At 73.8% G+C, this 57,194-nt stretch carries 49 protein-coding genes; 25 read left to right on the top strand and 24 right to left on the bottom strand.

The window, feature by feature from the left end; genetic code table 11:
• Positions 1–4: 4 nt before the first annotated feature.
• The 3 genes from AB0M28_RS18240 to AB0M28_RS18230 form a co-directional block, all read right to left on the bottom strand.
• Entirely contained in the window at positions 5–340 is a 336-nt protein-coding gene (locus AB0M28_RS18240; RefSeq protein ID WP_365405309.1) for a hypothetical protein, read from the bottom strand.
• 145 nt (positions 341–485) lie between these two features.
• Complete coding sequence (locus AB0M28_RS18235) at positions 486–2,018, bottom strand: glycerol-3-phosphate dehydrogenase/oxidase (protein ID WP_365405306.1); 1,533 nt, start codon at positions 2,016–2,018, stop codon at positions 486–488.
• The gene (locus AB0M28_RS18230; RefSeq protein ID WP_365405303.1) at positions 2,015–2,614 is read right to left on the bottom strand and encodes a TetR/AcrR family transcriptional regulator; all 600 of its coding nucleotides are present in this window, start codon (positions 2,612–2,614) and stop codon (positions 2,015–2,017) included. The genes AB0M28_RS18235 and AB0M28_RS18230 overlap by 4 nt, the downstream gene beginning before the upstream one ends.
• 40 nt (positions 2,615–2,654) lie before the next feature.
• Here AB0M28_RS18230 and AB0M28_RS18225 point away from each other — a divergent pair, with 40 nt between their 5' ends.
• From AB0M28_RS18225 to AB0M28_RS18210, 4 genes are all read left to right on the top strand, one after another.
• Positions 2,655–4,223, top strand: a complete 1,569-nt coding sequence (locus AB0M28_RS18225; RefSeq protein WP_365405324.1) for an FAD-binding oxidoreductase — start codon at positions 2,655–2,657, stop codon at positions 4,221–4,223.
• 40 nt (positions 4,224–4,263) lie between these two features.
• Positions 4,264–5,145: a YegS/Rv2252/BmrU family lipid kinase gene (locus AB0M28_RS18220; protein ID WP_365405300.1), complete on the top strand. Its 882-nt coding sequence runs from the start codon at positions 4,264–4,266 to the stop codon at positions 5,143–5,145.
• A 206-nt stretch (positions 5,146–5,351) separates the two neighbouring features.
• Entirely contained in the window at positions 5,352–6,542 is a 1,191-nt protein-coding gene (locus AB0M28_RS18215) for an Ig-like domain-containing protein (RefSeq protein WP_365405297.1), read from the top strand.
• Positions 6,543–6,621: 79 nt separating this feature from the next.
• Complete coding sequence (locus AB0M28_RS18210) at positions 6,622–7,143, top strand: pyridoxamine 5'-phosphate oxidase family protein (RefSeq protein WP_365405294.1); 522 nt, start codon at positions 6,622–6,624, stop codon at positions 7,141–7,143.
• Between the two features lie 46 nt (positions 7,144–7,189).
• Here the strand turns inward: AB0M28_RS18210 and AB0M28_RS18205 are convergent, their stop codons facing one another.
• The 5 genes from AB0M28_RS18205 to AB0M28_RS18185 form a co-directional block, all read right to left on the bottom strand.
• Entirely contained in the window at positions 7,190–8,920 is a 1,731-nt protein-coding gene (locus AB0M28_RS18205) for an SDR family oxidoreductase (RefSeq protein ID WP_365405291.1), read from the bottom strand.
• Positions 8,917–9,789: a M24 family metallopeptidase gene (locus AB0M28_RS18200; protein ID WP_365405289.1), complete on the bottom strand. Its 873-nt coding sequence runs from the start codon at positions 9,787–9,789 to the stop codon at positions 8,917–8,919. The genes AB0M28_RS18205 and AB0M28_RS18200 overlap by 4 nt, the downstream gene beginning before the upstream one ends.
• 49 nt (positions 9,790–9,838) lie before the next feature.
• Complete coding sequence (locus AB0M28_RS18195) at positions 9,839–10,924, bottom strand: PDR/VanB family oxidoreductase (protein ID WP_365405287.1); 1,086 nt, start codon at positions 10,922–10,924, stop codon at positions 9,839–9,841.
• 151 nt (positions 10,925–11,075) lie between these two features.
• Positions 11,076–11,954, bottom strand: a complete 879-nt coding sequence (locus AB0M28_RS18190; RefSeq protein ID WP_365405284.1) for a metal-dependent hydrolase — start codon at positions 11,952–11,954, stop codon at positions 11,076–11,078.
• A 307-nt stretch (positions 11,955–12,261) separates the two neighbouring features.
• Positions 12,262–12,612 carry a helix-turn-helix domain-containing protein gene (locus AB0M28_RS18185; RefSeq protein ID WP_365405321.1) on the bottom strand — a complete coding sequence of 117 codons (351 nt, stop codon included), beginning with the start codon at positions 12,610–12,612 and terminating at the stop codon, positions 12,262–12,264.
• Between the two features lie 47 nt (positions 12,613–12,659).
• On the opposite strand from AB0M28_RS18185, the gene AB0M28_RS18180 reads away from it, so the two are divergent.
• From AB0M28_RS18180 to AB0M28_RS18150, 7 genes are all read left to right on the top strand, one after another.
• Positions 12,660–13,547, top strand: coding sequence for an NAD(P)-binding domain-containing protein (locus AB0M28_RS18180; RefSeq protein WP_365405281.1), 888 nt, complete (start codon positions 12,660–12,662; stop codon positions 13,545–13,547).
• 194 nt (positions 13,548–13,741) lie between these two features.
• Positions 13,742–16,366, top strand: a complete 2,625-nt coding sequence (locus AB0M28_RS18175; protein ID WP_365405279.1) for an excinuclease ABC subunit UvrA — start codon at positions 13,742–13,744, stop codon at positions 16,364–16,366.
• A 94-nt stretch (positions 16,367–16,460) separates the two neighbouring features.
• Positions 16,461–17,126: an alpha-ketoglutarate-dependent dioxygenase AlkB gene (locus AB0M28_RS18170; RefSeq protein WP_365405277.1), complete on the top strand. Its 666-nt coding sequence runs from the start codon at positions 16,461–16,463 to the stop codon at positions 17,124–17,126.
• A gap of 32 nt (positions 17,127–17,158) precedes the next feature.
• A complete protein-coding gene (locus AB0M28_RS18165) occupies positions 17,159–18,058 on the top strand; it encodes an acyltransferase domain-containing protein (protein ID WP_365405274.1) in 900 nt (299 codons plus the stop codon).
• Positions 18,059–18,089: 31 nt separating this feature from the next.
• Positions 18,090–18,944, top strand: coding sequence for a GNAT family N-acetyltransferase (locus tag AB0M28_RS18160; protein ID WP_365405271.1), 855 nt, complete (start codon positions 18,090–18,092; stop codon positions 18,942–18,944).
• A gap of 67 nt (positions 18,945–19,011) precedes the next feature.
• Positions 19,012–19,365 (top strand): MmcQ/YjbR family DNA-binding protein, encoded by a 354-nt coding sequence (locus AB0M28_RS18155; RefSeq protein ID WP_365405268.1) that lies wholly within the window; start codon positions 19,012–19,014, stop codon positions 19,363–19,365.
• 421 nt (positions 19,366–19,786) lie between these two features.
• On the top strand, positions 19,787–20,389 hold the full coding sequence (locus AB0M28_RS18150; protein WP_365405266.1) for a hypothetical protein: 603 nt from the start codon (positions 19,787–19,789) through the stop codon (positions 20,387–20,389).
• Between the two features lie 13 nt (positions 20,390–20,402).
• Here AB0M28_RS18150 and AB0M28_RS18145 read toward each other — a convergent pair whose 3' ends face one another.
• Together AB0M28_RS18145 and AB0M28_RS18140 are read right to left on the bottom strand one after the other, a co-directional pair.
• On the bottom strand, positions 20,403–21,026 hold the full coding sequence (locus AB0M28_RS18145; protein ID WP_365405263.1) for a class I SAM-dependent methyltransferase: 624 nt from the start codon (positions 21,024–21,026) through the stop codon (positions 20,403–20,405).
• A 221-nt stretch (positions 21,027–21,247) separates the two neighbouring features.
• Complete coding sequence (locus AB0M28_RS18140) at positions 21,248–22,198, bottom strand: peptidoglycan DD-metalloendopeptidase family protein (protein ID WP_365405260.1); 951 nt, start codon at positions 22,196–22,198, stop codon at positions 21,248–21,250.
• A gap of 159 nt (positions 22,199–22,357) precedes the next feature.
• On the opposite strand from AB0M28_RS18140, the gene AB0M28_RS18135 reads away from it, so the two are divergent.
• The 4 genes from AB0M28_RS18135 to AB0M28_RS18120 all read left to right on the top strand — a co-directional run bounded on the left by AB0M28_RS18135 (position 22,358) and on the right by AB0M28_RS18120 (position 27,888).
• Positions 22,358–23,719: an NAD(P)/FAD-dependent oxidoreductase gene (locus AB0M28_RS18135; RefSeq protein ID WP_365405257.1), complete on the top strand. Its 1,362-nt coding sequence runs from the start codon at positions 22,358–22,360 to the stop codon at positions 23,717–23,719.
• Between the two features lie 849 nt (positions 23,720–24,568).
• The gene (locus tag AB0M28_RS18130; RefSeq protein WP_365405255.1) at positions 24,569–25,033 is read left to right on the top strand and encodes a DNA starvation/stationary phase protection protein; all 465 of its coding nucleotides are present in this window, start codon (positions 24,569–24,571) and stop codon (positions 25,031–25,033) included.
• A gap of 192 nt (positions 25,034–25,225) precedes the next feature.
• Positions 25,226–26,929 (top strand): serine/threonine-protein kinase, encoded by a 1,704-nt coding sequence (locus AB0M28_RS18125; protein ID WP_365405252.1) that lies wholly within the window; start codon positions 25,226–25,228, stop codon positions 26,927–26,929.
• Positions 26,926–27,888, top strand: a complete 963-nt coding sequence (locus AB0M28_RS18120) for a hypothetical protein (RefSeq protein WP_365405249.1) — start codon at positions 26,926–26,928, stop codon at positions 27,886–27,888. The genes AB0M28_RS18125 and AB0M28_RS18120 overlap by 4 nt, the downstream gene beginning before the upstream one ends.
• Here the strand turns inward: AB0M28_RS18120 and AB0M28_RS18115 are convergent.
• From AB0M28_RS18115 to AB0M28_RS18090, 6 genes are all read right to left on the bottom strand, one after another.
• Positions 27,869–28,537 (bottom strand): SRPBCC family protein, encoded by a 669-nt coding sequence (locus AB0M28_RS18115; RefSeq protein ID WP_365405246.1) that lies wholly within the window; start codon positions 28,535–28,537, stop codon positions 27,869–27,871. The genes AB0M28_RS18120 and AB0M28_RS18115 overlap by 20 nt on opposite strands.
• A gap of 12 nt (positions 28,538–28,549) precedes the next feature.
• Positions 28,550–29,413, bottom strand: coding sequence for a xanthine dehydrogenase family protein subunit M (locus AB0M28_RS18110; protein ID WP_365405243.1), 864 nt, complete (start codon positions 29,411–29,413; stop codon positions 28,550–28,552).
• Complete coding sequence (locus AB0M28_RS18105) at positions 29,410–31,836, bottom strand: xanthine dehydrogenase family protein molybdopterin-binding subunit (RefSeq protein WP_365405241.1); 2,427 nt, start codon at positions 31,834–31,836, stop codon at positions 29,410–29,412. The genes AB0M28_RS18110 and AB0M28_RS18105 overlap by 4 nt, the downstream gene beginning before the upstream one ends.
• The gene (locus tag AB0M28_RS18100) at positions 31,833–32,330 is read right to left on the bottom strand and encodes a (2Fe-2S)-binding protein (protein ID WP_365405238.1); all 498 of its coding nucleotides are present in this window, start codon (positions 32,328–32,330) and stop codon (positions 31,833–31,835) included. Before AB0M28_RS18100 ends, AB0M28_RS18105 begins: the two co-directional genes overlap by 4 nt.
• 150 nt (positions 32,331–32,480) lie before the next feature.
• Positions 32,481–33,365 carry a hypothetical protein gene (locus AB0M28_RS18095; protein WP_365405235.1) on the bottom strand — a complete coding sequence of 295 codons (885 nt, stop codon included), beginning with the start codon at positions 33,363–33,365 and terminating at the stop codon, positions 32,481–32,483.
• Positions 33,366–33,442: 77 nt separating this feature from the next.
• Complete coding sequence (locus AB0M28_RS18090) at positions 33,443–34,063, bottom strand: TetR family transcriptional regulator (RefSeq protein ID WP_365405232.1); 621 nt, start codon at positions 34,061–34,063, stop codon at positions 33,443–33,445.
• Positions 34,064–34,144: 81 nt separating this feature from the next.
• On the opposite strand from AB0M28_RS18090, the gene AB0M28_RS18085 reads away from it, so the two are divergent.
• Both AB0M28_RS18085 and AB0M28_RS18080 read left to right on the top strand, forming a co-directional pair.
• Positions 34,145–35,095 (top strand): oxidoreductase, encoded by a 951-nt coding sequence (locus AB0M28_RS18085; RefSeq protein ID WP_365405229.1) that lies wholly within the window; start codon positions 34,145–34,147, stop codon positions 35,093–35,095.
• A gap of 133 nt (positions 35,096–35,228) precedes the next feature.
• The gene (locus AB0M28_RS18080) at positions 35,229–35,822 is read left to right on the top strand and encodes a hypothetical protein (protein WP_365405227.1); all 594 of its coding nucleotides are present in this window, start codon (positions 35,229–35,231) and stop codon (positions 35,820–35,822) included.
• A 61-nt stretch (positions 35,823–35,883) separates the two neighbouring features.
• On the opposite strand, the gene AB0M28_RS18075 is transcribed toward AB0M28_RS18080, so the two are convergent.
• Positions 35,884–36,993: a parallel beta-helix domain-containing protein gene (locus AB0M28_RS18075; protein ID WP_365405224.1), complete on the bottom strand. Its 1,110-nt coding sequence runs from the start codon at positions 36,991–36,993 to the stop codon at positions 35,884–35,886.
• Positions 36,994–37,115: 122 nt separating this feature from the next.
• Between AB0M28_RS18075 and AB0M28_RS18070 the strand changes: the two genes are divergently transcribed.
• Entirely contained in the window at positions 37,116–37,847 is a 732-nt protein-coding gene (locus AB0M28_RS18070; RefSeq protein ID WP_365405221.1) for a class I SAM-dependent methyltransferase, read from the top strand.
• Here AB0M28_RS18070 and AB0M28_RS18065 read toward each other — a convergent pair.
• Entirely contained in the window at positions 37,775–38,893 is a 1,119-nt protein-coding gene (locus AB0M28_RS18065) for a DUF3626 domain-containing protein (protein WP_365405218.1), read from the bottom strand. The two genes, AB0M28_RS18070 and AB0M28_RS18065, sit on opposite strands and share 73 nt — an antisense overlap.
• A gap of 159 nt (positions 38,894–39,052) precedes the next feature.
• Here AB0M28_RS18065 and AB0M28_RS18060 point away from each other — a divergent pair, with 159 nt between their 5' ends.
• Positions 39,053–40,279, top strand: coding sequence for an alginate lyase family protein (locus AB0M28_RS18060; RefSeq protein ID WP_365405216.1), 1,227 nt, complete (start codon positions 39,053–39,055; stop codon positions 40,277–40,279).
• A gap of 35 nt (positions 40,280–40,314) precedes the next feature.
• On the opposite strand, the gene AB0M28_RS18055 is transcribed toward AB0M28_RS18060, so the two are convergent.
• The 3 genes from AB0M28_RS18055 to AB0M28_RS18045 all read right to left on the bottom strand — a co-directional run bounded on the left by AB0M28_RS18055 (position 40,315) and on the right by AB0M28_RS18045 (position 46,186).
• A complete protein-coding gene (locus AB0M28_RS18055; RefSeq protein ID WP_365405213.1) occupies positions 40,315–43,365 on the bottom strand; it encodes a glycosyl hydrolase in 3,051 nt (1,016 codons plus the stop codon).
• Between the two features lie 110 nt (positions 43,366–43,475).
• Entirely contained in the window at positions 43,476–44,168 is a 693-nt protein-coding gene (locus AB0M28_RS18050; protein WP_365405210.1) for a response regulator transcription factor, read from the bottom strand.
• Complete coding sequence (locus tag AB0M28_RS18045; protein WP_365405207.1) at positions 44,165–46,186, bottom strand: sensor histidine kinase; 2,022 nt, start codon at positions 46,184–46,186, stop codon at positions 44,165–44,167. The genes AB0M28_RS18050 and AB0M28_RS18045 overlap by 4 nt, the downstream gene beginning before the upstream one ends.
• A 214-nt stretch (positions 46,187–46,400) precedes the next feature.
• Here AB0M28_RS18045 and AB0M28_RS18040 point away from each other — a divergent pair, with 214 nt between their 5' ends.
• The 4 genes from AB0M28_RS18040 (at position 46,401) to AB0M28_RS18025 (ending at position 50,002) form a co-directional block, all read left to right on the top strand.
• The gene (locus AB0M28_RS18040) at positions 46,401–47,063 is read left to right on the top strand and encodes a hypothetical protein (protein WP_365405204.1); all 663 of its coding nucleotides are present in this window, start codon (positions 46,401–46,403) and stop codon (positions 47,061–47,063) included.
• Between the two features lie 190 nt (positions 47,064–47,253).
• Positions 47,254–48,855 (top strand): flavin monoamine oxidase family protein, encoded by a 1,602-nt coding sequence (locus tag AB0M28_RS18035; protein ID WP_365405201.1) that lies wholly within the window; start codon positions 47,254–47,256, stop codon positions 48,853–48,855.
• Positions 48,852–49,487 (top strand): Rid family hydrolase, encoded by a 636-nt coding sequence (locus AB0M28_RS18030; RefSeq protein WP_365405198.1) that lies wholly within the window; start codon positions 48,852–48,854, stop codon positions 49,485–49,487. The genes AB0M28_RS18035 and AB0M28_RS18030 overlap by 4 nt, the downstream gene beginning before the upstream one ends.
• 164 nt (positions 49,488–49,651) lie before the next feature.
• Complete coding sequence (locus AB0M28_RS18025) at positions 49,652–50,002, top strand: hypothetical protein (protein WP_365405195.1); 351 nt, start codon at positions 49,652–49,654, stop codon at positions 50,000–50,002.
• A gap of 18 nt (positions 50,003–50,020) precedes the next feature.
• Here the strand turns inward: AB0M28_RS18025 and AB0M28_RS18020 are convergent, their stop codons facing one another.
• The 3 genes from AB0M28_RS18020 to AB0M28_RS18010 all read right to left on the bottom strand — a co-directional run bounded on the left by AB0M28_RS18020 (position 50,021) and on the right by AB0M28_RS18010 (position 54,069).
• Complete coding sequence (locus AB0M28_RS18020) at positions 50,021–51,124, bottom strand: amidohydrolase family protein (RefSeq protein WP_365405192.1); 1,104 nt, start codon at positions 51,122–51,124, stop codon at positions 50,021–50,023.
• Positions 51,125–52,450 (bottom strand): glutamine synthetase family protein, encoded by a 1,326-nt coding sequence (locus tag AB0M28_RS18015; protein WP_365405189.1) that lies wholly within the window; start codon positions 52,448–52,450, stop codon positions 51,125–51,127.
• Between the two features lie 83 nt (positions 52,451–52,533).
• The gene (locus tag AB0M28_RS18010) at positions 52,534–54,069 is read right to left on the bottom strand and encodes an ATP-dependent DNA ligase (RefSeq protein ID WP_365405186.1); all 1,536 of its coding nucleotides are present in this window, start codon (positions 54,067–54,069) and stop codon (positions 52,534–52,536) included.
• Between the two features lie 124 nt (positions 54,070–54,193).
• Between AB0M28_RS18010 and AB0M28_RS18005 the strand changes: the two genes are divergently transcribed.
• Entirely contained in the window at positions 54,194–55,495 is a 1,302-nt protein-coding gene (locus tag AB0M28_RS18005) for a low temperature requirement protein A (RefSeq protein WP_365405183.1), read from the top strand.
• A gap of 380 nt (positions 55,496–55,875) precedes the next feature.
• A complete protein-coding gene (gene serS / locus AB0M28_RS18000; protein WP_365405181.1) occupies positions 55,876–57,156 on the top strand; it encodes a serine--tRNA ligase in 1,281 nt (426 codons plus the stop codon).
• The last annotated feature ends 38 nt before the right edge of the window (positions 57,157–57,194 follow it).

Here is a 57,194-nt window from a genome sequence, read left to right as displayed (position 1 = left end):
CCGGTCAGCAGCGCAGGACCACGCTCCGCGGGAGGCCGGGGGAGTGGCACGGGGACGGCGGGGGAGGGGTGGCCTGCCGCCGGGCCGGTGCCTTGGTGTGCGGGAGGGACGGTGCCCGGGTGCGGCGGGCGCTCACGGCGCGCCGCTCCGTCTGCCGTACCCCGCTGTCCGTGTGCTCGCCCGGGGCGTCGCTCCCCGGCTCGGCCGGAGCCGGGGCCGGGAGCGGGCCGGGGGAGGCCGCCCAGGCGGCGTCCTGGTGCTGTGCCGGCAGTGCGGCGTGCAGCAGCATCAGCAGCGCGGCGAGTGCCGCGAGCAGCATGACGCGGGGAGCGGAGCGCATGACCTCTGCCGGGAAGGAGGGCCGGGACACAGCCGTGCTTCCACGCCGCCCGCACCGCCATGTCCTCCGGCCCCGGAGAACGCCCGCCTGGCTGACGGCCGGTGGAGTGTCCCGACCGTCGCGGCGGAGGGCGACCGAGCGCCGCCTACGGCACCCGCGCCGCCAGTGCCTCCCGCGCCGCCCCCAGGGCCGCCGCGCGGTCCTCGGGCACCAGCCCGATCCGCGTCCGCCGGTCCAGCAGGTCCCCCTCGTCCAGCGCGCCCTCGTGCCGTACCGCCCACACCAGTTCGCCGAGGGTCGCCGAGTGCCCCGGGACCACGGGGTCGTCCAGCCCGAGCGCGTGGACGGCCGGCGCCTCCGTCCCGTACCGGCGCACCAGCCGCCGGGGCGCGTCCAGGCGCGCCAGCGCGTCCGGCGGTGCCGCGCCCACCAGCGGCAGCCGGGCCGTGCGGCAGGGGCCCGCGTCCAGGCCGCGGGCGGCCACCGCGGTGTCCACGGCGTCCTCGGCCATCCGCCGGTACGTCGTGAGCTTGCCGCCCACGACCGTCACCACGCCCTGGCGGGAGGTGAGCACCGCGTGCCGCCGGGAGATGTCGGAACTGGCCCCCGCGGCGTCCAGCAGCGGGCGCAGCCCGGCGAACGCGCCCACCACGTCCGCCCGCCGCACCGGCACCTCCAGGGCCGAGTCCAGCAGGTCCAGCAGGAACCCGATGTCCGCCTCGGGCGCCTCCGGTTCGTCGGGCACCGGCCCGTCCACCGGCTCGTCGGTCAGGCCCACGTACACCCGCCCGTCGTGCTGCGGCAGCACCAGCGCGAAGCGGCCGGTGGTCCCGGGCACCGGGATGTGCACGCCGGCGGACAGGCCGCCCAGGGCCTCGGAGCGCAGCACCAGATGCGTACCGCGGGACGGCCGCAGACGGATGCCGTCGACGAGCGCGTCCGCCCACACCCCCGTGGCGTTGACGACGGCCCGCGCGCGGATCTCGTGGCGCGTGCCGGTCAGCTCGTCCCGTACCACCGCGCCGCCGTCGCCCAGTTCCAGCGCGCGGACGCGGGTGAGTACGCGCGCCCCGTGGGCGGCCGCCGTGCGGGCCAGGGCGGTCACCAGCCGGACGTCGTCGCAGACCTGGCCGTCCCACGACAGCAGCCCCTGGCGCAGCCCGTCGCGTCGCAGACCGGGCAGCAGGCGCAGCGTCTCGACGGGCGACAGCCGGCGCGGTCGCGGAAGGGTGCGCCGCGAGGTGCGGGCCGCCGCCCGCAGCGCGTCGCCCGCCCGCAGACCGGACCAGGCGAGTGCCGCCTGTCCGCGCGACAGCAGGGGGCCGACGGGCAGCACGAAGGGCTGCGCCTGGACGAGATGCGGCGCTGTGTGCTCCATCAGCACGCCCCGCTCGACGGCGCTCTCGTGCGCGATGGCGAGCTGACCGGACGCCAGGTAGCGCAGGCCGCCGTGGATCAGCTTGGAGCTCCAGCGGGACGTGCCGAAGGCCAGGTCGTGGGCGTCGACGGCCGCCACGCTCAGCCCGCGCGACGCGGCGTCCAGGGCGACCCCGGCACCGGTGGCGCCGAGGCCGACGACGAGGACGTCGACGGCCGCCCCGTCGGCGAGTTCGCCCAGCTCGCGCTCGCGGCGGGCGGCGGACAGCGACGCGGTCCCGGTCGGCTCGTGGGCGTTCATGGCAGGAGCGTCCTTTCCAGTATGTGGCGCAGCTCGTCCTCGAACGCGGCCGTGGCGAGCCGCGGATCGGCCTCGTCGGTCATGGTCCGCAGCGAGAGGGTGAACGACTGGACGACCAGGAGCAGGACGCGTGCCTGCCGGACGGCGTCGCCGGCCCGTACGGAGCCGTCCGCGTGGCCGGCGCGCAGGGTCACCTCCAACTGCTCCAGCAGGGCGTCCTGGGAGGCGCCGCGGCGGTCCAGGACGTACGGCAGCAGCAGCTCCGGGTCCACGTCGACGATCTTGCGGAAGAGCGGGTGTCCGCGCAGGGCGCGCGCGCCGTCCGTCAGCCCCTCGACCAACTGCTCCCGCACCGGCCGGGGGTCGTCAGCGGCGGGCAGCGCCCCGCGGGCCGCCGCGAGCCACTCGCGGGTCATCAGATCGCCGACCAGGGCCCGTACGTCGGGCCAGCGGCGGTACAGGGTCATGCGCGACACCCCGGCGCGGCGTGCCACGTCGGTCAGGGTCGTGCGGCGCACGCCGACGGCCAGCACGCAGTCGCGGACCGCGTCGAGCACGGCGTCGTCCACCGAAGGCTTGTGACGTTTGGGCTTCACATGTCACAGTGTAACGAACCGAGGAGGAACCGCGTTGGACATGTTGTGGAACGGCTGGGGCGATCCGTCCCGGGCGACGCCCCTTCCGCAGGCCGTCGCCGGACTGCTGCACGAGCTGCTGGGCGTCGAGCCGTCGGCCGACGCACCCGTGGAGCTGGAGCGGATCCGGGTGGCCCCCGGCCGGCTGACCGGCCCCGCCCTGGCGGCGCTGAGCGCGGTGGCCGAGGTGCGCACCGACGACGAGAGCCGGGTCCGGCACACGCGCGGCAAGTCGACGCCCGACCTGATGCGCATGCGGGCGGGGGAGACCGCCGACGCGCCCGACGCGGTGGTGCTGCCGGCGTCCCACGACGAGGTGTGCGCCGTCCTCGCGGTCTGTGCGGAACACGCCGTCGCCGTCGTGCCGTTCGGCGGCGGGACGTCCGTCGTCGGCGGTCTGACGCCGCGCCGGGCGGAGCGCGTGATCGCCCTGGACCTGCGGCGGCTGAACGCGATGACCGCCCTGGACCCCGTCTCGCGCACCGCGGTCCTCCAGGCCGGGCTGCGCGCACCGGACGCCGAACGGCTGCTGGCGGCACAGGGCTTCACCCTCGGCCACTTCCCGCAGTCCTTCGAGTGGGCGACGATCGGCGGGTTCGCCGCCACCCGGGGCAGCGGACAGGCGTCCGCCGGATACGGCCGCTTCGACGAGATGGTGGTCGCCCTGACGGCCGCCACCCCGCGCGGCACCCTCGACACGGGGCGCGCGCCGCGCTCGGCGGCGGGACCGGACCTCAGACAGCTCCTGCTCGGCTCCGAGGGCGCCCTCGGCGTCATCACCTCGGTGACCGTCCGCGTCCGCCCGCTGCCGCAGGCGCGCCGCTACGAGGGCTGGCGGTTCGACTCGTTCGACAGCGGCGCCGCGGCGATGCGCCGCCTCGCCCAGGACGGCCCGCTGCCCACGGTGCTGCGGCTGTCCGACGAGGCGGAGACCATGGTCGGCCTCGCGCGCCCGCAGTCCGTCTCCGAGCTGCGGTCGACCGCGGGCTGCCTGCTCCTCGCCGGTTACGAGGGGACGCGGGACGGCACCGAGGACCTGCGCTCCCGCACCCACACCGCCCTGCGCGCGCTCGGCGGCGAACCGCTCGGCGACGAGCCCGGCGAGCAGTGGGCCGAGGGCCGCTACCACGCGCCTTATCTGCGCGACGCCCTGCTCGGCGCCGGGGCGTTCGCCGAGACACTGGAGACGGCGGCGTTCTGGTCGCGGATCCCGGACCTGTACGCGGCCGTGCGCGACGCGCTCACCGCCACGCTCACCGCGGCCGGGACGCCGCCGCTGGTCATGTGCCACATCTCGCACGTCTACGAGACCGGCGCGTCCCTGTACTTCACCGTCGTGTGCGCGCGGGGGAAGGACGACCCTCTCGCGCACTGGGACGCCGCCAAGCGGGCGGCGAGTGACGCGATCGCCGCGCACGGCGGCACCATCAGCCACCACCACGGTGTGGGCACCGACCACCGGGAGTGGTTCGGACAGGAAGTGGGCCCCGTCGGCACGGCGCTCCTGCGCGCGGTGAAGGATGGCCTCGACCCTGCCGGGATCCTCAATCCCGGTGTGCTCGTCCCGTAACGCCGTCCCGCCCGCCCCGTCCCGAGAAGCGAGCCGCAGCATGCGCCAGTTCACCGCCATCATCAACCCCACCGCGGGCGGCAAGGCGGGCGCCGCCGACTTCATCCCCCTCGCCAGGCTGCTGCGCGAGGCGGGAGCCGAGGTGGAGGTCTCCTACAGCCGCAGCCTGGACCACGCCGCCGGCCTGGCCCGCGAGGCGGCGGCCCAGGAGCGCACCGTGCTCGCCGTCGGCGGCGACGGAATGGCGGGCAGCGTCGGCGGTGCCGTCGCCGGGACGGACGCCGTCTGCGGGTTCGTCCCCGCGGGCCGGGGCAACGACTTCGCCCGCGCCCTCGGCCTGCCCGCCGAGACGGACCAGCTGGCGGAGCTGCTGCTGCGCGGCGAGCCGCGGGCCGTGGACGCCGTACGGCTGACCTCCGAGGCGCATCCGGGCACGGCGGTGCTGGGCAGCGTGTACGCGGGGGTGGACGCGGTCGCCAACCGCTACGCCAACGAGTCGAGGCTGCTGCGGGGTTCGGCGTCGTACTACGCGGGCGCCCTGCGCGCGGTGCTCGGCTGGCGGCCGGCGGCGTACCGGCTGACGGTCGACGGCACGGTGCACGAGCGGCGCGGCTACACGGTCGTCGTGGCCAACTCCGGCTACTACGGCTTCGGCCGGCAGATCGCGCCGGGGGCGAAGGTGGACGACGGGCAGCTGGAGGTGGTGGTGATCAACCACGCCCCCAAGCGGCTGTTCTTCGCCGTGATGAACGACCTCAAGGACGGCAGCCACGTCGAGCGCCCCGAGGTCGAGGTCTTCAGCGGCGCGGAGATCCGGATCGAGGCCGACCGCCCCCTGCCGTACGGCGCGGACGGGGAGGTCACGGCCACCCTGCCGGTCACCGCGCGGGTCATGCCGGGGGCGCTGCGCGTCCTGGCCTGACCATCCCCCGCGAGGGGGGAATCCGTCGCCCGGTGCAACCTGCCGAGTCCCGCACTACGTCTATCGAGTAGGACAAGCCGGGGCCGTCGGGGCGGAATTGATGTGTCTGGCCCCGGTGTGTCGGGGGTAGGTGCACTCCTGCCGGACAAAACGGCTGAGACGGATAAGCCAGACCAGGGGGACGAAACGCAATGACGCTGCGCTGGATGCGACGGCAGGGGGCATCGGTGGCGGTCGCCGCCGTTGCCGCGCTCGTGATGGCGGGCTGCACGGGAACGGGGAAGGCGGACGAGGGCTCTTCGGGCGGGAAGGGCGAGAAGGACAGCAAGCCGTTCGCCCTGTCGCTCTCACCCGCCGCCGGGGCCAAGGACATACCGGTGGGACAGAAGGTCACCGTGAGGGCGCAGGGCGGGAAGCTCGTCTCCGTCGAGGCGTCCTCACCCGGCCCGGGGAAACTCGACGGGAAGATCACCCAGGAGCGGACCTCGTGGACGTCCACCACCCCGCTCGCCCCCGGTGCCACGTACACCGTCACGGCACGGGGGATGGACGGCGACGGGAAGCAGCAGACGCAGACGGCGCAGTTCACCACCAAGGCCGTGGGCAAGGACCAGTCCTTCTTCGGTGAGTACTTCCCGGACAAGGGCACCACGGTCGGCGTCGCCCACCCGATCAGCGTCACCTTCAGCAAGCCCGTGAAGGACAAGGCGGCCGTGGAGCGCGCGCTGTCAGTCAAGGCGACGCCGGCCGTCGAGGGTTCGTGGAGCTGGATGAAGGCATGGGACGGCCGTGACCGCGTCGACTTCCGCCCGCAGCAGTACTGGAAGCCCGGCACCAAGGTCACGCTCACGATGCACCTGGCCGGAGTGGACGCCGGCGGCGGGATATACGGCACCCAGGAGCGGGTGGTCGACTTCACCATCGGCGACGCCGTCACCTCCGTCGTCGACGTGAACAAGAAGACCCTCACGCTGTCCCGCAACGGCAAGAAGGTGCGCACCCTGCCCGTCTCGAGCGGCAAGCCCGGGTTCGAGACCTGGAACGGCACCATGGTCGTCCTGGGCAAGGTCCCGACGATCCGGATGAACTCCCGCACGGTCGGCATCTTCGGGTCCGAGGCGTACAACCTCGGGGCCGTCAAATGGGACGTCCAGCTCACCACCTCCGGCACGTTCGTGCACGCCGCGCCGTGGAACGCGGGCAAGTTCGGCCGGGTGAACGGCAGTCACGGCTGCATAGGCATGAGCACCTCGGACGCCGCCTGGTTCTACAAGCAGGTCGGCGTCGGAGACCCGGTGAAGGTCGTGAACTCCACGGACACCGTCACCCCCAACAACGGCTACGGGGACTGGAACGTGGACTGGGAGACCTGGAAGCAGGGGAGCGCGCTCTCGTAGGCCGCGCGCGGGGCCGGCCGGGGGGCGAACCCCGGCCGGCCCTAGAGTGGGGACCCACGCCTACGACACGGGGGTTGGGATGAGCGCGGAGACACACGGCGCGGAGACACACGGCGCGGAGACGCGCAGCGCGGCACGGGCGATCATCGACGACAATCTGTACCTGGTGCTGTCCACCGTGGGCGCCGACGGCGCGCCGCTGGCCACGCCGGTGTTCTACTCCACCGAGGACGGCCGCGACTTCTACTGGTGTTCCTCGCCCGACGTCACCCACTCCCGCAACCTGCGCCACGAGCCCCGGGTGAGCATCGTCATCTTCGACTCCCGCGCCCGTGTCGGCACGGCGAGCCCCCGCGCGCTGTATCTCGCGGGGACCGCCGAGGAGGTCACCGGAGACGAGGCGCTCGAGGGCCTGCGCGTCATCCCCGGCGCCCCCGAGCGCGGCGGCCACCCCCTCACGCCGGAGGACGTGCGGACGCCGTCGCCGTGGCGCGTCTACCGGGCACGGATCACCGAGTACTCGATGGTCTGCCAGCGGGGCGAAGGCGCCTGCACGGAACACGGACTGGACTACGAGCACCGGGCGACCGTCAAGCTCTGAGCACGGCCGGGACGGAATCCAGTCCACCCCGGCCGGCCCCCGGCCCCTACAGCCCGATCCGCGCCCCCAGCCGCACCACCGACGGCGCGAAACGGCTCGCGAGACGGGCCGCCTTGGACTCGACGGTCACGGGCACCACCGGCCGCTTGTGGCGTACGGCCTTCACGATCTGGGCGGCCACCTTCTCCGGCGGGAAGCCCCGCCGGGCGTAGAGGCCGGAGAACTTCTTCCGCCGCGCCGCCTGTTCGTCGGCGCTCATCGCGGAGAACGTCGTCGTCCGCGTGATGTTGGTGTTCACGATCCCGGGGCAGACCGTGCTGACACCGATGCCCTCCTTTGCCAGCTCGGCGCGCAGACAGTCGGAGAGCATGAACACCGCCGCCTTGCTGGTGGCGTACGCGGCGAGCATCCGGGACGGCAGATAGGCGGCGGCCGAGGAGATGTTGACGATGTGCCCGCCCCGCCCGCGCTCCTTCATCATCGCGCCGAAGGCCCGGCAGCCGTGGATGACCCCCCACAGATTGACGTCGAGGACCCGCCGCCACTCCTCCTCGGTGGTGTCGAGCAACCCGCCCGAGTGGCCGACGCCCGCGTTGTTCACGACGATGTCCGGCACACCCTGCTCCTTGGCCACCCGCGCCGCGAAGTCCGCCACCGCCCGCCCGTCGGCCACGTCGACCTGGTGCCCCACGGCCTCGGCACCCAGCAGGCGCGCCAGTTCGACGGTCCGCCGCAGCCCCTCCGGCTCGCGGTCGCACAGCGCCAGCGCCGCTCCCCGCTCCGCGAACGCCAGCGCGGTGGCCCGCCCGATACCGCTGCCCGCCCCCGTCACGACGACCAGCCGCCCGGCGAACTCACCGGCCGGTTCAGCGGCGGCGGGAGCGCCTTCCGGACGGGCAGCGAACTCACGGACCATTCCGGCCACGTCGGATCCCTTCTCCAGCAGCGCCGACCAGTGGGTGGCGGACAGCTCCCGGCGCCGCAGCCGTGGGGCCCACTCCTCCAGCCCCTCGGTGAGCGCCGCGCTCACGTAGTTGTCCTTGTCCAGCGTGATGACCTGCACCGGCACCGCGGTCGACCGCGGCCGGGGCTTCGTCAGCCGGGGCAGCATATTCGCCCGGTACAGCCGCACACCGCGCGCCGCGTCGCCCGCGAGGGTGTCGTGCGGATGGCCGGCGCGCGGGCCGACGCCCTCGAAGACCCGCAGCACCGTGCCCCAGTTGCGGGCGAGGCCCAGCCGCCAGGCGGCGGGCGCGAGCACCGGCAGATGGAAGAGGTAGATGTACCAGGAGTGCGCCAGCTGCGAGACCAGCTGCCGCACGTGCCGGGGCGTGGGCCGGCGTATCCGGCGCCGCAGCCAGTACCCCACGTGGTCCAGACAGGGACCCGACATCGTCGTGTACGAGGCGATCCGGCCGGCCGCGCGGGCGTCGGTGACCGCCTCCCACGCCTGTATGGAGCCCCAGTCGTGGGCGACCACGTGCACCGGCTCCCCGGGGCTGGTGGCGTCGGCGACCGCGAACAGGTCGTGGGCCAGCTCCTCGAGCCGGTACGCGGCCCGGCCGCGCGGCGCGCCGGAGTCACCGGCGCCGCGCACGTCGTAGCGCACCACATGGTGGTCGGCGGCCAGATCCGCGGCCACGTCGTCCCAGACCCGGTGCGTGTCCGGATAGCCGTGTACGAGCAGTACGGTCGGCGCGGACGGGTCGCCCTGTTCGTACACGGCGAGCGTCACCCCACCGGACTCGACCCGCGAGCGGCGCGTCCCCGCGCTCACCGGGCACCCGCCCGGGCGCGCAGCTCCAGCCCCCGGCGTACGTGCGGCAGATCGTCGTCCAGCCAGTACGCGTCGTCCTCCGTGACCACCAGCAGCTCCTCGAACTTCAGCCCCACGTCGCGGAACCCGACGTGCGGCTCCACCGCCCACAGCCCGGGCGTGGGCGCGTGCCGGGAGGCGCGGCCGTCCGCCCACAGCGGGGAGCGGCCGGCGATCCGCTCGTGGATCAGTTCGCGCCCGAGGGTCTGCAGGGTGCGTACGCCGAAGCCGAAGAGGTTCACCCCGGCCGGCAGCCGGCGGGCGCGCATCCGGGTCACCTGGTGGCCGATGACGCGGCCCGGGTAGACCTGGTGCCGGTTGTCGTAGCCGTGCTCGGTGATCTTCGCGTCGACGGCGGCGTACACCTCGTCGAGGGTGCGGCGCTCGCGCACCAGCCGCAGGATCAGCTCGCGGTAGTCGAGCAGGTCGGCGGCGATGCGCTCCCAGACGGGATGGGGGCCGACGACACCGCCGTACCCGATGTCGGCGGTGTAGCCGTCCACGACCGGCGCGCAGTCCAGGACGTACGACATGCCCTCCGTCAGCCGCCGTCCGGTGGCGAAGAACTGCAGCGGCGTACGGAAGTGGCGGAACGCGGTGCGGTCGCCGAACCAGGCGAACGGCACATGGAAGAAGTCCTCCACCCCCTCCGCCACGAGCTCGCGGCGCAGCCGGGCGGCGGCCTGGCGTTCGGTGACGCCGGGCTCCAGCCAGTCGGCGACGCTCTGCGCGCAGCGGTAGGCGAGCTGCTGGAGCTCGCGGAAGCGGTCCAGGTCCCGCTCGTCGAAGGGGAACGCGGGGAGCGCCCTGGCGGCGCGAGGGGTTCTCATGGGGTCTCGCCTTCTCGGGTCAGGAGGGATCGGGGGCCGACACCCGGGTTCAGACGTCCAGTTCGAGGCACGCGCCCTCCTGCGCCCGCGAGACGCACACGAGCATGTCGCCCGCCGTCCGCCGGGCGTCGGTGAGCCGGCGGTCGCGGTGCTCCACGGAGCCGGCGAGCACCCGCACCCGGCAGACCCCGCAGAAGCCCTGCCGGCAGGAGTACGGGGTGGCCGGTTCGGCGTCGCGCAGTACGTCGAGGGCGCTGCGGTCCGCGGGCACCGCGAGTTCGCGTCCGTCGCGCAGCCGCAGCGTGAACGGTTTCCCGTCGACGACGGGTGCCGCGCTGAAGCGCTCGAAGTGCAGCGCCGAGGCGCCGCTCGCGGGGAACGCCCGTTGCAGCGCGTCCAGCATCGGCGCCGGCCCGCAGGCGTACACGGCGGCACCCTCGGGCGCGAGGGACAGCAGTCCGGCGGCGTCGGGTACGCCGTGCTCGTCGTCCGTACGGACCACCACCCGTCCGGTACGGCGGCGGGCCAGCCGGCCGACCTCGTCCGCGAACGGCAGCGAGGCGCGCGTCCGTCCGGTGTGGACGAGGGTGAAGTCGAGGCCCCGGCGGGCCGCTTCGTACGCCATGGGCAGGACGGGCGTGATGCCGATGCCGCCCGCGAGCAGCAGCACCCGGTCGTCGCCCGCGAACGGGAAGGCGTTGCGCGGACCGGCCACACCCACCCGCCGCCCCTCGGTCAGTTCCGCGTGCACCTCCGCCGAACCGCCGTCGCCGTCGGGCAGGAGACGGACGGCGATCCGGTACGCGTGGCGGTCGGCGGGATCTCCGCAGAGCGAGTACTGGCGCAGCCGGCCGGAGGGCAGCCGCAGATCCAGATGGGCACCGGGCTGCCAGCGCGGCAGCATCCGCCCGTCCGCGGCGGTGAGGCGCAGCGACACGACGTCGTCGGCGACCTCCCGGCGGGCGGCGACCGTCAGCTCCCGCGGGCGGTCGTCCCTTGTCCGCGGACGGCGCGCGCCCTTGCGGGTGGCGAGGGGGATGTACCAGGAGGCGAACCGGTCCAGGGAGGACAGGAACCGGTCCGGGCGGGTCCGGCCGTAGAGGTCGGGCGGGGTCGCTGGTGACGGGATGCTCACGGGGCTGCGCCCTTTCGGCGGTGGATCGGCGGACTGGCGGGCTCGGTGTCGCCTCGGACGCGGCGGGCTCGGTGCGTCGCCTCGGACGCGGCGGGCTCGGTGCGTGGCCTCGGACCGGCGGGCTCGGTGCGTCGCCTCGCGGGCGGCGGGCTCAGGGCGTCGCCGCGCGGGCGGCGGGCGAGGAGCCGAGATACGCGACGGCCTGCCGCGTCGACCCCTCCTGGCTGGGGTGGTAGCCGGGACCGAAGTACCGCAGCAGGGAGCGCAGAAGCCTCACCGGGTCGGGCAGCAGCCCCCTGCGGGCGGCCCGCGCGGCGCCCAGCCAGGTCGCCCTCGCCCCGGGACGCAGCGCGGGATCGACGGCCATCAGATGCCGGGTGCCGCGCACCCACAGATGGACCAGCGCGATCGTGGCGACGGCCATCGTGCGCACCCGGCGGACGTAGCCGCGGTCGAGGTGCCGCAGCAGGTCGTACGCGACCGCGCGGTGCTCGACCTCCTCGGCGCCGTGCCAGCGCAGCAGGTCGAGCATCGTGGGGTCGGCGCCCGCCCGGTCCAGCGCCTTCGCGTTGAGGATCCAGTCGCCGAGGAACGCGGTGAAGTGCTCGATGCCGGCGATGATCGCGACCCGCTCGACCAGATAGGCGCGTTCGCGCCGCCGCCCGAGTCCGGGCCGGTCGCCGAGGATGCGCCGGAAGAGGTACTCGACGTGGGCGATGTACGGCTCGATACGCACCCCGTGGGCGGCCAGATGGTCGAGCACGCCCTGGTGCGCCTCGGCGTGCACGGCCTCCTGGCCGGTGAACCCCAGCACGCGCGTGCGCAGTTCCTCGTCCTCGATCAGCGGGATCGCCTGCTGGAAGACACGTACGAACCAGCGCTCCCCCTCGGGCAGCAGCAGGTGCAGCACGTTGACGACGTTCGTCGCCAGCGGCTCGCGGGGGATCCAGTGCAGCGGCAGCGCGTCCCAGTCGAAGTGGACGTCCCGGGGGGTGAGGACCAGGTCGTCGTGCTCATCGGTCTTCTTCAAGGCAGCTCCGTAAGGCCGTTCGAGCGGCAGGAAGCCGGCGGCTCGGCTTGCTGCGGTTACTCAACAGTAGAGCTGTAAGACAATCTGTCAATAGCGTCGGTGGCACCACGGCGTTGGCGGCTCGGTAGCGGGAAGGGAGGCCTTCCCGGGAGTGTGGGGAGATCCGCTGCGGCCGGGCCGCTCGATCGGTGCTCGTAGCCACTTTTTTGTGGGTACTTGGCGGCGGGCGGCGGCGGACCGATCCTGGTGAAGGGCGGTCAGGGGGCCGCCGGATCCGGGCGGGACACGGGATGGCTGTGCGGATGTGTCAGGAGGTCGACTGGACCTCGGTGAGCTTCTCCAGGCGGCGGTGGCCCCAATCGGAGAGGGGAGCCAGCGCTTCGGAGAGTTCTCGGCCGAAGGCGGTCAAGGAGTACGTGGTCTTCAGCGGAAGGACGTCGTGCACCTCCCGGTGCACCAGTCCGTCGGTCTCCATCTCGCGGAGGGCCTGAGTCAGCACCTTCTCGCTGAGGCCGGGCAGCAGGCGACGGAGTTCGCCCGGGCGGTGCGGACCGGATTCCAGCAGCCAGAGCAGAGCTGTCTTCCACTTTCCGTCGATCACGGCGATCGCGGCAGTTACCCCGCAGACATTCGGATCCTGGGCGCGACTGCGCGTCATTTCTTCCCCGTTCATTACGTTTGCTTGTATTTCTTTGGAGTTGAAGCATGTCCCTACACACCGAACAGTCTGCCGTCACCGTCCTGGGCCTGGGCCCGATGGGCCGATCCCTGGCGGGCGCCTTCTTGGATGCGGGCCTGCGAGTCACGGTCTGGAACCGGACACCGGGCCGGGACCGGGAGCTGGTCGCGCGGGGCGCGGTCAGCGCCCGGTCGGCCGAGGAGGCCGTCGCCGCCGGCGCAGTGACCGTGGTCTGCGTGGTCAACTACGACGCGGTGGATGCGATCCTGCGGCGAGAGGCGGTCACCGACGCGCTCAAGGGCCGCACGGTGGTCAATCTGACCGCCGACACCCCGGACCGGGCCCGCGATGCCGCGGTGTGGGCGGCCGAGCACGGCGTCCGCTACCTGGACGGTGCGATCATGACGCCGACCACGTCCATCGGAACTCCGGCCGCGGTGTTCATCCACAGCGGCCCGGAGGCTCTCTTCCGCGAGCACCGAGTGGTCCTGGAGGCGCTCGGCGGCACCCACACGCACCTCGGCGAGGAGATCGGCCGGGCGGCGGCGTACGACATCGCGCTGCTCGACATCTTCTGGACCGCGATGGCGGGCTATGCGCACGCGCTGGCGGTGGCGCGGGCCGAAGGCATCTCCGCGCGGGAGCTGGCACCCTTCGCCAAGGGCATCGGCGACATCCTCCCGCCGATCTTCGAAGGACTCGCGGAGGAGGTCGACAGCGGCAGTTACTCCGGTGCCGGCAACCCGATCACCTCGGCCGCGTCCTCCATGGCGCACATCGTCCATACCTCCGAGGCGCACGGCATCGACGCGGGCGTGATGCGGGTTGCTGAGGGCATGACCCGCCGAGCCATCGGACGGGGTCACGGCGCCGACGGGTTCCAACGCATCACCGAACTCCTGAGCCGTCGCTGAGCAGGACCTCGCACTACCCGGATGGACGGAGACAGCCGAGCAGGAGCTGTCTCGGTCCATCGCTCGACCAGCGGTTCCGCGGGACGGGGAGGCGACGCGGGCCGGCACGCGTGCGGTGTGCGGGCCCCGTGAGCAGATGTCACCCCATCGTTGCTCGTGGGGCGCGGACCGGGCGGCGAAGCTACGTTCTAGGTATGGCACCACACGCACGGCCGACGTCTGACCCGTCGCACACCGAATCGCCGGATGCCGGTGACGACGGGCTGATCAAGGTCCGGGGTGCCGACGAGCACAATCTGCGGCACGTCGACGTGGACCTGCCCCGCGACCGGGTCGTGGCCTTCACCGGGGTGTCGGGGTCCGGCAAGTCGTCGCTCGCGTTCGCCACCGTCTACGCCGAGGCCCAGCAGCGCTACCTCGAGTCCGTCGCGCCGTACGCCCGCAGACTGATCGACCAGGGCGCGGCCCCCCGAGTCGGCGCGATCACCGGTCTGCCCCCGGCCGTCGCCCTGCGCCAGCAGCACAGCGGCGGCAGCACCCGCTCGACGGTGGGCACGGTGAGCCGGGTCTCGAACGTGCTGCGCATGCTGTACTCCCGCGCCGGCACCTACCCGGCGGGCCGTACCCCCGAGGACCTGGCCGGCACCTTCCCCCGCGACGCCGCACCGCTGGACTCGGACAGCTTCTCGCCGAACACGGCGGTGGGCGCGTGCCGGACGTGTTCCGGCCTGGGGCGCCTGCACAGCGTCGACGAGGCCAAGCTCGTCGGTGACGACACCCTGAGCATCCGGGACGGCGCGATCGCCGCGTGGCCGGGCGCCTGGCAGGGCAAGAACTACCGCGACATCCTCGCCGTGCTGGGCGTGGACATCGACGCCCCCTTCCGCAGTCTGCCCGCGGCCCGCCGCGAGTGGCTGCTGACCACCGACGAGCAGCCGACGGTCACGGTGCACCCGGTGCGCGAACCGCACCGCATCACACGCTCCTACCAGGGCACCTACATGAGCCCCCGCAAGTGGGTGCTGCACACCTTCGCCACCTCCAAGGCGGCCCACCTGCGGGCGAAGGCCGCCTCGTTCATGACCGAGGAGGTCTGCCCGACCTGCCACGGCAAGCGGCTCAATCCCGAGGCCCTGGCGGTCACCATCGCCGGGCAGGACATCTCGCTCGCCACCGCCATGCCCCTCACCCAGCTCTCGGCCTTCCTGGAGAACGCGCGCGACCACCCCGACACCCTGGCCCTGCCCGCCGAGCGCAGGCAGGCGGCGCACGCCCTGATCTCCGGCCTCCAGGACCACCTGGGCACGCTGGCCGACCTGGGTCTGGGCTACCTCGCGACGGCCCGCGCGACCTCCACCCTCTCCAGCGGCGAACTGCAGCGGCTGCACATCGCCACCCAGCTCCGCAGCGGCCTGTTCGGCGTGCTGTACGTCCTGGACGAGCCCTCCGCCGGCCTGCACGCCGCCGACACCGAGCTGCTGCTCACCGCGCTGCGACGGCTGAGAGGAGCGGGCAACAGCGTCTTCGTGGTGGAGCACAACACACAGGTCCTCGAATCGGCCGACTGGATCGTCGACATGGGGCCAGGGGCCGGCCGCCACGGCGGGCAGGTCCTCTACAACGGGCCCACCGAAGGGCTTCCCGAGGCACGGGACTCGGTGACCGCCCGCTACCTCCCCCTGGACGCGCCCGTGGTGCCCGGGCCGGAAGAGGTGCGCCGGCCGGAGGGATGGCTGCGTCTGTACGGCGTCACCGGCCACAACCTCCGTGACCTGGACGCGAGCTTCCCCCTGGGCACGCTGACGGCGGTCACGGGCGTCTCCGGGTCCGGGAAATCGACCCTGGTGCGGCGCGCCCTCGCGGACACGGCCCGCGACCACCTGCACGGCGACGAGACCGAGGAGGACCTGGCCCGCAGTCCCTCGTCGGTGGACACCGCCGACGAGGAGGAGGCCGGGGTGCCGGTCTGGGCACTGGAGGAGGACCGCGTGACGGTACGGTCCAGCTCCGGGCTCCAGCACATCGACCGGCTGGTGGTCGTGGACCAGAAACCCATCGGACGCACACCCCGCTCGAACCTCGCCACCTACACCGGCCTGTTCGACGGTGTCCGCAAGCTGTTCGCCGCCCAGCCGGCCGCACGGGAGCTCGGTTACACCGCCAGCCGGTTCTCCTTCAACGTGGCACAAGGGCGCTGCCCGCACTGCCTGGGCGACGGGGTCGTCAGCATCGAACTCCTCTTCCTGCCCACGGAGTCCGCCCCCTGCCCGGTCTGCGAGGGCGCCCGCTACAACCCCGGCACGCTCATGGTGCGTTACCGCGACCGGACCATCGCCGACGTGCTGGCGATGAGTGTGGAGGAGGCCCTGGACTTCCTGCACGACACGCCATCCGCCGCCCGCATCCTCAAGCTGCTCGCCGACATCGGCCTGGGATATCTCACGCTCGGCCAGAGCGCCACGACGCTGTCCGGTGGAGAGGCCCAGCGCATCAAGCTGGTGAGCGAACTGCACCGCGCGCCGCGCGGCCACAGCCTGTACCTCCTCGACGAACCCACCAGCGGACTGCACCCCGCCGATGTCGACCTCCTGGTCGGGCAGCTGCAACGGCTGGTGGACGCCGGGAACACGGTCGTCGTGGTGGAACACGATCTGCGCACCGTCGCCGCCGCGGACTGGGTCGTGGACCTCGGGCCGGGCGCGGGCGACGACGGCGGCCGCATCGTCGCCGAGGGACGCCCGGACGACCTCGCCCGCGAGGCCAAGACCCCGACCGCCGACCACCTCGCCCGCCGCCTTCTGCGTGCCGAGGGGATGTGATTCCGACCTTCCGTCGTCGCAGCTGCGGTCCGGCGCTGGGCCGGCAGGCACGTGCCGGCCTTCGGCTGTCAGACCCTGCGGGCAGGATGGGCCCATGGACAGCGTGTTGTTCCCGCGTGAGCGGATCGAGGTGGCGCCCGGGGCGGTGCATCTGCCGGACTGGCTGGGCCCCGAGCGGCAGCGGGAGCTGCTCGCGGGGTGCCGGGAGTGGGCGAGACCGCCCGCGGGCCTGCGGACCGTCCGCACCCCCGGCGGCGGCGTCATGTCGGCGCGGCAGGTGTGCCTGGGCTGGCACTGGCATCCGCGCGGCTACGCCCGCACCGTCGTCGACGGCGACGGGGAGCCGGTCAAGCCGTTCCCCGCGTGGCTGGGGGAGCTGGGCCGCGAGGCCGTCGAGGCGGCGTACGGGCGGCCGTCGGCGGACGCGTTCGACATCGCGCTGGTCAACTACTACGGCGACGACGCCCGGATGGGCATGCACCAGGACAAGGACGAGCGCTCCGAGGCCCCGGTGGTCTCCTTCAGCCTGGGCGACACCTGCGTCTTCCGGTTCGGCAACACCGAATCGCGGGGGCAGCCCTACCAGGACGTCGAGCTGCGCTCCGGCGACGCCTTCGTCTTCGGTGCCGCCGCCCGGCTGGCGTACCACGGCGTGCCCCGGGTGCGGCCGGGGACGGCCCCGCCGGAGCTGGGCCTGCGCGGGCGGCTGAACATCACACTCCGGGTGAGTGGCTTCGGGCCGGGGAGCGGCGCAGGATGACCGGAGTCGATCCCGGACGAGGGAGTGTGGGCGTGGAGACCGTTGCCGTGCCGGACGGACCGGAGCTGCTGCGGCTCCTCGAGGTGCCGGAGAGCGAGGACGCCGAGATCGCGCGCGTGCTGGCGCAGCTGGCCGGACTGCCCGCGTACGAACGGGCGGTGGCCGACCTGTCCGCAGCCGTGGGCGGACCCGGACCGTACGACCCGGGGCCGGCACCCGCCGAGGCGGGCGAGGAGGCGCGCCGCTGGTTCCACTTCTGCGTGTTCCTCGGTGCCGTGCCGGCCGTACGCGCCCACCACCGCGGGCTCGGCGTCCCCGACGACGTCTCCTGGGCCAGCCTGGCCGACCTCGGCAACAAGGCGGACGTCCACCGGCGCACGCACGGCACCGGCGGCATGGACAAGCAGAGCTGGATGACGCTGCCGTTCCGCGGCCTGCTCTACCGGCTGGGGCGGCTGCAGTTCGACATGTACGACGGCGAGGACGGCTGGGAGCTCGGCGTCCACATCCCGGAGGGCGGACCGCTGGATCCGGAGGAGTGCGAGGAGTCCTACCGCCGCGCGCGGGAGTTCTTCCCCCGGTACTTCCCCCGGTGGTACGCGCCGGGGGAGCCGGTGCGGATGGCCTGCGTGTCCTGGCTGCTCGACCCGCAGCTCGCGACGTATCTCCCCGAGTCCAGCAACATCGTCCGTTTCCAGCGGCGCTACGAGCTCGACGGTCAACGCGAGGGCGGGACGGCCGGGGTCCTCACGAATGCCGACCGGGACATCGTGGAGTTCGTCTTTCGGCGCGAGGTCGCGACCCCGCAGGACGTCGCGCGGCTGCAGGCCCGTACGACGCTGGAGCGGGCCGTCGTCGGGCACATCGGCAGGGGGGAGCACTGGCAGGTCGTCACCGGCCGGCTGCGGGTCGGTGCGGCCGAAAGCGGATGACGGACGCGTCCCGCCTGAGGCATGGTGAGCCATGCCCTGGACGAGAGCGACGCGACTGGACGACTTCGAGACCGCCGCCGGTGCCTTCCTGCGCGGCGACGTGGTGCGCAACACCGTGCCGCTGACTGTACTGGCGTCCCTGCACCGATCTCCCGGCCGCTTCGGCGACGAGCCCCCGGAGCTCGGCTGGTGGACGGACCCCGACGGCGCGGTGGCGGGCGCGTACCTGCGCACCCCGCCGTTCCCGCCGCTGCTCTCCCTCATGCCCGGCGAAGCGGCGGCTGAGCTGGCCCGGCTGCGCGCCGCGGAAGGGCTGCCCACCCCCGGGGTGAACGCGATGGCCCCCGTGGCACGGGCCTTCGCCGCGGAGTGGAACCGCCTGACCGGCGCGACGCACGGCACGAACGACGACACCCACCGGCTCTACCGGCTCGAGGGCCTGATCCCGCCCGACCCGCCCGCCCCCGGCCGGGCACGCCCCGCCGCGGAGGACGACCGGGCGCTGCTGGTCGACTGGATCGACGCGTTCGGGGAGGAGGCCCGCGCCGTGCTGGGCAACGCCGACCGGATCGCCGACACGTTCATCGGCGACGGGTTCGCCCTGCTGTGGGAGGACGGGGGCCGCCCCGTCTCCCTCGTCGGCTGGCGCGAGTCCGTGGACGGCATGAACCGGATCGGCCCCGTCTACACCCCGCCCGGGTCCCGCGGCCGGGGCTACGCCGCCGCGGCCACGGCGGCGGCCAGCCGGGCCGTACTGGACAGCGGGGTCGAGGAGCTGCTGCTCTTCACCGACCTCGCCAATCCCACCAGCAACTCCCTCTACCAGCGGCTCGGCTACCGTCCGCTGGAGGACGCCCTGGTGCTGCGGTTCGATCCCGCCGGCTGACCGGAGGGGGCGCCGGGCCGGGACGCGTACCGGTGGCGTTGTCGGTGCCAGGCGTTACCTTCGTGCCATGACCGCCAGCTCCGAAGACGTCCGGAAGATCGCCCTCTCGCTCCCGGAGACCACCGAGAAGATCGCCTGGGGCATGCCCACGTTCCGGGTCGCGGGGAAGATGTTCCTCACGCTGCCGGACGACGAGACCTCCTTCGCCGTCCGCTGCCCGATGCTGGAGCGGGACGAACTGGTACTGGCGGAGCCGGAGAAGTTCTGGATCGCCTCGCACGAGGCGTCCTTCGCCTGGGTGCGGGTGCGGATCGCCGCGCTGGACGACACCGACGAGCTGAGGGCCATCGTCGCGGACTCCTGGCGGCAGGCCGCCCCGCCCCGGCTCGCCGCGGAGCACTCCGGACCGGCGGCGGACTGAGTATCCCTGTATCACGACGGGAGACCGCCCGCGGACCGGGACGGATGTTGTGGATCTTCACACATTTCGTCCCCGTCCTGTCACAGCCGCTTGAACTGCACGGCCGTTCGGGGAGGGTTGCCCCATGACCTATCCTCCTCCGCCGAACCAGCCCTCCGACGACGCCTTCCCCCAGCCACCTGCCGGCGGCGGAGGATTCGGCCCGCCCACGGGATACGGTCCGCCCAACCCGTACGCCCAGCCGGGCCCCCCGAACCAGCCTGGCCCTCCGAACCAGCCGGGCCCGCCCACTCAGCCCGTACCTCCGGCGAACCCGTACGGTGGCCAGCCCCCGGCCGGATACGGCGGTTTCGGCCCGCCGGGGCAGCCCGGCTGGCCGGGTCAGCCGCCGGGCCCGCCGCCCGGCGGCAGCCGCACCAAGGTGATCGCGATCGTCGCGGGCGCCGTCGCGGTCGTGGCGCTCGGCGTCGGCGGCGTGGTGGCCTTCAGCGGGGGCGGGGACAGCGACGACGAGGGCAAGGGCGGCGCGTCCCCGTCGGTGACCGTGTCCGCGACCGGGACGACGCCGAGCCCGGAGGACAGCCTCGACTTCGGCGACCCCACGGACGAGGCGACCGGCACACTGCCCGACGACAGCGCGTCGCCGAATCTCGAGGACCTCATGCCGACCCCGACGAACGGCCCCCGGCCGTCGTACATGCTCCAGGTCGGCGACTGCTTCAACCTGGTGAAGGAGAAGGACGGGTACGCCGATCCCGCCTCCTGCAACGGCTCGCACGACGCCGAGGTGGTGTACAAGACCAAGCTGGAGGGGGAGTTCGACACCGACAGCGCGATCCGCAGCAAGGCCGAGTCCCTGTGCGAGTCGAAGCTGAACCAGGTCGGCGAGCGTCAGCCGTCCGGCACCGTGAGCCAGACGCTGGTGCAGTACCCGAGCACCGGCGGAGTCCAGCTCGGCATGCGCTCGGTCACCTGCAGCCTCGCCGCGTCCTCGGGCGACAAGCTCACCAAGCCGCTGGCCTGAGCCCGCGGCCGGATCACGCCTCCGGCCGCCGCAGCAGCACCAGCGCGTCGATCGCGTACCGGGTCCCGCCGTCCGGCTGCTCCACCGGGCGGCGCATCCGGTCGGCCCGTACGGTCTCGAGCCCGGCCGCCGCCACGTCCCCGAGCACGTCCGAGGGGCTGAACAGCACGCGCGGATCCTGCGGACCGCCCGTGCCCTCGGTGAGGTTGGTGGAGTCGTGCCCCACGACGAGCAGGCTGCCCCCGGGCGCCAGCGCCCCCGCCGCGCCGCCCAGCACCCGGGCCCGCTGCTCGGCCGGAAGCTGCAGGAAGCAGACCACCACCAGGTCGTACGCCGCGGGCTCCGGCTCGTACGACACGACGTCCGAGCAGACCCAGTCGATACGTCCGGCGGCCTCGGGGGAGTGCCCGGCGGCCAGTCGGCTGCCCCGGTCCAGGGCGACGGCCGAGAAGTCGACGGCCGTCACCCGCCAGCCGCGGCCGGCCAGCCAGATGGCGTTGCGGCCCTCACCGGTGGCCAGGTCCAGGGCCCGTCCGATGGGCAGTTCACCGGTCTCCTGCGCCACCCAGCGGTTGGGCGCACCGCCCCAGACAAGGTCGGCGGTGGCGTAGCGCTCGTCCCAGGCACGGCTGTCCATAAACCAAATCGCTCCTCAGCGCGTCATACCTATAAGGAGCCGAGGCTCTCACAGATGGAGCGGAGATCACGGTATGCGCCAGACACACCCTGAAGCAGTCCCCTGTGCCCTCGTCCGCCCGCACCGCGTCCCGGTGTGCCCGCGCTGCGGCCGTGTCCGCTGCATCTGCCCGCCGTGAGGCGACCGCGCCGACGACGACGGCCGGACAGTGACCGTATTCCTCAGATGGTGACGCCCTTCGAACGGAGGTAGCGGATCGGATCGATGTCGCTGCCGTAGCCCGGGCCGGTGCGTATCTCGAAGTGCAGGTGCGGCCCCGTCGTGTTGCCGGTGGAGCCGGACCGCGCTATGCGCTGTCCCGGGTTGACGTGCTGCCCGGCGCGGACGGTGAGCGCGGAGAGATGGGCGTACTGGGAGTAGCGGCCGTCGGCGTGCCGGACCACCACCTGGTAGCCGTACGCGCCGCCCCAGCCCGCCGTGACGACGGTGCCGCCGGAGACCGCCCGTACCCCCGTCCCCACCGGGACGGGGAAGTCGGCGCCGGTGTGGTAGCCGCTGGACCAGGCGCTGCCGCGCACCCCGTAGCCGGTGCCGACGTGCGCGTTCGCGAGCGGGGCCACGTAACCGTGCCCCGTCTGGGTCCTGGTGCCGGACTCGCTGCCGGCGCGGGGCTTGGGCTTCGGTCCGGACTTACTGTCGGCGCGGGGCTTGGGCTTCTGCCCGGACTCGCTCTTCGCGGGGGGCGCGGACGTGCGCGGACCGTGCAGGAGCAGGCGCTGTCCCGGCCGGATCAGGTTCGGGTCGCTACCTATCACCCGGCGGTTGCGCTCGTACAGCGCCGGCCAGCCGCCGCGTACATGGTGCGCCGCGGCGATGGCGGAGAGCGTGTCGCCCGGGCGCACGGTGTAGTGCGTGACCCGGCGGTCCGGCGCGGTCTGCGGGCGGAGATGGATCACCGCGGTGCGGGCGCCCTGGGGCAGCGGCGTGGCGGCGTCGCCCGTACGGGGGAGGGGCACGCCGTGGTGGGCCTCGGCGGGATTCGCGGCCGCCGGTGCGCCCGACGCGGTCATGAGCGGCAGGGCCAGGCCCGCGCCGCCGGCAGTCACGGTGACGGAGACGCGTGAGACGGGGCGGGGCCGGCGGTGCCGGCCGCGGTCACTGGAATCCGGCATGGACGAGTCCTCTCCCGCGCGGGGCGGTTTGGGATTGCAAGATAGGTGCGTCCATGACATCCCACAAGAGGGCGTGACGGGTTGGGACATGCGGCGGTTGATGGCGGATTCGGCGCCGCCTGCGCCTACGGTGGGTGCGTTGCCGAAGAGGAGGCTGTCATGGTGCGGGAAGCGGACGTCGCGGTCATCGGGCTCGGTCCCGGCGGGGAGCACGTCGCGGGCCGGCTCGCCGAGTCGGGTCTGGACGTGGTGGGCGTCGAGGCGGAGCTGGTCGGTGGCGAGTGCCCGTACTGGGCCTGCGTACCGAGCAAGATGATGATCAGGGCGGGCAATCTGCTCGCCGAGACCGGGCGCGTCGCGGGCATGGCCGGCGAGGCCGCGGCGATGGCCGACTGGGGGACGGTCGCGGGGCGGATCCGCGACGAGGCGACGGACGACTGGAACGACAAGGTGGCCGCGGACCGGTTCACCGGCAAGGGCGGGACGCTGGTCCGCGCGCGGGGCCGGCTGGCCGGGCCGGGCGTGGTGGAGGCGGGCGGGGACACCTACCGGCTGCGGCGGGGTGTCGTGATCGCCACCGGTACGCGGCCCACGGCGCCGCCCGTACCGGGTCTGGCCGAGGTGCCCTACTGGACGAACCGGGAGGCCGTGTCGGCCAAGCGCCCGCCCGAGTCGCTGATCGTGCTCGGCGGCGGGGCCGTCGGGGTGGAACTGGCCCAGGTCTTCGCCCGGTTCGGCACCCGGGTCACGGTCATCGAGGCCCAGGACCGGCTGCTGCCGCTGGACGAGCCGGAGGCCGGGGAGCTGATCGCGGGCGTGCTGGAGCGGGAGGGGCTGCATGTTCGCACCGGGGCGCGCGTGTCCGGGGTCGCGCACGACGACGGCGGATTCCATCTGACCCTCGAGGGGCAGGAGTCGCCGCTGACCGCCGAGCGGCTGCTGGTCGCCACGGGGCGCCGTCCGGCGTTGGCGGATCTGGGGCTGGAGACGGTGGGGCTGGACCCGCAGGCGCGGTTCCTGCCCACGGACGGCCAGCTGCTGGTCGCGCCCGGCCTGTGGGCCGTCGGCGACGTCACGGGCAAGGGCGCGTTCACGCATATGGCCATGTACCAGGCCGCGATCGCGATCCGGGCGATCCTGGGCGAGCCCGGGCCGGACGCGGACTACCGTGCGGTGCCGCGGGTGACCTTCGCCGATCCCGAGGTCGGATCGGTCGGTCTCACCGAGCAGGCGGCCCGCGACGCGGGGCTCACGGTGCGGACGGGGACGGGTCAGGTGCCGTCGTCCACGCGCGGCTGGATCCACAAGGCGGGCAACGAGGGCTTCATCAAGCTGGTCGAGGACGCCGGCCGCGGCGTGCTCGTCGGCGCGACGTCGGTGGGGCCGGTGGGCGGCGAGGTGCTCTACGGCCTGGCGGTCGCGGTGTCGGCGGAGGTCCCGGTGGACCACCTCCGCCACATGATCCACGCGTACCCCACGTTCCACCGCGGCGTCGAGGACGCCCTGGCAGCGCTGCGCTGACCCCGTCCCCGGGGGTGTGCTGCGCCTGCCGGGCGCGGGGGGCTGCGCCCCGAGCTGTCCGGGGCCGTGTCCCGCACCCTTCGGGGCTGCGCCCCGAGCCCGTACGGCCCGTGTCCCGAGCCCTTTCGGGGCTGCGCGCCGAGCTGGCGTGGGGTGCTCCTCGGGCGGGTGGGGCGCGCCCGGCGGGGGGTACCCCAGGGTCGACAGGGTCTCGAGGGGCTGACCCGAACCTCGTTCGGGGGCGCAGCCCAGCTCCGGCCCGGGCGGGCTGCGCCCCCGAGCACCCTGTCCGTGCGGTCACCGGCCGGTGGTCGGCGGGGTGTGCCGCGCCCGGCGGGTTTCGGAGGCTGCGCCCCGAACCCTGCCCGGGGCTGTGTCCCCGAGCACCGCTCGGGCTGTGCCCAGGAACCCTGTCCGGTGCGCTGCCCGGGAGGCTGTGTCACGGACTCCAGCTCGGGGCCCCCCACTGAGCCCTGTGCGGGGGCTGCGGCTTGAACCCGATCCGGTCTCCGCTCCGCCGCCCCGCCGGGAGGCCCGGGCTTCCCCCGGTGGGCCCCCCGGGGCTCTGCCCCGCCCCCCGAGGGCTCTGCCCCCCAAGGGCTCCGCCCCGCCCCCAGGGGCTCTGCCCGATCTCTCCGGCTCCGCCCCACCCCCGCGGGGCTCCGCCCCACCCCTGCGGGGCTCCGCCCCACCCCCGCGCGGGGCTCCGCCCCGACCCCCGGGGGGCTTCGCCCCGGCCCCCTCCGCCGGCCGTGCTTGGGGCGGTCTTGCTGTGGGGGCTGAAATTAGACGGAGTCTAAGGTAGGATGGAGTCCATAAGGAGCGATCGTCTAGAAAGAGGAGCCGATCATGAGCGTGACGCTCGAGTCGCAGGCGCGGAAGGCCGTGCACGAGGCGCTGCAGAGCGCCCTGGTGGACCTGCTTGACCTGTCGCTGCAGGCGAAGCAGGCGCACTGGAACGTCAGTGGACCCCTCTTCCGTGAGCTGCACCTCCAGCTCGACGAGGTCGTCGGCCTGACCCGGGACCACGCCGACACCGTCGCGGAGCGCGCCGCCGCGCTCGGCGCACAGCCCGACGGCCGCGCCTCGACGCTCGCCGCCGAGCGCGCGCTGCCGGACGTCGGCCCGGGACGGCTGTCCGACCAGAGGGTCATCGACGACGTCACCGAGCTGCTCGGCCAGGCCGCCGCGCGGATGCGGGAGCGGATCGCGGACACCGAGACCGCGGACCCGGTCACCCAGGACCTGTTCATCGGGATCACGGCCGACCTGGAGAAGCAGGCGTGGTTCTTCCGGTCCCACCGGATCGGCTGACGGAGGCCGGCGGAAAGGGAAAAACCGCCCAGTATCGACGGGATCGTCGCACCGGGCCATGACATCCGCTATAAGACGCCTATAAGTCGGTGACAAGTGGAACCGGCCGCAGGACGGCGGTGTCTGTCACTGCGTTGTGAGCAGACGACAGGCATCCGCCAGGCGGATGGGCCCGTACCGGGGGGTGGGGCGATGAACGGCTGGACGGTTCCCGGATACCGGGAGTCCCGGGAGCTGGGATCGGGCGCGAGCGGCCGGGTGGTCCTCGCGTTGCACGAGGCGACCGGCACCTCGGTCGCCGTGAAGTATCTGAGCGACGAACTGCGCGCCGACGCGGGCTTCCTGCGGGAGTTCCAGGACGAGGCCCGGCTGCTCGGCGCGCTCAGTTCGCCGTACGTCGTACGGCTCTACGAGTACGTCGAGTCGCCGCACGGCGCCGCGATCGTCATGGAGGTCGTCGACGGCATCGCCCTGCGCGCCCTGCTGAAGCAGGAGGGCGCCACCGGCCCCGAGGCGGCGCTCGTGGTGCTGAAGGGCTCCCTGCAGGGGCTGGCCGCCGCCCACGCGAGCGGCATCGTGCACCGCGACTACAAGCCGGAGAACGTGCTGGTCGCGGCCGACGGTTCGTCCAAGCTGGTGGACTTCGGCATCGCCGCGCGCAGCGGGGCCACGCCGGACGTCGCCGGCACCCCGCTGTACATGGCGCCCGAGCAGTGGACCGGCGCGGCCGCCTCCCCGGCGACCGACGTGTACGCGGCCACGGCGACGTTCTACGAGTGCCTCACCGGCCAGCGCCCGTACACCGGCGACACGTTCGCCGAACTGGCCGTGAAGCACACCACCGCGCCGATCCCGGCGGAGAACGTCGCCGAGCCCGTACGCCAGCTCATCCGGCACGGCATGGCCAAGGAGCCGGACGAACGCCCGCCCACCGCCGACGCGTTCCTCGCCGAACTCGACGCCGTCGCGGGCGCCGCCTACGGGCCCGAGTGGGAGGAGCGCGGGCAGCGCAAACTGGCGGCGCTGGCCGCCCTGCTGCCCCTGCTGTTCCCCTCGGCCGTCGGCGCCTCGGGCGGTGCCACGTCCCTCGCGCGCACGGTGCTCGGCGGCAGCCGCGGCCGCGCGCTGTGGATGACCGGGCGGCGCGGACTGCTGGCCGGCATCGGCGCGGCGGTCATCGCGGGCGGGCTCGCGGTCACGGCCGTCGCCACGGAGGTGGTCGGCGGCGACAGCGGCACCACGCGCGTCTCGGCGACGACCGTCGCCGAGCCGGGCACGACCCCGGGATCCGACCCGGCCTCGCCGACGGAGTCGGCGTCCGGTTCGCCGTCGGAGTCCGCGTCGCCCAGCGCCTCGGAGTCCGCGGAGCCTTCGGAGTCCGCGACGGCTCCGTCCACGGCGGGGTCGACCGGGGGCACGACGGACGGCGGTGCCACGGACGGCGGTTCGACGAGCGGCGGGACCACGGACGGCGGTTCGACGGACGGCGGGACCACCACCGGGGGCACCACCACGGGCGGTACGACCACCGCGCCGCCGACGACGCCGGCACCCGATCCGGTTGCCGTCACCGAACTCAGCGTGCTGGGTCCGCAGAAGACCAGTGACTACTCGGCCCAGGCCTACGCGTACGTGCGGACCAGCGCACCGGATGCGGTGACCCTGACGGCGACCTGGTACGCCCTGGGGGCCAAGGGCGAGGTCCTCGCCCAGAGCGGACCGGACACGCGGACCCTGAGCGGCTCGACCTACTACGCGCGGATCGACGTGAAGGCGTCGTTCAACTTCGACTGCGCCCAGGTCAGCCAGGTCAAGGTCGTCCTGAGCACGAAACCTGCCGCGCCCAACGGCAGCGTCACCGGCCTGATCCAGACGTGGGGGTGCACGCCGCGATGAACGAGCCCCGGGACGAACGGCCCGTACAGGACGAGGTGCCGGCGGAGCCGGTGAGCGAGCCGGGCACGCGGCGGCTGCCTAAGCCGGGGGCGGAAGGGGGGACGCTCGGCCTGGGCGTACCCGCCTCCGACGCCGGGACCCGGCGCCTGCGTCCGGCCGAGGAGGACGCGCCCGCCGACGCCGTACCCGCGCCGCGCGCCCCCGAGGAGGAGTCGGACACCTACAGCGCGACCTTCATCGACTGGGGTGACACCCCCGAGGAGCCGCCCCGGGCCGAGTGGCCGAAGGTGACGCTCCCGTACTCGCCGACCGTCCGGGCGGGAGACTTCGCCGCCCCGACACCGACCGTACGGGCCCCCGACACCACGCCGACGCCGACCCTACGTTCCACCGACCCGGTCGCCGCACCGCCCGTGCCGGCCGAAAAGCCCACCGGGCAGCCCCCCGAAGCGCCGCCCGGCGACGGCGTACTGCGCTTCGGCCCCGGCGTCCCGGACCAGACCTCCGTCACCGCCGCCGCGGTCTGGCACGGCACCCAGGCGACGCCCGCCCCGCAGAAACGCAAGCCTCCCAGGTGGCGCGGCTATCTGCTCGCCGCGTTCCTGCTCCTGTGCTCACTGGCCTTCGCCTACTGGCAGTGGCTCGGCAGCGGCCTGAAGGTCCAGAGCGTCGCCGTCGCCACCGACCCCAAGGGCCCCGCCTGCGACAGCGCGGCCGACATCGTCGCCACGGTGCACACCAACGGGCGGGGCGGAAGCGTGAGTTACCGCTGGGTGCGCAGCGACGGCACCCGCTCCGGTGTGCTGAAGGAGCGCTTCAGCCGGGGCCAGGACGAGGCGAGGATCCATCTGCTGTGGCGGTTCGAGGGCGAGGGCACGGTGAACGCCAAGGCGGAGCTGGTGATCACCGAGCCCTCACCGCGCACCTCGTCCGTCGAGTTCACCTACTCCTGCCCCTGAGGCGGCGGATTCCGCGCCGCCGCCTGAACCGCCTCCGTACGGCCGCGACCGCCAGCACCAGCGCGGCCCCGGCCGCCACCAGCGCGCCCAGCCGCTTGCCGACCGGGACACCGGCCGTACGGAGCAGGTCGATCGGCTCGTCGGCCACCTCCGCGCCGAGGCCGGAGCCTGAGTCGGATGCGGAGCCCGGGCCGGAGCGGGCCGACTCGCCGAGCCGTTCGGCGAGGCACTCCGCGAACTGGCCGACCAGCTTCTCGCCCACCTCGGCCATCACGCCGCGGCCGAACTGCGCCGGCCGGCCGGTGATGGTCAGATCGGTGAACACCGCGACGGCGGTGGTGCCGTCGTCGCGGTCGTGCAGCTGGCCGGTCACCTGGGCCCGGGCGGTGCCGTGGCCGCGGACCTCGCGGCCGTTGGCCACCAGCACCATCCGGTGGTGCTTCTCGTCGCGCTCCACGAACTCCGCCGTGCCCTGATAGGTCACCGTGATCGGGCCGACCTTCACCTTCACCGCGCCCTTGACGGTGTCACCGTCGTAGTCCTCGACGCTGGCGCCGGGCATGCACGGGGCGATGCGCTCGATGTCGAGCAGTACCTCCCACGCCTCGGCCGTCGGCACCGGCACGGTGAACTCGTGCTGCAACTCCATGCGTCGTGCTCCTTACCGTCCGGTGTCCGCCGCCGCGAGGACCGCGCGCCGGGTCAGCACCGTGGCCAGGTGCGCCCGGTACTCGGGGCTCGCGGACAGGTCACTGCCCGGGCTCGTGCCCTCCGCCGCGAGAGAGGCCGCGCGTCCGACGGCGTCCGCCGTCGCCTGCGCACCGGCGAGCGCGCTCTCCGCCGCGCGGGCGCGCAGCGGTGTGGGTCCCATGTTCGTCAGCCCGATCCGGGCCTCGGCGATCCGCCCGTTGTCGCGGCGTACGGCCGCGGCGACGCCGACGATCGCCCAGGCCTGGGCCACCCGGTGGAACTTCTCGTAGTGGAAGCCCCAGTCCGCCGACAGCTTCGGCACCCGCACCTCCACCAGCAGTTCGTCGGGGGAGAGGGTGCTCTGCAGATAGTCGGTGAAGAACTCCGCCGCCGGGATGCTCCGCCGCCCGGCGGGCCCCTGGGCGACGAGTTCGGCGTCCAGTGCCAGCACCGCGGCCGGCACGTCGCCCGCCGGGTCGGCGTGCGCCAGCGAGCCGCCGAGGGTGCCGCGGTGGCGTACCGCGGGGTCCGCGACGGTGGCGGTGACCTCGGCCAGCAGCCCGGCGTAGCGGCGCACCAGCGGGTCGTGGACCACCGTGTGGTGCGTGGTCATCGCCCCGATGACCAGGGTGTCGCCGTCCTCGCGCACCCCGCGCAGCTCGGGGATCCGCCCGACGTCCACCACCAGTTCGGGGAAGGACAGCCGCAGCCGCAGCAGCGGCATCAGCGACTGCCCGCCGGCCAGCACCTTGGCCTCCTCGCCGCCGTCGGCGAGCCGCCGTACGGCCTCGTCGACCGAGGCGGGGGCGATGTAGTCAAAGGAGGGAGGGATCATGACGCCTGCTCCTTCGTGTCGACGGCCGCGTTCGCAGCGTCTTGGAGCGCGCGCCAGACGCGCTCCGGTGTGCACGGCATCCGCAGGTCCGTGACGCCGAGCGGGCGCAGCGCGTCGACGATCGCGTTGACCACGGCCGGGGTGGATGCGATGGTGCCGGCCTCGCCGACGCCCTTCGCGCCCAGCGGGTTGGAGGTGGCCGGGGTCTCGGTCCGGTCGGTGACGAAGTCGGGGAGGTCGGGGGCGGCGGGCACCAGGTAGTCCGCCATGGTGCCGGACACCAGGTTGCCGTCGTCGTCGTACACGGCCTCCTCGTACAGCGCCTGGGCGATGCCCTGCGCCAGCCCGCCGTGCACCTGGCCCTCGACGATCATCGGGTTGACGACCGTGCCGACGTCGTCGACGGCGACATAGGTCCGGATGTGCACCGCGCCGGTCTCGGTGTCCACTTCGACGGCGCACAGATGGGTGCCGTGCGGATAGGAGAAGTTCTCCGGCTCCTCGATGTGCCCCGCGTTGAGCGTCGCCTGCATGCCGTCCGCCAGATCGTGGCTGGTGAACGTGTCGAAGGCGAGCTCCTGGATGGTCTTCTTCGCCTCCGGCTTGCCGCGTACGGAGAACGTGCCCGCGGCGAAGTCGAGTTCGTCCTCCTCCACGCCCAGCAGATGCGCGGCGACCGTACGGGCCTTCGCCACGACCTTCTGCGCGGCCCGGTGCACGGCGACACCGCCGACGACCAGGGACCGCGAGCCGTAGGTGTCCATGCCCTGCACGGCCACCTTGGTGTCGCCGTGCAGCACCTCGACGTCGTCGAAGGGCACCCCGAGCACGTCGGCCGTGATCTGGCTCCAGGCCGTCACATGGCCCTGCCCGTGCGGGCTGGTACCGGTGACGACCTGCACCTTGCCGGTCGGCAGCAGCCGGACCTGGCAGGCCTCCCAGCCGCCGGCCGCGTACCGCAGATCGCGCAGCACCCGGCTCGGCGCCAGCCCGCACATCTCGGTGTACGTCGAGACGCCGATGCCCAGCCGCACGCTGTCGCCCTGCTCGTTGCGCTTGCGCTGCTCGGCGCGCAGCTCGTCGTAGCCGAAGAGCACCCGGGCCTTGTCGGTGGCGGCCTCGTAGTTGCCGCTGTCGTACGTCAGCCCCGCGATGGTCGTGTACGGGAACTCCTCGTGCCGGATCCAGTTGCGGCGGCGCAGCTCCAGCGGGTCCATGCCCAGCTCGACGGCCAGGTCGTCCAGGATCCGCTCGACGGCGAACGTCGCCTCCGGCCGGCCGGCACCGCGGTAGGCGTCGGTGGGGGTGCGCGTGGTGAACACGCCCGTGCAGGTGAAGGAGTAGGCGTCCATCTTGTAGATCGCCGGGAACATGAAGGCGCCGAGCAGCGGCACACCGGGGGTGACGATCATGAGATACGCGCCCATGTCCGCCAGCAGGTCGACCTTCAGGCCCAGCAGCGTGCCGTCGCTGCGCGCGGCCACCTCGATGTCCTGGATCTGGCCGCGTCCGTGGTGGGTGGCCAGATAGCCCTCGGACCGAGACTCGGTCCACTTCACCGGCCGGCCCAGCCGCTTGGCGACGACGAGGGTGATGACCTCCTCGCCGTACACCTGCAGTTTGGAGCCGAAGCCGCCGCCCACGTCGGGTGCGATCACGCGGATGAGGTGCTCGGGGATGCCCGTCGTCGCGGCGAGCATCGTGCGCAGGACGTGCGGGATCTGGGTGGCGGAGTAGACCGTGTACTCGTTGCCGTTGACCAGCGGGGTGACCACGACGGCGCGCGGCTCCATGGCGTTGGGGATGAGCCGCTGCTGGTGGAAGCGGCGCTTGAGCACGACGTCCGCGCCGGCCCGGGCCGCCTCGTAGTCGCCGGCGTGCAGCGGCCAGTCGAAGCAGCGGTTGGTGCCCTTGTCCGCGTGGACGAGGGGGGCGTCGGGGGCGAGGGCGGCCTCCAGGTCCATCACCGCGGGCAGCGGCGTGTAGTCGACCTCGACGGCCTCCAGCGCGTCCGCCGCCGCGTACCGGTCCCGGGCGATCACGACGGCGACCGGGTCGCCGGCGTGGTGCACCTCCGAGACGGCGATCGGCGGATGCTCCGGCATCACGATGTCCTCGGTCACCGGCCAGGCGCACGGCAGCGATCCGAGCTCCGCCGCCAGCTCCGCGCCGGAGTACGCGGCGACGACGCCGGGGCGCCGCCTCGCCGCCGACACGTCCACCCGGTCGATCCGGGCGTGCGCCATGGGGCTGCGCAGGATCGCCAGGTGCAGCATGCGGGGGTCGGAGATGTTGTCCGTCCAGGTGGTACGGCCGGTGAGCAGCCGTTCGTCCTCCTTGCGCAGGCGGGCCCGGCCCACTTCGGCGGCGCCGGCCTGCCGCGGGATCTGGGTGGCGGCGGGGGCCTGTTCGGTGGTGGTCATACGGACGCCTCCTCACCGCTCGGCGTCTGGCGCTTCTCGGCGGCGGCCGCGGCGAGCACGGCGCGGACGATGTTCTGGTAGCCGGTGCACCGGCAGAGGTTGCCCTCCAGACCGTGCCGGACCTCGTCCGCGGTGGGGTCGGGGTTGCGGGACAGCAGATCGCGCGCGGCCATCAGCATGCCCGGGGTGCAGTAGCCGCACTGCAGACCGTGCTGCTCGTGGAACGCCCGCTGCAGGGGGTGCCAGCGGCCTTCGGCGGCCAGCCCCTCGACGGTCGTGACCTCGCTGCCGTCCGCCTGGACTGCGAGGACCGAACAGCTCTTGACGCTCTGGCCGTCTAGGTCGACCGTGCAGGCACCGCAGTTGCCGGTGTCGCATCCGATCGGGGTGCCGGTCAGGCCCAGTCGGTCACGGAGGTAATGGATGAGAAGGAGGCGCGGCTCGACCTCGTCCTCGTAGGTGGTGCCGTCGACATTCAGCGAGATGCGGTGCATGTGCCCTCCCCGGAGCGGGTGGGTGGTCCCGTCATATGGCTGTGATGCGCGTCACTCTAGGACGGCTTGTCCGGACTGGCGAGTCTGTGCGCATACGCAGCTTGGTGCGGCTTTCGGTGTACGGATCGGGCGCTTCTGCGCGGCGTCCGGTCAGCCGGCCGGGGACGGCGGCAGCGGGAACCCGGGGGACCACAGGGGCAGCGGGCCCGCTACCGCGAAGAGAGCCGCGCCGAGGAGCAGTTGGGTGGCCAGGGTGCGGTGCAGCACCACGCGGACCACCCCGCCGGGCGCCGCCGGCGTCCGGTGCAGGCAGGCGCGGGCCAGCGCGTCCAGCGCCAGCAGCAGCGTCAGGGCGCCCAGTTGGGCGAGGAGGAGGCGGCCGTAGGGCGTGCCCAGCACGGCGGGGGCGGCGCCGAGGGTCTGCCAGGCCTGCATGCTCGTCACCGCCATCAGCAGATGCAGGGACACCAGGCCCGCCGGGGTGAACCGGCGCGCCGCGGCGAGGGCTTCCGGCTCGCCGCGCGCGGCGATGAGCAGCGCGGCCAGGGCGGCCGAGCCGCCGAGCCACCCGGCCGTCGCCGCCAGCTGCACGCTCTGGGTGAGCAGGAGCGCGGGGACGACGGGCGCCTGCGCGGGCAGCTCCGCGAGCTGCTGGCAGCCGGCGGCGGTGAGCACGAGGGCGGCGCCGCCGCCCGCGGCCAGTACGCGCTGGACGCGGGTCGGCCACGGGTCCCCGATGCCGTAACGCCCGAGCGCCCAGCACGCCGTGAGCAGGACGAGCAGTGTCGCGCGCAGCCGCACCGCCGGGCTGCTCACCGGCCCCGGCAGGAGCAGCAGGCCCACCAGCCCCGCCGACCCCGTGGCCCACGCCGCCCCGAGCAGCCGTACGAGCGCCAGGCGCGCCCGTGGGGGCGCCGGCCGCGTCAGCACCGCGCACAGCGCGGCCCCGCCCACGGTGACCAGGCCGGCGAGCGAGCACCAGCGCAGTACGGCGTACACGGAGGCCATCGCGTCGAATCCGCTGACATCGGGCATGGGGGGATGGGTGCCCGGGACCGGCGGCGGCGTGCGGAGCGGGGGGCAAACTCACCCGATGGTGTGGGGCGCGCCTGTCAGCCCCGCGCCGGGACCGCGTCCAGGGCCGGGCCGATCACGGCGAACGCCTCGTCCATCAGCGCGGCCGGGTCCGCGACCGCGTCGCTCTCGCTCCACCGCTGCAGCACGGCGTCGAACGCGGTCAGGGCCATCCCGGCGGCCATCCCCGGATACAGCACCGACCCGGTGTCGAGGCCCAGCCGGTCCGCCAGTTCGGCCGCGAGGCCGTCACGCCAGTTGGCCTGCCGCTCCAGGAACCGCGCGCGCAGCGCCGGCGTGCGCAGGATCAGCTGGACCACGCGCAGGGCGCGGTCGGAGTGGTCCGCGCAGGCGGCGACGGTGACCCAGACGGCGTGCCGCAGGGCGGCGGAGGGCCGCTCGTCGCCGGGACGGGCCGCGAGCTCCGTGCGCATCCCCGCGCCCATGTCGGCGAGGAACTGGACGACCACGTCCTCCTTGGACGCGAAGTACCGGAAGAACGTCCGCTTGGAGACGCCCGCGGCGGAGGCGATCTCGTCGATGGTGACCGCGTCGAAGCCCCGGTGGGCCAGGAGCTGCAGCGCCACCTCGCTGAGCTCGTCGGCGACGAGCTGCCGTTTGCGCTGGGCCAGGGTCGGGGCGGGGTGCGAGGAGGTCACGGCGCCATGGTAGCCCGATGTCGCGCGCGGCACCAGGGTGCTGTCTTGACACCGAGTGACACGCGCAGCACGATGTGCCGTATGACCCAACTGCACTGGACCGCCGAGCAGATACCCGACCAGTCCGGCCGGACCTTCCTCGTCACGGGCGCGAACAGCGGACTCGGCCTGGCCACCGCCGACGCGCTGGCCCGGGCGGGCGGGCGCGTGATCCTCGCCGTGCGCGACGAGGAGCGGGGCCGGCGGGCCGCCGACCGGATCGCCGCCGGGCTGCCCGATGCCGCCCTGGAGGTGCGGCGCCTGGACCTGGCGGACCTCGACTCCGTCCGCGCGTTCGCCGGCCGGCTGCGCGCCGACCACACCCGGCTCGACGTACTCGTCAACAACGCGGGCGTGATGGCCCCGCCCCGGCAGCTCAGCGCGCAGGGCCACGAGCTGCAGTTCGCCGTGAACCACCTCGGCCACTTCGCCCTCACCGGCCTGCTGCTCGACCTGCTCGCCGCCGGCCGCGACCCCCGCGTGGTCACCGTCACCTCGCTGCGCCACCGCCAGGGACGCCTGCGCTTCGACGACCTCGACGGGGCGCGCGGCTACGCCCCGATGGCGTTCTACGACCAGTCGAAGTTCGCGGGCGCCGTCTTCGGCCGCGAACTCCACCGGCGCCTGACCGCCGCCGCGAGCCCCATACGCAGCCTGCTCGCCCACCCCGGCTACACCGCCACCAACCTGCAGACCAACGGACCAATCGCCCTGTGGCGCCTGGTCTTCGGCCGGATCCTCAACCCGCTGCTCGCGCAGGCCCCCGAGCGCGGCGCGCTCCCGCAGCTGTACGCCGCGACGTCACCGGACGCCGCGGGCGGCGAGCTCGTCGGACCCGACGGCCGCGGCGAACTGCGCGGCGGGCCCGTACGGGTGCGGCTGTCCCAGGCGGCGGCCGACCCGGAGACGGGCCGCCGGCTGTGGGAGGTGTCCGGAGAGCTGACGGACGTCCGCTACGGCCTGCCGGCGCCGTCGGGCGGACCCCGGCGGTAGCGACGGCAAGGGGAAAGTCTGGCCGTAAACCCACCCGTTCGGGTGGAGCCTGCCGTCCGCGGCCGGGGCATCCTCAGCCCAGAACGGGTGAGACCGGCATCGGAAGGACGGCACGCAGATGGGTGGAGGTGGGATGGACGCACCGATGCCGGCACCACCCGCGGCGGCGATGTTCCTCCAACTGGCGCTGCTGGGGCTGTTCTGGGGCGTGTTCGCCCTGCGGCTCCTGCGCCTGATCGCCGTACCCCTCCTCAGCGACGCACATCCAGCCGCGGACGCGGCGCACGCGGGAATGGCGGGCGGCATGGTCTACCTGCTGTTCCCGGGTGCGCCGGCCGAGGGCCACCGCCCGCTGGCGGTGGTCCTCGGCGCCGTCGCCGCCGGTTTCGCGCTGTCGCTGGTGCTGCGGGCGCGCCACCGCACGCAGATTCACGTGCACGAACTCGTGCTGCTCAGCGCCACGGCCGCGCTGGCCCTGATGCTTGCCGGCGGCGCCTCCTTCGGGCCGCTGCCGGGGCTGGTGGCCGGCGTCTGCCTGGGCGCCACCGCCTGGCCGCTGCTGCGGCCGGTCCTCGAACCCGCCGGTACGGGACGGCACCGCCGCGGCCCCCGTGACAGCACCCCGCTCCCGCTCGCGGGCAGCCAGCACCGGCTGCTGATCACCGCCCCGCAGCTGGGCTCGGTGGCGATGGCGCTCGGGATGACGTGGATGCTGTTCACGGGCTGAGTCCACGGGGCCGGGCTCAGCAGGGGAACAACCCCGTGATCCGATCCCGCGGGGGCCGGGCTCAGCAGGGGAACAACCCCGTGATCCCCGGCGGCGAGTCCGTCGCGAACACGTTGGGCCCGAAGCACGTCCCCGTGCCCGTCCCGTCGTAGAGGATGTCCGCGCCCTGACCTATCGGCCGCAGCGGGTCGGGGCTCGCGCCGTTGCGCAGGGTCGTGTTGGACCGGACCTCGTTGCCGTCCGGGGCGGGCTCCAGCCGCGGGTCCTCGGCTGCGAACGGCGTGCTGAGGACGGCCACGCCGACGGTGTCGTTGCCGACGACCGAGTTGCGCAGCATCACCATGCGGTCCCCGCCGATGTTGATCACTCCGGACCCGGTGGGGAGCAGGCCGACCTCGTCGCCGCCGTCCGGCGGCACGGGGTTGGGGAAGTTGTTGTGGTGGATGGTGTTCCCCTCGATGAGGGTGTCCTCGTTGAGGGGCAGCGGCAGACCGGGCAGCAGGCTCACCAGGATGCCGACCGTGTTGTCCGTCAGGGTGTTGGTGCGGATGACGGTGCGGGCCGTGTTCTCCGCCTCGATGCCGATCGCGCTGCGCGTCACCCGGTTGCCCACGATCGCGACGTCCGTCGAGTCACCGACGTAGATGCCCGCATCCTCGGTGCCGCTGACCTCGTTGTGCTCGATCAGGCCGTTGCGCGAGCAGATCGGGAACGGGCCGTACTCGTCGTTGTCGGTGTACCGGCCACCGGAGAGCCGGAAACCGTCCACGCCGCTCAGGAACACACCGGTGAACTCGGCGTCCCTGACCGTCAGTCCCTCGATGGTGATGTCGTGCAGCGCCGTCGGCGGGCACACCGGCCAGCCGTCGAGTCCCGGGGCGATCCGGCCCGTACCGACGCGGATGCCCATCGAGTGGCCCGACGCGTCGATGACGGCCGCGCGGCTGCCGCGGATGGTGATGCCGCTCTTGTCCAGGACGACGCCGCCCTCGTACGTGCCCGGCGGCACGACGATCGTGTCCCCGGGCCGCGCGGCGTCGACGGCCTCCTGCAGCGAGTCCCCGGCCACGATGACATGCGGGTCGTCACCTCCCGCCGCGGGCGGGGCGAACACCGCTTCCGCCAGCAGGATCGTCAGCGCGGCGGCCAGGACCGGGCGTCGTCGGACCATGTCGCGTACCCCCATCTGCTATCTGCCGTCTGCCGTCGAAACGGGGAGGAGAGTAGCCGAAACGGTCACAAGAGCCCAGGGCCGTGTTCCGGGAGACCTGCGGCTGTGGTTGCCTTCCCGCCATGGCTGACGAAGTGTTCCGTGATCCGCGACTGGCCGCCGTCTACGACCCCCTGGACCCCGACCGCGGCGACCTGGACGCGTATCTGCGTATCGCCGAGGACGAGAAGGCGCGCCTCGTGCTCGACATCGGCTGCGGTACGGGGGTGTTCGCCCTGCTGCTGGCCGGCCGGGGGATCGAGGTCGTCGGTGTCGACCCCGCGCGGGCCTCGGTGGACGTGGCCCGCGGCAAGCCCGGGGCCGGGCGGGTGCGGTGGATCACCGGGGACGCGACCACCCTGCCGCCGCTACGGGCCGACCTCGCCACCATGACGGCCAACGTCGCCCAGGCCATCGTCGAACCCGGCGCGTGGCAGGGCACCCTGGCCGGGGCGTACGCGGCGCTGCGCCCGGGCGGGCTGCTGGTCTTCGAGACCCGGGACCCGGCCCGGCGCGCCTGGGAGGAGTGGAACCGGGAGACGTCGTACACCGCGTGCGACATCCCCGGGGTGGGGCGCGTCGAGAGCTGGCACGACCTGCTCGACGTCAGCGGACCTCTGGTCACCTTCCGCTCTACGTGGGTCTTCGCCTCGGACGGCCGGGCGTTGACGTCGAAGTCCACCCTGCGCTTCCGGGAGCGGGCGGAGGTCGAGGCTGACCTGGCGGCCCACGGCTACGCGCTTCAGGACGTCCGGGACGCGCCCGACCGGCCGGGCCGGGAGCTGGTGTTCCTCGCGCGCAGGCCGGTGGCGTAGGGCTCCCCGAACTCGACCAGCACGTGCCAGAGCTGCTTCACGTACTGCAGCACCTCGTCGTACGTGCCGAACTCCGCCCACGCGCCGGGCTCGACGGCCAGCGAGGCCGCCGCGCGGCCGACCACTTCGGCGGTCAGCATGCCGTCCGCGGTGTACCGGCGCGCGACGCGGTCCGCCAGCGGCGGTATCGCCGGCCCGCGGAACCCGGCGGGGACGGCGGAGGAGTGCAGGACGAAACCGGTGTGCCACTCCAGGCCGACGCCGAAGCGGGCGGCCGCCTCCGTCAGCACGTCGCCGACCGCGGTGCCCGCGAAGGACGGGTCGAGGACGAGGGCCTCCGCGTCCCGCGCGAGGTCGACGGGGCCGTGGACCTGGGCCTCGACGTAATGGTCGAGGACCGCGCCGTTGGGAGCGCCGGGCACCGGCGCGGCAGCGCCGAGGCCGGCCGCCGGGTCGGCCGTCGGCACACCGAGCAGCAGACCGGTCTCCGAAGCCTCCTCCAGCACACCCGCCAGCACCGCCTCGAAGGCGTCGTACGTGCCCACGTCCACGGGCCCGGCATGGCTGTCGCCGACGCAGAACGTGCAGCGGGCCGCCACCTCGGCACGCAGCCGGACATGGCAGGAGCCGAAGCGGGGCGCCGCGCCGTCCGGATGGTGCAGGACGTTCAGCGCGCCGTACTTCGGCCGGTCGCCGGGCGCGACCCCCCGGCCGTGGTACGCCCCGCCGAACAGCGACTCCTCCCAGCGGTCCCGGTCGCCGCCCGGGTGGGCGGTGCGGCTGCCGTTGGAGACACCCGTCTCGAACTGGCCCCGGTAGCGGCCGTCCGCCGCCAGTCGCTCCGCGATCCGCGAGCCGTCGGCGAGCAGCCGGTCGGGGTGGAAGTTGAGCGTGACCCGGGCCCGCTCCCGTACCGCCGCGTGGACCGCCGCCCCCGAGGGCACGGCCCCCAGGCGGGCGGCCCCGCCGAGCGCCGGAGCGGACGCCCGGACGTGGTCGAGCGCGGCGCGCTGGGCGGCGGTCAGCGGGGGATCGTGGCTGGTCACCCCGGCATGCTAGCGACGCCCCGCCCGGCCTCCCATCGGTTTACGTCCGCACCCGCCCGGCCTCCCACCGGACTTCCGCCCGCCCCCGCCCTCACCTGAACGGATCAGCCCGCACTGCGTAGAGGAACGTCCGCGCCCAGCCTGAGGGTGGAGGTGCGCATGGCCGAGGTTCCCCACAAGAGCAAAGCAGTCAGATACGTCCTGATGGCACTGGCGGCCGCGATCGCCCTCGCGGGCACGCTCGCGGTGACGCACGGCACGGCGCCGACCGCGCACGCCGACCGGCAGTCGCCGCGGACGTTCACCCACCCCGGGGTGCTGGACAGCAGACCGCAGCTGGACGCCGTACGCCGCCACCTCGCCGACGGCGACCAGCCGTGGAGCGACGCCTACACCGCGATGCGCGCCAGCAAGTACGCGGCCATGGCCTACGCCGCCAAACCCGTCGAGAACGTGCAGTGCCCCTTCGACGGCCGCCCCGGCCACGGCTGTACGGAGGAGCGCGAGGACGCCATCGCCGCGTACACCCAGGCGCTGCTGTGGTACTTCACCCGCGACGAGGCGCATGCCGAGAAGGCGACGCAGATCATGGACGCCTGGTCGGGCACCATCCGCCGGCACTCCGACGACAACGCCGGTCTGCAGACCGCCTGGTCCGGCTCCACCTGGGCCCGCGCCGCGGAACTGGTCCGCTACACCTACCCCGGCTGGCCCGCGCCCCGCGTCCAGCGCTTCGAGACGATGCTGCGCACCGCCTACCTCCCCGAGGTCGAGCACGCCTGGCCGGACCGCAACGGCAACTGGGACCTGGCCATGACGGACGCCGCGATCGGCATCGCCGTCTTCCTCGAAGACCGGGCCGCCTTCGACCGGTCGGTGGCCCGCTTCCGCGGCCGTGTCCCGGCGTACTTCTACCTCGCCTCCGACGGCCCCGTCCCGCTCGCCCCGCCCGGCGGCACCATCAGGACGCCGGAGCAGATCCGCGAGTACTGGTTCAAGCAGCCGCGGTACGTCGACGGCATCGGCCAGGAGACCTGCCGCAACTTCATGCACGTCGGCTACGCGCTGGCCGCGACCGCCCATATCGCGGAGACGGCCTGGCACCAGGGCGTCGACCTGTGGTCGGAGGCCGGCGACCGGATGCGGGCGGCGCTGGACTTCCACGCCCGCTACCAGCTCGGCGCGAAGGCCCCGCGCTGGCTGTGCGGCGGCCGGATCGACCGCAACATGGGCCCGGACGTGGAGGTGGCGGTCAACCACCTCCACAACCGGATGGGCCTGAGGATGCCGGCCGCCGAGCGCCTCGCGAAGCGGCAGCGCCCGGCGGGCACCGATGACCTGTTCGTCGCCTGGGAGACCCTGACGCACGCGGCGAACCCGGGCTGACGGGGCCCGCGGGTCGGCGCCGCGGGCCCTGCCGCTCAACGCCGCGCCACCACGCGGCCGTACGGCACCAGGCGGACCGGCCCCACCAGCCCGTACTTCTGCCGCTGCGCCACGCCGAACACCGCGGCGTTGGCCACGCGCAGCCGGTTCAGCAGCGTGGTGGCGACCTCGACCTCGATCGTGTTCGCCCCCCGCTGCAGCCACGGGCCGACGTCGACCCGGCTGGTCACCGGGTCGGCCGGGGGCAGCTCCGTGCCGTTGACGGTGATCCGGTACGTGTCGAAGACCTCCCCGAGCTCCAGGTACGCGCCATATCCGCCGGTCCACGGCGCACCCAGGTCCACGGTGGTGCGGTAGCGGCCGATGCCGCTCACGTCGGCCAGCTCCGGGATGTCCGGCCAGGCCGCGAGGCCGTCGAGGCCGAGGTTGCGGCGCACCTTCACGGTCTGCGTGGGGGAGTCGCCGGGCTGCCAGTCCTCGACGTGCAGCTCCCAGTCGGTGAGCGCCGTCGGCTCCGGCATCGCGCCGATCACGGAGGTGACGGTACGGCCGTCGTCGAGCGTCGTCGTGTACGTCCCCGGCCGGGTGTCGCGCACCTCCAGCCGGCCGTCGGCGGACCTGCGCACCTCGGCGGCGTCCGTGTCCGTCGCGTACCAGGAGGGCGCCAGGGAGTCGTCGAGCCGGCCGGGGCGGGCGAGCGCGATGATCGTGGTCGCGCCCGGCTGCAGCGCGATGCGCAGCCGGATCCGGCCGTCGACCCGTCGGTAGGCGGCGACCGGCTCGATCGTGCCGGTCCACGGGTCGAGGTGGTACGGGACGGCGTCCGGCCGGCGGGTGGCCAGGGTGACGTCGTGGTCGACGGGCGTACCGGTCGAACCCTTCTTGCTCACCGCGTCGTTGGCGAAGAAGAAGTAGTCGGTGTCGGCGTCGGCGCGGTGCGCGTGCAGCAGCATCGAGGACTGCGCGTACTCCACGTCGCGGCGCAGGCCGAGCGCGGCGATGCCCTCGGGGACGTTCGGGCGGTCGGCGACGTTGTGGACCGTCGGCAGCGACAGCAGCTCGGTGAGCAGCGCGCGCAGCCGCTCGTTGTCGCCCGGCTGCCCGATGCCCGGCACATGGCCGTCGCTCCAGTCGCCGATCACGATGATCCGCAGCCCGGCCTTCGCGTAGCCGACGAGCTTCTCCGCGACGTCGAGCTGCAGGGTGTGCTCACGGTTGATCATGATGTCGCCGTCGACCAGCAGTGCCTTGAACGCGGGTCCGTCGGGCGCCAGCCGGCCGTCCTCGACCCGGGCGCTGGGCAGGTCGAGCAGCCGCGGGCTCAGGAACAGGTGCGTCCAGCCGGCGGGCACGCCGTCCGCGGTGAACCACGAGGCACCGAGCCCGGAGCCCGCGTAGCCCTTCTGCCACAGCACGCCGACGTCGGCCCTGTTGACGCCGGTCTGCAGGATCTGCTGGATCCGGCCCAGCGCGCGGGCCACCTCGGGAGTGTGCCGCCACAGCGGCTGGCGCGGACCCCACGCCTCGCCGTAGCCGGTGCCGCCGTTGTACGGGGAGAAGGCCGCGAAGCCCGGCCAGTCGGCGCCGGGGGCCTCGGCGTACGCGAAGCCGTGGAAGACGGCCTGGTTGACGCCCGCCGCGTACTGGGTGACGAGCTTCTTCAGCGTGGCGTCCCAGGTGGTGGCGTACGCGCCGCCGGCGGTGCCGCCGGCCTCGTTGGACAGGATCGTCCGGCCGCCCATGTCGCGGCCGCCGGCCAGGGTGCGGAAGTCGTCGAGGTTCTTGAAGCCGAGCGACTCGCCCTCCGGCTCGTCCAGCAGGGCGGCGGAGTACATCGCGTCGGTCTCCAGGCCGTACGGCTGGACGCGCAGCCTGAGGCCCAGCGAGTGGGCCCAGTCGCGCAGGGGGACCAGATGGTTCTCCAGGTACAGCTCGGTGACCACGTGCATGTAGTCCCGCCGTACGGCCTTGTCGACGGCGGAGCCGAAGCTGAAGACGTACTTCTCCTTCACCTCCACGACGGCCGGCAGATACGGAACCAGCGAGTAGCCCATGCGCCGGGCGAACTCGTCGGCCAGCGAGGAGGTCCACAGGGTCGCGTGCGTCTCGAGTTCGAGAGAGTCCTCGAAGAGCGAACCGCCCGTCTCGCGCAGCAGCTCGCGCACCTCGGGGGTGAGGATGTTGCGCTCCCAGAAGTCCACGACCGCCTCGGTGCCCTTGGCGTCGAGGTGGTCGACGACGTACGAGAGCGGCGCGGTGTGCGCCGGGCCCTCCGGGCGCTGGCCGGAGCCGCGCTCCCAGTACGCGAGAACCAGCCAGGTGCCGCCGTCGTCGGGCGCGGTCCAGGTCAGCCGGCCGTCCCGGATGCGGTCGGTGAGGTCGGTGACGGTGGCCTGGTCGAGGGGGACGACCTTGGCGGTGGGGGAGCCGCCCGCGGTGATCCGGGCGGCCTGGACGTAGCGCAGACGCTGCGCGGTCACGTCGCTGCCCGGCGCGCTCACCGACGGGGGGAGCGGGCCGTCGAAGGTCGTGCCGGCCGCGACGACGGCGACGCCGTGGGCGAGTTCCTTGGTGGCGGCCTCGTCGTCGGGAGTGACGGTCGGTACGGCGGCGGGCCAGGCGGGGCCGATGGTCAGATCCACGACGACCTTGCGCCGCGCGGCCTGCCGCAGCGCCGCCTCGACGCCCGCGACCCAGGCGGGGGTGCCCCAGCCGTACCGCTCGACGTCGATGCGCTGGGTCAGGCTGTGCGTGACGGCCGCGATCTCGACGCCGCCGAAGCCGGCGGCGGCGATCTGGTCGATCTCGCGCTGGACCTCCTCGGGGTCCACGAGCGCGTCGGGCCACCACCAGCGGAACCGCGGCCGGACCGGCATCGGCGGCTCGGCGAACGCCTGCGCGACGGCGCCGGCTTCGCCGGCGGTCGTGGTGGCGGCGGGCGCGCCCGACCCCGCGGCCGTCGCGTGCCCGGCCGTACCCCAGGAGACGGCCAGGGCCGCGCCCGCGGCGGAGCCCATCCGCAGCAGCGTCCGCCGCCGCAGGCTCGTCTCCGGGGTCGGTGCGTCCGGTCCGAGGTCGTCGTGCATCAGGCCACCTTCACTTTGAACGATTCAGCAAGTGCGTGTCGTACTCGAATGGAACCTAGATGCTCGCTGGAATCGATGGCAAGATGCATGAAGGGAACTTATGAATCGTTCTAATCGGCGGAGGGGGAGCCGAAGCCCGCGTCGCGGGCCTTGATGATCGCCGCCGCCCGGTCGGGCACCTGGAGCTTGCCGAAGATGTTCGAGACGTGGTTGCGGACCGTCTTCAGCGTCAGCATCAGCTCGTGCGCGACGGCCGCGTTGCCCTTGCCGGCCGCGATCAGGTCGAGGACCTCGCGTTCGCGGTCGGTGAGGGACGGGAACGCGGTACGGGTGGCGGCACCGCCGGCGAGCGTGAAGTGGTCGATCACGCGGCGGGCGACGGCCGGGCCGAAGATCGCCTCCCCGGCGGCGATCGCGCGGATGGCCCGCAGGATCTCCTCCTGGTCGGCGCCCTTGAGGAGATAGCCGCGCGCCCCCGCCCGCATCGCGGCGAAGACCGAGTCGTCGTCCTCGAACATGGTCAGCACCACCACGCCCACCCCGGCATCCGCCCGCAGCAGCCGCCGGGTGGCCTCGATGCCGTCGAGGTCCGGCATCCGGATGTCCATCACGACGACGTCCGGCGACGTCTCCGCGGCCAGCCGCACCGCGTCCAGGCCGGTGAACGCCTCGCCGACGACGTCGATGTCGGGCGCGGAGGACAGCATCAGACGCAGACCGGCACGGAAGGCCGGATGGTCGTCCGCGACCAGGACGCGCAGCGGACGTGACCCCCCAGGCGTGCTTCCGTCGCCCGCGCTCACGGCGTCCCCGCTTCCGCCGCCCGCGCCGCCCGGCGGGGCTGCAGCGGCAGCACCGCGCGCACGACCGTGCCGCCCTCCGGCCGGTGGGCGATCGTGCACGAGCCGCCGAGCTCCGCCGCGCGCTCGCGCATCGACTCCGAACCGACGCCGGTGCGCGACGGCGGCGTCGACCGCCCCCCGTTGTCGGCGACGGTGAGCTCCAGCCCGCCGTTCATCACCAGCGTCACCGCGCAGCGCCGCGCCCCCGAATGCCGTACGACGTTCGTCAGGGCCTCCGCCGCGATCCGGTACGCCGCCACCTCCACCGCGGCCGGCAGCGGCGGCGGGGCGGCCGGGCCCTCCACGGTCACCGTCAGCGCCCCGGTCTCCCGGCACAGCCGCTGCGCGAGCTGACGCACCGCCGCCACCAGGCCCACCTCGTCCAGGGCCGGCGGGCGCAGATCGTCCACCAGCCGACGGATCTCGGCGATGGCCGCCCGTGTCTCCTCACGGAGTTCACCCAGCAGCCGCCCGGCCTCGGGCTCGCGGACGAGCGCCGCGGTGGCGGTCAGCTTGAGCACGATCGCGGCCAGCGAGGGACCGAGCCCGTCGTGCAGATCCCGGCGCAGCCGCCGCCGCTCCTCCTCCCTGGCGGTCACCAGCCGGGCCCGTGACTCCTGCAGATCCAGCGTCAGCTGTACGGCGTTGACGACCACGGCCGCCTGGCGGGCCAGGTCCCCGAGCAGCCGGCGGTCCGCGGCCGTCAGCGCGCGGCCGGGCGGCGGGGTCACCGCGAGCCAGCCCAGCGCGCCGCCCTGGTACGACAGCGCCACCGCCTCGCCCTCGGGGGTGGTGTCCTGGCGGACCAGCGCCACGGCCGACGGCGGGATCCGCAGCGCCTCCGCCACGGACGCCGTCACCGTCCCCACCGCCTCCGCCGGTCCCACCGCCCCCTCCAGCCGGCCCGCGAGCCGGCGCAGCGCGCCGTACGGGTCGGACCGGTCGCCGTACACCCAGCGTTCGGCGCGCCGCCGGGCCGCCGCGTGCGCGGGCTGGATCGCCACGGCCACCACCCCCACGGCGAGGAGTCCCGCCGCGCCCCGGTCGCCGATCAGACTGCCCAGCCCCTGCAGCACCCCGGCGTACACGGCGACGACCAGCACGGTCAACGCGCCGTAGGTGAGGGTGCGACTGAGCACCAGCTCGATGTCGAACAGCCGGCGGCGCAGGACCGCGGCGCCGATGGCGAGCGGGAAGACCGAACTGGCCACGGTGACACCGGCGAGGGTGAGCAGACCGGCGCCGCCCGTGATCCAGTTGTCGAGGAGGCACACGCCGAGCCCGGCCGGGATGGCGAGCGCCGCCCACACGAACCACAGCAGCTGCACCCGCTCCTCGCCGTCCGCCCGGCGCAGCCGCGACCGGGCGCACACCACCGCGCCGACGAGGCTCGCGGCCACGCCGGCCCAGCAGGCGAAGGCCACGGCCTGGACGGCGGAGGGCGCGGTCGGCAGGACGGGGGTGAGTTCCGGGTACAGGTCGCGGAACTCCGCCTCGTCGAAGGCGGCGAGCACCAGGAACAGTCCGTAGCAGACCAGGCAGCCCATCGCGAAGCGGCGCCAACGGAGGCTCGGGAAACGCCCGTCGGGGAAGACGTAGCCGATCAGCGCGATGCAGACGTAGAGCAGCACCCAGGCGCCCAGCGTGAGCTGCGCGTACCACGCCTCGACGGTCGGCGACGCCCACGGCACCCTGCCGTCCGGGCCGAGGACGAGGGCCACGAGCAGCCCGTGGGCGAGCAGCAGCCGGCCGACGGCGTTGCCGGGCCGGGCCCGCACGATCACCGCGCCCACCACGGACGAACTCAGCGTGGCGCAGCCGATCAGCGCGAAGAAGGGCCAGTTGGCGGCGTCCGTGCCGTGCACGGACAGGCCGACCAGGTCCGCGGCGAGCGTGAGCGCCACCACGAGCGGCGCGGCGGGCCGGAACCGGCGGGCGGACGCGCCGGCGCGGTCGGGTGGAGCGGACGTCTCGTCCATGACGGTCAGTGTGGAGGACCCGGGCAATTCCCCGGAAGACGCCCGGGAACAGTTCCCGGACGCCCCGGGACGGCAGCCCGAGGCGCCCGGGACCCCGGGCGCGGCACAGTCGGCGTGCCGGGTCCGGCGGGAGGTGCCGCGACGGACCGGGGGACCGCCCGGACCCGGCACGACCGGCCCGGCGTGCGGGCCGCCGACCAGGGGAGGACCTGCCATGCCTGCCAGCCGATTCGAACGTTTTCTGCCGGTCTCCGGCTTCATCGCCGCCGTTCTCTTCGCACTGCCGATGTTCCTGACCGGAAGCCTGCCGACAGCCAGTGACGATCCCGCGAAGATGGTGCGCTGGTTCGAGGACCACCAGAACGCGGCGTCCGTCGCGGGGCTCTCTCTCGCGTACTTCGCGGTGTTCATGGTGTTCTTCACCGTCGGGCTGCGGCAGGCGCTGCGCTCCGGCGAGCCGGGTGAGTCGACGTACTCCAGCGCGGCGTTCGCCGGCGGGCTGCTCGTCGCGTTCACCCAACTGCTGTCCGCCGCCGGACTGATGGGCGCGGCGACCGCCGCCGACAAGGGGCAGCGGGCGGCCGTCACCACCATGGGCTTCGCGGACGAGTTCGGCTGGATCCCGTGGGCCGCGGGCTCCGCGGTGCTGCTGATCGGCGCGGGGCTCGGCGGGATGCGCACCGCCGTGCTGCCCAAGTGGCTCGGCGTCGTCACCGCGATCCTGGGCGTGCTGTGCCTCACCGGCCCGACCGGCATCGGCGTCTTCATGCTCACGCCGCTGTGGCTGATCGCCGTCAGCGTGGTGCTGCTCCGCCGCGTCCGCGCCGGCAACGGCGCCCCCGTGCCCCCGACAGGGGTGGTGAGCGCCGCCGGGTAGCCCCGTCTCCGACGCCCCGCCGGACCTCTCCGGCGGGGCGTCGGCCTGTCCCCGCACTCCGGAATCAGCCGGTCACGCCAGCGGCATTCGTACGAAACAGTCATGACGCAGGCTCGGGCCGATCGTTCACCAGGCCGCGGCCCCGTGACCCGCTCCGACGGGCCGCACGGCCGCGGGGCGAGGAGGATTGATGGCTGTATCCGGATCGCGCCGGGACTTCCTGCGGGCCGTCGGCGTCGCCGGCGGCGCGGGCATGCTGTACCAGACGATGGGCGCACTGGGCCTGGCGCCCGTGCCGGCGGCGAACGCCGCCCCCTACCGGGCGCCGCGGCCCGGCGACCTCACGCTGACGGGCCGTGCCGCCGGGAGGGTGCTGATCCTCGGCGCTGGCATCGCGGGCCTGGCCACGGCGTACGAACTGGGCAAGGCCGGCTACGACTGCCGGATCCTGGAGGCCAAGGACCGCCCCGGCGGCCGCAACTGGACCGTCCGGAACGGCACCACGCTCACCGACCTCGACGGACGCCGCCAGACGGCCGCGTTCTCCGACGGCCAGTACATGAACGCGGGCCCCGCCCGCCTCCCCCAGTCGCACGTCACCCTCGACTACTGCCGGGAACTCGGCGTGCCGCTGGAGGTCTTCGCCAACGCCAACGCCAACGCGTACATCCACCACCGGAACAACCCCGCCACCGGCGGCCGGCCCGTGCGCTGGCGCACCGCCAAGGCCGACGTCTACGGCTATGTCTCCGAACTGCTCGCCAAGGCCACCGACCGCGGCGCCCTGGACAAGGAGCTGACCGCCGAGGACAAGGAGCGGCTGCTGGCGTTCCTGCAGGGCTTCGGCGCCATCCAGGGCAGGGCGGACGACTGGGCGTACACCGGCACCGACCGGCGCGGGTACGGCGTCGAGCCGGGCGCCGCCTTCGAGGAGGGCACCGAACTCGGCCCGCCGCCCGCGCTGAGCGACGTCATCGCGAGCGGCGTCGGGCAGCGGTTCTCCTTCGAGTTCGGCTACGACCAGGCGATGCTCATGTTCCAGCCGGTCGGCGGCATGGACGCGATACCCAGGGCGCTGGCCCGCGCGATCGGCCCCGACCGGATCGTGTACGGCGCCCGCGCGAGCCGCGTCACCGACCTCGCGGACGGCGCGGAGGTCACGTACACCGACGCCCGCGGCCGCGTCCGCACCGAGCGCGCCGACTTCGTCGTCGCCGCCGTGCCCCCGATGGTGATGGCCCGGATCGAGCACAACCTCGGCGCCGACGTCACGGCCGCCCTGAAGTACCCCGTGGCCAACCCGGTCGGCAAGATCGGCCTGGAGTACCGCCGCCGCTGGTGGGAGACCGACGAGCACATCTACGGCGGCATCACCCCGACCGACTCCGACCTCTCCACCATCTGGTACCCGTCCTACGGATACCAGGGCCGCCGCGGCACCCTCATCGGCTACTACAACTTCGGCGCCAACGCCTCCGCCTACGGCGCCCTCACCCACGCCGAGCGCGAGGCCCGCGCGCTGGAGCGGGGCGTGGCGATCCACGGCGAGACGTACCGCAGCGAACTCGCGCACTCCTTCAGCGTCGCCTGGCACCGCACCCCGCACATCGAGGGCGGCTGGGTGAGCTGGCCCTCGCAATCGGGGCCGGAGTACCGGCTGCTCAACCAGCCCGCCGGCCACGTCCACTTCGCGGGCGACTGGCTCAGCCATGCGATCGCCTGGCAGCACGGCGCGTTCACCTCCGCCCGCAAGGTCGTCACGGACATCCACGAGAGGGTGATGGCGGGATGAGACGCCGTACGGCACTGACCGCGGTGACCGCGCTCGCCGTGCTCGCGGGCGGCGGCACCGTCGCCGAGGCGAAGAACTGGCTGCCCGGACCGCGCGAGGTGCGGGTCATGCTGCCCGAGGGCCAGACCAACCCCGCCATCGCCACCGGCGTCGCGACCGGCGGGGAGGTCGCCCTCTACACCTCCAGCGGCCTCGGCCCCACCGCCCTCAACCCGGCCGCCCCCGCGGGCACTCCGGAGCGCTACACCGACCCCGCGCTCACGGCGGGGGCCGAGGGCGTGACCGTCACCGAGGCGCAGGCGCTCGTCGTGCTGCGCAACATCGTCGCGAACCTCGAGGCGGCGGGCCTGGACCCGGACGACGTCATCACGATGAAGTGCTATCTGATGAAGCCGCCCGGAGCCGCCGCGGCCGACTACGCCGGCTGGAACCGCGCCTACCGGCAGTACTTCGCCAACGTCGACCTGTCGACCCGCGAGGTCGTGCCCGTCCCCCTCGGCACCTCCGCGCCGAAGGCCCCGCTGACGGCCAACGACGCGCGGCCCGCCCGGGCCACCATGGAGGTCGCCTCGCTCGCGGTCCCCGGCTGGCTGGTGGAGGTCGAGGTGACCGCGGCCTATCCGCACCGCTGAGGGTCCGCTGCGCCGTGACACCGGCCCGGTCGGGGCCGGTGTTACGACGTTTGTATGAAAAGGCCGCGTGTCGGGTCCGTACTGGCCGACGCCGATTTCCACGGTCTGTCTACGTTCGACGCACAAGTCCCTCACCGGGCTACGAAACACCGGAAGGATCACCCGTGCGCAAGACCCTCGCGGCCGTCGGCCTCGCCGTGGCCGCCCTCACGCTCTCCGCCTCCACGGCCGTCGCCGCCCCGCAGCCGGACGACGACAGCCTGCTGGGCAGGATCGTCGGCGACGGCGGTATCGGCAACAACCTGTGCGTCGCCCCCTGGATGTGGAACGGTCCGCTGAACATCGACTCCGACGCCGAGGGCTACATGGCCTGCAACTACGCCGAGTCGGCGAGCGGCGGCATCCTCAACAACGTCTGTCTGCTGCCCTGGAACTGGAACGGCCCGCTCAACGTCGGCTCCGACTCCAAGTACTACACGGCCTGCAACTACGGCCCGGCGCACCGCACCCAGTGAGACCGGACGCCGCCGCGTCTACCGGTCCGGAGACAGCCGGTAGACGCGGCGCGCGTTCCCTGCGGCGAGCAGCGCCGCCACCCGGTCGGCGTCGGCCGCCGCCCAGGCGCCCTCGTCCACCCAGCGCCGCAGCAGGCGCCCGAGCGCCGTACGGAACAGCGCGGCGCCCACGACGTACAGCTCCGCCAGCCCGTAGGCGTCGGTGGAGAACAGCAGCTTCCCGAACGGCGTGAGCTCCAGCATCTCCGCGAGCACCGCCTCCGCCCGCGCCCCCGTGTGCGAGAGCGCGAGCCCCATGTCCGCGTAGACGTGCGGGAAGACGGCCGCGAGATACGCCGCCTGACGGTGGTACGGATAGCCGTGCAGCAGCACCAGCGCCGTCCCCGCCGTCGCCGTCGCCCGGACGAAGTCCGTCAGCAGCAGCGGATCGCAGCGGTGCAGGGTGAGGTCCGGATCGCCGAACCCGGTGTGCAACTGCAGGGGCAGCCCGGTACGGACCGCCGACCAGAGCAGGTGCCGCAGCAGCGCCGGATCCGTCAGCCGGCCGGCGCCCTCCGCCAGCCAGCGGGCCGCCGCCGCCCGCACCTCGGCGTCCGTAGGGGGAGCGGGGTCGAGGTCCAGGCCGTGCCGGTACGCGGCGACCGACTTGAACCCCGCCGCCGTCCGGGCCGCCGCCGCGACCGCCTCGCCGACCCCGTCCGCGTACGCGCCCGCGTCCGGCGCCGTTTCGGCGACGCGCTCGGCCAGCCGCTCCAGCCGTACGAGCTCCCGCTCGGGCGCGCCCGCCAGCGGACCCGGACCCCGCAGCCCGCCCGGCAGCCCCGTGTCCACCAGGAACGCGCCGATGCCCGTCCCCGCCAGCAGCCGCCGGGCGGCCTCGTCCGGGCCCAGCTCGCCCAGCCGCGCCAGATACACCTCGTACGGGCAGTGCGCCTCCAGCCCCACCAGCGGCGGGCACCACCGGCGTACGGCGAAACCCAGCTGGGTGTCGAAGAAGCTGGTGCCGGGGGCCGCCGGGGCGTCCGACTCGGTGAGCAGCGACTCGAAGCCGTCCGGCGACGGCGTGCCGGGCAGGATGCCGTGGCAGTGGTGGTCCACCAGCGGCGGCAGCTCCAGGGCCACTCAGTACCGCCCCCGGGTCGCGGCGGCGATCCGCCCCGGGTCCTGCCCCCGGAACAGGTCGATCTCCGCCCTCCGCACCGCCGCGAACGCCTCGAACAGCGGCGCGCCCATGGCGTCCCGCAGCAGCGTGGAGGCGGCGAACGCGGCCAGCGACTCGTCCAGCGACTCCGGCAGCCGCAGCTCCTTGCCCTCGTGCACCGGATCCCCGGCCACCGGCTCCGGCAGCCGCAGCCCCTCGTCCACGCCCGCCAGCCCGGCGGCGATCACCGAGCCGACCACGAGATACGGATTGGCCGCCGGATCGAAGCACTTGACCTCCGCGTTCGCCGCGCCCGGGTCCTCGTGCCAGCCGGGCACGAAGCGCAGCGCCGCCTCCCGGTTCTCCACCCCCCAGCACTGGTAGACGCCCGCCCAGCGCGACGGCTGCAGCCGCAGATAGCTCGCCGGTGACGGCGCTCCCACGGCCAGCAGCGCGGGCAGCTCGCGCAGCACGCCGGCCAGGAACGCCTCCGCGAGGGGCGACATGCCGTCCGCGCACAGGTTGCGTCCGTCCTGCCACAGGCTCAGATGCAGATGGCTGCCGTTGCCCACCCCGTCCGCCTCCACCGCCGGGCCGAACAGCGGGGTGAAGCCGTGCGCCAGGGTCACCGAGCGGATCGTCTCGCGGACCAGCACCGACAGATCGGCCGCCCGCACCGGGTCCGCCGGCGCGACCGACACCTCGAACTGGCCCGGCGCGTACTCCGGATGCAGTTGCAGCACCTCGACGCCCTGCACCACCAGGGCGTCCAGCACGTCGCCCAGATAGCCGGCCAGCTCCGCCAGCCGCGCCATCCCGTACGCCGGGCCGCGGGTTGGATACACCAGCTCGCCGTCGTCGGAGGGGCGGACCACCACCCACTCGGTCTCGAAGCCCGCCTTCAGCGTGAGATCCCGCTCGCCCGCCCGTGCGGTCATCCGCCGGGCGAACTGCCGCTGGCAGGCGGGGTGCGGTACGCCCCGCTGGTCGTAGCGGTCCACCGGCGCCCAGGCCCAGTCGGGCTGACCGGCGAGCACGGTGAGCGCGTCCAGGTCGGGGAACAGCCGCAGATCGCCGTCCGGGCCGCCGATGTGCGGGCTGGTCGTGATCGAGTCGTCGACCACGAAGACGTCGAACACCGGGGACATCCCCACCCCGGCGCGCACGGCCTCCACCAGCCGGGCGGTCGGGACCGTCTTCACCCGGCCGACGCCCGCGTTGTCCACCCAGCTGAGGGCGACGCCGCGGATGCCCTCGGCGGTCAGCCGGGCGGTCTCCAGCCGGGCCCGTTCGAGCGCCGCGGCCACCGTCCCTCCTCCCGAACGCCGCTCCACCGGTCCTTCTCCTGAACGCCGCTCCACCGCTCATCCGCCCTTCGTACGTGCCCGGGTCACCGCAGCAGGCCGAGGACCGTCTCCACGGTGTCGGCCTCCGTCGCCGGTTTGTCCTCGCGATAACGCAACACCCGGGCGAAGCGCAGGGTCACGCCCTCCGGGTAACGAGATGAGCGCTGCACCCCGTCGAAGGCGATCTCCACCACCAGTTCGGGCCGCACCCGCACCAGCCAGCCGTCGTCGCTGACCGCCAGCTCCCGCAGCCGCTCCGTCTGCCAGGCGAGCAGCGCGTCGGTGAGCCCCTTGAACGTCTTGCCCAGCATCGCGTACGACCCGTCCGCGCGCCGCGCGCCCAGATGCAGGTTCGACAGCTTGCCGGTCCGCCGCCCGTGCCCCCACTCGGCGCCCAGCACCACCAGGTCCAGGGTGTGCACCGGCTTGACCTTCAGCCAGGACGCGCCGCGCCGGCCCGCGCTGTACGCCGAGTCGAGGGCCTTCGCCACCACGCCCTCGTGACCCGCGTCCAGGGTGTCCGCCAGGAACGCCCGGGCGGCGGCCCGCTCGTCCTCGGCGGCCGGGTCGGCGACCACCAGCCGCCGTACCCGCAGCGGCTCGGGGACCACGCGGGCCAGCTCCGCGTGCCGTTCGGTGACCGGCAGGTCGAGCAGGTCGCGGCCGTCGACGGCCAGCAGATCGAAGAACACGGGGGAGACGGGCAGTTCGGCCCGCGCCGCCGCCACGTCCACCCGGGAGCCGACGCGGCTCGCCGTCTCCTGGAACGGGCGGGGCGCGCCGTCCCCGCGGAACGCGATCACCTCGCCGTCCAGCACCGCCTGCCCGGCGGTGAGCGCGCCGGCGGCCTGGACCACCTCCGGCAACCGGTCGGTGATCTCGTCGAGGGTGCGCGTGTAGATCCGTACCGCGGGGCCGTCCTTGTGCACCTGCACCCGGATGCCGTCCAGCTTCTGCTCGACCGCGCACGGGCCGAGCCGGTCCAGCGCCTCGTCGACGTCCTTCGCGGTCTGCGCGAGCATCGGTTGCACCGGGTGGCCCACCGTCAGCCGGAACTCCGCCAGCGCCTTCGGCCCCTCGGCGAGCAGCGTCCGCGCCACAGTCCCGAGGTTCCCCGAGAGCATCACGGCCCGCCGCACCTCGGCCGGATCCGCGCCCACCGCGGCGGCCAGCCCCTCCACGGCGAAGGCGTCCAGCGCGCCCTGGCGCAGCTCCCCGCCGAGCAGCCGCAGCAGGAACTCCTGCTCCTCGGCGGTCGCGGCCCGCATCAGCCCGTGCACCAGCCGCTTGCGCTCGGCGGTCGCCCCCTTGCCCGCCACCGCGGCGATCGCGTCGAACGCCTCGTGCACCTCACGCACCGTCAGCCGGGGCTCGGACGCCGGCGGCTGGGGCTCCTTCAGCGTCGCCCAGCCCACGCCGATCCGGCGCTGCGGCAGCCGCCCGGCGAGATAGGTGACGACTATGGGCGCCTCGTCCGCCTCCGTCTTGCGGAACAGCTCCGCCAGCAGCGTCGTCTTGTCGGTGCGCGACGAAGTCGCGGTGATCTCCAGCGAGGTACGGGCCACGTCGGCGAGCAGCATGCGGCCAGTCTCTCCCGTACCGGGGCCGCCGGGGCGGAACTCGTCCAGGCGGGTGGGCCGGGTGGGTGTGGATCTTCGACGGATTCCTCCGCTGCGAGCGGCACCGTTGGCCTAGGGTGCTCGCGTGACTGATCTGAAAGACGCCGCTCCTGCCGCCGAGTCCGCAGGTGAGCGCCATGCCTCCTGGCTGGAGCTCTTCTTCGACCTCGTCGCGGTCGCCGGCGTCGCGCAGCTGGCCCATCTGCTGTCCGGCGACCCCGGCAAGCGGGACATCGGCCTGTACCTCGTGCTGTACCTGGCGTTCTGGATCGCGTGGGTGTGCTTCACGATGTACGGCAATGTGGCGGGGGAGAAGGCCCGCACCCGCACGCTGCTGGCCGGGATGTTCGGGCTCGCGGTGATGGCCGCCGCGGTGCACGGGGTGCAGCTGGGGGAGCGGGAGCAGGTGTTCGCCGTCGCCTACGTGGTGCTGCGCGTGGTGGCGAGCGTGTCCTGGCGGCGCAGCGGCCAGATGCTCGCGGACTGGCCCGTGGTGAGCATGTCCGCCGGGATCCTGCCGTGGATCGCCTCCATCTGGGTGGACGGCCAGGCACGTTACTGGCTCTGGCTGGCGGGCGTCCTGCTCGACCTGTGGATCACCTTCACCACCACCGGCGCGCGGCTGGGTGAACACCTCCAGCGGCAACTGGAGCGGGACGCCGCGCGCCGGGCGGAGTACGACCGCCGGCTCGAACGGCTCTCGGCCGAGCAGCGGGAACGGCATGAGGAGCGCGTCCGCAGACGGCGGGAGCGTTCGGCATCCGCCCCCGGACTCTCGGACGGCCTCCCGCAGCTGTCGGTGGCGTACGCCGAACCCGCGCATCTCGGGGAGCGACTCGGGCTGTTCGTCATCATCGTGCTCGGCGAGGGCGTCACCCAGCTCGTCGCCGCCGCGGCCGACGCCCAGTGGGACGCGGCACTGTACGGCCTCGGCATCGGCGGCTTCGTGCTGCTCGTCTACCTGTGGTCGGCGTCCCTGCGCCACGGCTACGGCGGCGTGCCCCATCTGGCGCCGGGCGCCCTGCCCCCGCGTATCGAGCTGGCCCTGCACTGCTTCACCACCGGCACGCTCGCCGCCCTCGCCGCGGCGCTCGGCGCGGCGGTGGAGCACGCCGAGGGCCTCCTTCCGGAGCGGATGCGGTGGCTGATGGTGACGAGCCTCGCGGCCTACCTGCTCATCGGAGTGCTGGCCGGTTCGGTGTCCACGCCCGGGCGGTGGGCGCGGTACGCGCTGTCCGCGGCGCCGGGACTCGTGATCTGCCTGCTGGCGGGGCTCCTGGGTGCCACCTGGTTGCCGTTCGCGCTGGTGTGGCTGCTCGTACTGGCGGTGTTCCTGTCGCAGCTGCACCGGCGCGGGGACCACGGGGGCGAGCCGGAGCCGGCCTGAGCGAGGTGAGGTGAGGGGGCGCACACGTGCCGAGCCCGGAAACCCGCTTTCCCTTCCGCCGCCCACCTGCGTAAACTCCCCGCCAACGCGATGACGGAGACAAGTAGTCGCGGGATCCGTGAGCCAAGAGAGCTGCCGGCAGCTGTGAAGGCGGCCTCACGACCCGAGGCGAATCCACTCCCGAGTGCGGGGAGGAACGGCCCGGTCCCCGGGCCCCATGCCCCGCCGGCCGGCCCCCGTCACAGGGCTTGACGAGACCGCGGTCCGGATCCTCTCCGGACGGCGGTGAAGGCGTGGTGGCACCGCGAGCACCCTCTCGCCCACGCTCCCAGGGATCCACCCCGGAGCGCGCGTGCTCCGGACGCAGGAATGGACCCGCCATGCTTGACATCAACGAGATCCGCAACGACCCCGACCGCGTACGCCAGGCCCTGCTCAAGCGGGCGGTGCACGTGGACCTCACGGCGTTCCTCCGGCTGGACGCCGCCTACCGAGAAGCCCGTACCACCGCCGAGAACCTGCGCGCCGAGCGCAAGCGCGTCTCGGCGGAGATCGCCGCGCAGCGCCGGGCCGGCGCCGCCGCGGAGGACCTGCAGACCGAGGCGAAGGAGCTCGGCGAGCGGGTCGACGCCGCGGAGGCGAGAATGGCCGCCGTCGAGGACGACCACCACGCGTTCCTGGCCGCCCTGCCCAACCTCCCCGACGACGACGTCGTGGCCGGCGGCAAGGAGAACAACGAGGTCGTCCGCGTCACCGGCGACCGGCCGGAGTTCGGCTTCACCCCCAAGGACCACGTCGAACTGGCCGAGGACCTCGGGCTGATCGACTACCGCCGCGGCGCGAAGCTCGGCGGCACCGGCAGCTGGGTGTACCGCGGCCAGGGCGCCGCGCTGGAGTGGGCGCTGCTCAACCACTTCCTCGACGCGCACCGCGCCGCCGGCTTCGAGTTCGTCCTCCCGCCGCACGTCCTCACCCTGGAGGCCGGCTACACGGCCGGCCAGTTCCCGAAGTTCGAGGACGACGTCTTCCTCGTCGGCGACGGCGACCGCTTCCTGCTGCCCACCGCCGAGACGGCGCTGGTGAACCTGCACCGCGGGGAGACGCTCGACGAGGCCGAACTGCCGCTGAGGTACGTGTCGTACACGCCGTGCTACCGCAAGGAGGCCGGCAGCTACCGCTCGGCGGAGCGGGGCACGCTGCGCGGCCGGCAGTTCAACAAGGTGGAGATGTTCGCGTACGCCCGCCCCGAGGACTCGGACGCCGTCCATCTGGAGCTGCTCGCCCGCGCGGAGGAGCTGGTCGCCGGCCTCGGCCTGCACCACCGGGTGACCAAGCTGGCCGCCGGGGACATCACGGCCGCGATGGCGAAGACGTACGACGTGGAGGTCTGGCTGCCCAGCCTCGGGACGTACGCCGAGGTCAGCTCGGTGTCGAACGGCCGCACCTACCAGGCCCGGCGCGGCCGGATCCGCTACCGCCCGCAGGGCGGCGGCAAAGCACCTCTTGGTACGCGGTACCTGCACACGCTGAACGGCTCGGGGCTGGCCACCAGCCGCCTCGTCCCCGCGATCCTGGAGCAGCACCAGCAGGCGGACGGCACCGTCGTCGTCCCCGAGGTGCTGCGGCGGTGGGGGCTGCCGGAGGTGCTCGGGGGCCGCTGAGGCGCCGCTCGCCGTCCCGCCGCTGAGAAACCCAGCGC

The organism is Streptomyces sp. NPDC051940 (genome assembly GCF_040680895.1).
GTDB lineage: Bacteria > Actinomycetota > Actinomycetes > Streptomycetales > Streptomycetaceae > Streptomyces.
This window is presented reverse-complemented; position numbering and strand designations above follow the sequence as displayed.

Coding starts and splice junctions, on each gene's coding strand:
- AB0M28_RS18240 (WP_365405309.1), bottom strand. CDS start 340: ATGCGCTCCGCTCCCCGCGTCATGCTGCTCGCGGCACTCGCCGCGCTG.
- AB0M28_RS18235 (WP_365405306.1), bottom strand. CDS start 2,018: ATGAACGCCCACGAGCCGACCGGGACCGCGTCGCTGTCCGCCGCCCGC.
- AB0M28_RS18225 (WP_365405324.1), top strand. CDS start 2,655: ATGTTGTGGAACGGCTGGGGCGATCCGTCCCGGGCGACGCCCCTTCCG.
- AB0M28_RS18220 (WP_365405300.1), top strand. CDS start 4,264: ATGCGCCAGTTCACCGCCATCATCAACCCCACCGCGGGCGGCAAGGCG.
- AB0M28_RS18215 (WP_365405297.1), top strand. CDS start 5,352: ATGCGACGGCAGGGGGCATCGGTGGCGGTCGCCGCCGTTGCCGCGCTC.
- AB0M28_RS18210 (WP_365405294.1), top strand. CDS start 6,622: ATGAGCGCGGAGACACACGGCGCGGAGACACACGGCGCGGAGACGCGC.
- AB0M28_RS18200 (WP_365405289.1), bottom strand. CDS start 9,789: ATGAGAACCCCTCGCGCCGCCAGGGCGCTCCCCGCGTTCCCCTTCGAC.
- AB0M28_RS18185 (WP_365405321.1), bottom strand. CDS start 12,612: ATGACGCGCAGTCGCGCCCAGGATCCGAATGTCTGCGGGGTAACTGCC.
- AB0M28_RS18180 (WP_365405281.1), top strand. CDS start 12,660: ATGTCCCTACACACCGAACAGTCTGCCGTCACCGTCCTGGGCCTGGGC.
- AB0M28_RS18175 (WP_365405279.1), top strand. CDS start 13,742: ATGGCACCACACGCACGGCCGACGTCTGACCCGTCGCACACCGAATCG.
- AB0M28_RS18170 (WP_365405277.1), top strand. CDS start 16,461: ATGGACAGCGTGTTGTTCCCGCGTGAGCGGATCGAGGTGGCGCCCGGG.
- AB0M28_RS18160 (WP_365405271.1), top strand. CDS start 18,090: ATGCCCTGGACGAGAGCGACGCGACTGGACGACTTCGAGACCGCCGCC.
- AB0M28_RS18155 (WP_365405268.1), top strand. CDS start 19,012: ATGACCGCCAGCTCCGAAGACGTCCGGAAGATCGCCCTCTCGCTCCCG.
- AB0M28_RS18145 (WP_365405263.1), bottom strand. CDS start 21,026: ATGGACAGCCGTGCCTGGGACGAGCGCTACGCCACCGCCGACCTTGTC.
- AB0M28_RS18140 (WP_365405260.1), bottom strand. CDS start 22,198: ATGCCGGATTCCAGTGACCGCGGCCGGCACCGCCGGCCCCGCCCCGTC.
- AB0M28_RS18135 (WP_365405257.1), top strand. CDS start 22,358: ATGGTGCGGGAAGCGGACGTCGCGGTCATCGGGCTCGGTCCCGGCGGG.
- AB0M28_RS18130 (WP_365405255.1), top strand. CDS start 24,569: ATGAGCGTGACGCTCGAGTCGCAGGCGCGGAAGGCCGTGCACGAGGCG.
- AB0M28_RS18125 (WP_365405252.1), top strand. CDS start 25,226: ATGAACGGCTGGACGGTTCCCGGATACCGGGAGTCCCGGGAGCTGGGA.
- AB0M28_RS18120 (WP_365405249.1), top strand. CDS start 26,926: ATGAACGAGCCCCGGGACGAACGGCCCGTACAGGACGAGGTGCCGGCG.
- AB0M28_RS18115 (WP_365405246.1), bottom strand. CDS start 28,537: ATGGAGTTGCAGCACGAGTTCACCGTGCCGGTGCCGACGGCCGAGGCG.
- AB0M28_RS18110 (WP_365405243.1), bottom strand. CDS start 29,413: ATGATCCCTCCCTCCTTTGACTACATCGCCCCCGCCTCGGTCGACGAG.
- AB0M28_RS18105 (WP_365405241.1), bottom strand. CDS start 31,836: ATGACCACCACCGAACAGGCCCCCGCCGCCACCCAGATCCCGCGGCAG.
- AB0M28_RS18100 (WP_365405238.1), bottom strand. CDS start 32,330: ATGCACCGCATCTCGCTGAATGTCGACGGCACCACCTACGAGGACGAG.
- AB0M28_RS18095 (WP_365405235.1), bottom strand. CDS start 33,365: ATGCCCGATGTCAGCGGATTCGACGCGATGGCCTCCGTGTACGCCGTA.
- AB0M28_RS18085 (WP_365405229.1), top strand. CDS start 34,145: ATGACCCAACTGCACTGGACCGCCGAGCAGATACCCGACCAGTCCGGC.
- AB0M28_RS18080 (WP_365405227.1), top strand. CDS start 35,229: ATGGACGCACCGATGCCGGCACCACCCGCGGCGGCGATGTTCCTCCAA.
- AB0M28_RS18075 (WP_365405224.1), bottom strand. CDS start 36,993: ATGGTCCGACGACGCCCGGTCCTGGCCGCCGCGCTGACGATCCTGCTG.
- AB0M28_RS18070 (WP_365405221.1), top strand. CDS start 37,116: ATGGCTGACGAAGTGTTCCGTGATCCGCGACTGGCCGCCGTCTACGAC.
- AB0M28_RS18060 (WP_365405216.1), top strand. CDS start 39,053: ATGGCCGAGGTTCCCCACAAGAGCAAAGCAGTCAGATACGTCCTGATG.
- AB0M28_RS18055 (WP_365405213.1), bottom strand. CDS start 43,365: ATGCACGACGACCTCGGACCGGACGCACCGACCCCGGAGACGAGCCTG.
- AB0M28_RS18045 (WP_365405207.1), bottom strand. CDS start 46,186: ATGGACGAGACGTCCGCTCCACCCGACCGCGCCGGCGCGTCCGCCCGC.
- AB0M28_RS18040 (WP_365405204.1), top strand. CDS start 46,401: ATGCCTGCCAGCCGATTCGAACGTTTTCTGCCGGTCTCCGGCTTCATC.
- AB0M28_RS18035 (WP_365405201.1), top strand. CDS start 47,254: ATGGCTGTATCCGGATCGCGCCGGGACTTCCTGCGGGCCGTCGGCGTC.
- AB0M28_RS18030 (WP_365405198.1), top strand. CDS start 48,852: ATGAGACGCCGTACGGCACTGACCGCGGTGACCGCGCTCGCCGTGCTC.
- AB0M28_RS18010 (WP_365405186.1), bottom strand. CDS start 54,069: ATGCTGCTCGCCGACGTGGCCCGTACCTCGCTGGAGATCACCGCGACT.
- serS (WP_365405181.1), top strand. CDS start 55,876: ATGCTTGACATCAACGAGATCCGCAACGACCCCGACCGCGTACGCCAG.